This is a genomic window from Arthrobacter sp. TJ-263 (genome assembly GCF_058269155.1).
Genome location: NZ_JBZCNE010000002.1, coordinates 384142 through 441812 on the forward strand (window position 1 = coordinate 384142; position 57671 = coordinate 441812).

Below are 57671 nucleotides of genomic sequence, written 5' to 3' on the forward strand. Positions count from 1 at the left end.
CGATCGTCGTCCTCGGCGCTCCGCCCGCCGTCGCTCCTGTGTTCTCCGGCCGCCGCCTCGCGCCGCCGGACGTGAGCCACGTGCAGGGCTCCCCCCACGAGCACGGCGAACATCAGGCCCGCGAAGCCGACCACCACGACGCCCGGGATGGTGTGGACCGACTCGAGTGGATCCTCCGCCTGCGGGGCGGGTGGGGCGGGGATGATCTCCGGGGCCGGTCGGCTGGGTGGCTCGGGAGCCGGCGCCGGGCTCTGGCCGTCCCGCCGGTACAGCTCGATCCACTCGGCCATGCTGCCCAGTCGGTTCTGGTCGGGCACGGAGATGTCGCTGCCCACAGCCGCGGCCACGTCCAGGACACCGTAGCCGTAGAGGGTGTCGAAGCCCGGGGCCCCGGCGTCCTTCGCCGTACCGATGATGCGGTTGACGACCTCCGCGGCCGTGAGCTCCGGGTACCGCGACCGGATCAGGGCCGCCACGCCGGAGACGAGGGGCGCCGCGCCGGAGGTCCCGGACCAGTCGGCGTAGAACCCGCCGGGGAGCCCTCCCACGAGGTTCTCGGAGGGTGCCGCCACCGCGATGCTGATGCCTTCACTCGATGCCTCGTCGCTGGCCATGCCGGACCGGTCGAGGCCGGCCACGGCGAGGACACCGGGGATCGTCGCGGGGGCACCGACCTGGGTCAGTCCACCGGCCCGGTTGCCGGCCGCAGCGACGATCACGACGTCGTTCTGCTCGGCGTGGAGGAAGGCGTCGTCCCAGCTCTCGGGCCATGCCGTGCTGGTGCTGCCGAGCGACATGTTGATGACGTCCGCGCCGTTGTCCACGGCCCAGCGGACGGCGTCGGGCACCTGCTCGTCGACGGAGATGCCGGCCGGGTTGGGGCCGCCGTTGGGCCCCTCGATCCAGACGGACACCGCGAGGAGGTCGGCCTTCGGTGCTACGCCGACGATGCCGTCCGGACCCTCCCCGTACTGGGAGTACGGCTCCGCCTCCACCGTGGGTTCCGCCGGGGCCGTGCCCCTGTCGGAGGGCTCGGGGGCGGGCGGCGCCTCCGCGTCGGTGTGTCCGCGGCCCGCCACGAGGGTGCTGACCAGGGTTCCATGGCTCGGGACCTCGCCGATGCCGCGCAGTCCGCCCGGGTCCCCGGCGCCGGAGGCGTCCGTCCCGCCGACCACGGCTCCGGCGAGGTCCGGGTGGGTCGCATCCACGCCGCTGTCGATCACGGCGACCGTGACGCCCTCGCCCTCCGTGGTCGTCCATGCCTCGGCGATGCCGTAGTCCTCGAGCCAGTACTCCTTGGCGCGCACCTCGTCGGCGGCGGCGGGCAGGGCTGCCTGCAGGAGGACGGTGAGGGCGACGACGACGGCCGTCCCCGTCCGGACGGCCGCGCGGGCTGGCGTGGGCATCAGCTCACGTGCCCTGCCGGGCGACGCTCAGCGCGATGCCGTCGAGGATGTCGTGCTCGCTCGCGACGGCGGTGGTGACGCGCCCGCCGGTCAGGACCGCCACGCGATCGAGGATCGTCCGCCAGATGAGGGCGCCGGCACCGATGACATCCACCCGGCCCGGATGCATGTAGGGCAGCGACGCGCGCGATGCATGCGGCCGGTGGAGGAGGTCGGAGGCCGCCGCGGAGATCGCCGCGATGGGCAGCTCGGCCCCGTGGATGCGGTCGGGCTGGTAGGCGGGCAGGTCGAGGGCGTGCGCGGTCACCGTGGTGACGCTGCCCGCCACGCCGACGATCTTGGTGACCTCATGCAGCGGCACCTCGTCGGCGGCCTGGTCGACGAGGCGCAGGACCTCGGCTTCCATCGCCGCGATCTGTTCCTCGGAGGGCGGGTCGTCCCGGAGGAAACGCTCCGTGAAGCGCACGCAGCCCATGTCGGTGCTCAGGGCTCCGATCAGCCCCCCGGCCGTGCCCGCCACGAATTCCGTGCTGCCACCGCCCAGGTCGATGACGAGGACGGTCTCGTCCGCGGCCGTCGCCAGGACGCTGACGGCGCCGTCGAAGGAGAGTCGCGCCTCCTCGTCCCCGGAGACGACCTCGGGCTCGACGCCGAGGCGTGCCCGGATGCCGTCCACGAAGTCCTGCCGGTTCTCGGCGTCCCGCGATGCCGACGTCGCCACGAACCGCACGGGCGGGTTCCCGTGCTGCGCGATCAGCGCCGCGTACTCCTCGGCCGCGGCGAAGGTGCGCTCCAGGGCGGCCTCGGACAGGCGCCCGGTCGCGTCGACCCCCTCGCCGAGGCGCACCACGCGCATGAGGCGCACGACGTCGGTCAGCACGCCGTCCTGGACGTCGGCGATCAGCAGGCGGATCGAGTTGGTGCCGCAGTCGATGGCAGCGGTGCGCATGGCTTCTCCTCGCGGGGGTGCGGTCGTGGCCGCGTCGGCGGCGCCGCGGCGGCGTGCCGCCCGTTTCGCCTCGAGCTCCTCGGGGCTCAGCCCCTGGGTCCTGGTGTGTCTGCTGAGGTCGGCGTGGGGCGCCTGGCCCGTGGTGTCCCATGCCCCGTCGCAGTAGCAGCGCTCCGGCGTCCACCAGGGGGCGATGCGGCTGATCGCCTCGTCGCCGAGCGGGTTCACGCCGGGACCCGCCGCGAGGGCATGGCCCACCAGCACGTGCAGGCATTTGACCCGTGTCGGCATGCCGCCGGCGGAAACGCCGTCGATCTCCGGGACCGGGCCCGTGCCGGCGCGTTCCCCGACGGCGTCGCGCGCCGCCAGGTACGCGAGGTGCGCCGCCCGGTAGTGGTCGGCGAGACCGGAGTCCTCGGTGAGGCGGTCGCTCATCCCGGTCATCACGCCGTCGGCCTCGAGACGGGAGACCGCCGCGGTGATGACGGGGTGCGCCAGGTAGTACGTGGTGGGGAACGGGATGCCGTTGGACAGGCGCGGGGCCGTGGTGGCGACGAGCGGGTTCCCGCAGACGCACCGGGCACCGATCTCGACGACATCGCGGACGGGACGCCCCAACTGCCGGCTGAGGACGTCGAGGTCGCGCCCGCTCGGGGTCCTGCTGTCGGTCGCCGGTCGATCCTCGAGGGCGTCGTGCTGGCGGTGCTGGGTCACGCTGTTCCTTCCTTGGTACGCGGCGGGCATGCGCTCCGGCGCAGCACCCGATCCGACGGGGCCCGCCCCGGGGGCGGCGTGCCGTCGCTCAGTCCGTCGCCGCGCGGGCGACCGAGGTCCACAGGGAGTCCACCCAGGGCAGGTCGGCGGGCTCGGCGGCCGAGCCCTCCCCCGTGCTCTCCTCGATGCCGTCGCCGCCCTTGACGAGGTAGCGGGTCTCGCCCGGCATCACGAGGAAGATCCGCTCGCGGGCCTGCTGCTTCACGAAGGCGGGATCGTCCCAGCGCGCGAGCTCCGAGGTGTAGTCGGCCTGTTGCTGCTGCTGCCGGGCGATGTCCGCCCGGAGGGCGTCGAGTTCGGTCTGCTGCTGCAGGTAACGGCTCACCGACGGCGCCAGCAGCACGATCACCGCGACGAGCACGACGGCGAGGGCCAGCAGGCGTCCCGAGAAGGCCTTCGCCGGGATGGGTGTGGCTTCCTCGGCCGGCTCGATGACCGACTCCGCCCGCCTGGACCCGAGCCGCCCGCGCCGGATGCTGCCGGCCAGCTGGGACCGTTCCGCCGCCCTGGCCGCGGAGGCCGACGCCGCGGGGGTCCCGGCGGCGTCCAGTCGCGAACGGGCCGGGGTCGTCCCGGCCGGTCCCGCGCCGGCGCGCGACGCGGAGGTGCCGCCGGAGCCCGGTGCGGGCCGTGGATCCTTCGTCGCCGAAGGGCCCGGGGCGCGCGGGGTGGCCGGTTTCCGCGGGGACCCGGCGGCCCTGGAGGTCGCCGGCGCGTGGCCGGTACCCCGGGGGCCCGTACCGGGTCCGGGCTGCGTGGAAGGCCCGACGGCCCGGGAGCCGTGGGCAGGGGGCTGGCCCTTGGACGTCCCCGGGACCGGCCGCTCCTCCGCCGCAGGCGTCGGGCGGCCGGCTCGCGGCACGTTAGGGCGGCGGACGGTCATGGAGCTCCTCGTCGATGCTGTCGCGTGTGGTCGCGTGGGTGCCTCACGGAACCCGTCTAACGAGGGTAACCGCCCTGTCGATCAACTGCGGATCACCTAGGCCGTGAAACGCGGGAAGGCGCTGCGGCCGGCGTAGCGTGCGGCGTCGTCGAGCTCCTCCTCGATGCGCAGCAGCTGGTTGTACTTGGCGACGCGCTCGCTCCGGGCGGGTGCGCCGGTCTTGATCTGGCCCGCATTGGTGGCCACGCAGATGTCCGCGATCGTGGTGTCCTCGGTCTCGCCGGAGCGGTGCGAGGTGATCGTCGTGTAGCCGGCGCGCTGCGCCATCGAGATGGCGTCGAGCGTCTCGGTCAGGGTGCCGATCTGGTTGACCTTGACCAGCAGCGAGTTCGCCGTCCGGGTGGAGATGCCCTTGGCGAGGCGCGTGGGGTTCGTGACGAAGAGATCGTCGCCGACGATCTGCACCTTGTCGCCCAGCGAGTCGGTGAGGAGCTTCCAGCCTTCCCAGTCGTCCTCGTCGAGCGGATCCTCGATGGAGACGAGCGGGTAGTCGCGGACGAGCTCCTCGTAGTAGGCGCTCATCTCCTGGGTGCTGAGGGACTTGCCCTCGAACTGGTACGCGCCGTCCTTGTAGAACTCGGAGGCGGCGACGTCGAGCGCGAACGCGATGTCGGTGCCCGGCGTGTACCCGGCGCGCTCGATCGCGGTGGTGATGAGGTCCAGGGCGTCGCGGTTGGACGGCAGGTTGGGGGCGAAGCCGCCCTCGTCGCCGAGGCCGGTGGCCAGGCCCTTCTCCTTCAGCACGGACTTGAGCTCGTGGTACACCTCGACGCCCCAGCGGAGGCCCTCGGAGTAGGTCTGTGCGCCGAGCGGCACGATCATGAACTCCTGGATGTCGACGTCGGAGTCCGCGTGGGATCCGCCGTTGAGGATGTTCATGAGGGGGACGGGCAGCACGTGCGCGTTCGGTCCGCCGAGGTAGCGGTACAGCGGGAGGGTCGAGGACTCCGCGGCGGCGCGGGCGATGGCGAGCGAGACGCCGAGCATCGCGTTGGCGCCCAGGTTGGACTTGTTCTCGGTGCCGTCCAGGTCGATCATCGCCTGGTCGATCGCGCGCTGGTCGGCGGCGTCGAATCCGAGGAGGGCCGGCTGGATCTGCTCGATCACGGCTTCGACGGCCTGCAGGACGCCCTTCCCGAGGTAGCGGTCCTTCTCGCCGTCACGGCGTTCGTTCGCTTCGAACGCACCGGTGGACGCACCGGAGGGGACGGCGGCGCGGCCGAAGGTGTCGTCGTCGAGCAGTACCTCGACCTCGACCGTGGGGTTTCCGCGGGAGTCGAGGATCTCCCTCGCGTGGATGGCATCGATAATGGCCATGGAATAGCTCCTCTTCGTTGGAGTGTAGGGTCAACATCTTGTTGGGACGTCTTTGTCAGGGCAACGGAGGTGTTGCTCCCAGCCTAGTTCACCTGCGTCCCGGCGGTGCCGTGGGTCACGCGGTTGTGACGTGGGCGTGCCGGCCGTCCCCGGGCTCAGGCCCCGTCGCGGACATCCCGCTGGTAGTCCAGCACGGCACGGCGCAGGGCACGCTCCGGGTCGATGCCCGCGCCGAGCGCCCGGCGGACCAGGGCCAGCAGTTCCAGGCCGAGCTCGGCCTCGCTCCCCTGCTCCTGCCGGCCCTCCCCTGCGCGCCCGTCTCCGGCGCGCCCGAGGGTCTTCGCGGCGAAGGCCAGCGCGGGGAGGTGGTGCGGGATGCCGTCGAACGGTGAAGTGCGGGCGGGCCGCTCCTGCGCCTTCACGGCCTGCCACGCGGCGACGATGCCGTCGACCGACGGCGTGTCACGCCCGGGCGTCGCGGCCCGCAGGCTCCCGTCCGTCGCGAACACGTGCGGGTTCCGGCGCACCAGCTTGTCGGTGAGCCCCTCCGCCACCTCGGCGAGCCCGAAGGACCCGGCCTCGGCCCGGAGCTGTGCGTGCAGGACCACCTGGAACAGGACGTCGCCGAGCTCGCCCCGGAGCTCGTCGAGGAGGGACCGCTCCGGCGTCCCGGCGCGCGAGACGTCGTCGACCGCCTCGTAGAGCTCGTACGTCTCCTCCACGAGGTACCCGAGCAGCGCCGCGTGGTCCAGGGCGGCCGTCCACGGGCAGTGGCGGCGCAGCAGGGCGACCACCTCGACGAGGCGCTCCACCGCCGCGCCCGGAGGGTTCCCGGGCGTGGCGTCGCGCGCCCCTGCCGCGTCCTCCACGGAGCTCAGGCGGAGGCCAGCCCGGCGGCGGCGTCGAACCGCTGGGCGACGTACTCGGCCAGGGCCTCGCGGTCCTCGAGCGGCAGGAACGCGGCGTCGACGGCGTTCAGGGTGAGGGCCAGGAGGTCGCCGAGGTCGTAGCCGAAGGTCTCGACGAGCAGCTCGAACTCACCGGTCAGCGTGACCCCGCTCATAAGGCGGTTGTCGGTGTTGACGGTGACCTTGAAGCCCAGCTGGTAGAGCAGGTCGAACGGGTGGGCGTCGATCGTGGTGCCGAAGGCCTCGATGGCCCCGGTCTGCAGGTTCGAGGACGGGCACAGCTCGAGCGCGATCCCCCGGTCCCGCACCCACGACGCGACCAGGCCGAGGTTCGCGATGCCCACCTCTTCGCCGTCGGCGGCCTGCTCGTCCGCGGCTTCCTCGATCTCGATGTCCTCGGCGATGCGGACGCCGTGGCCGAGGCGCAGCGCACGCCCGGCGACGAGCGCGTCCCGGATGCTGTCCAGGCCGGCGGCCTCTCCCGCGTGGACGGTCACGGGGAACTGCTCGGAGGCGAGGAAGGTGAAGGCGTCGGCGAAGCGGGACGCCGGGAAGCCGTTCTCCGCACCGGCGATGTCGAAGCCGACGGCCCCGCGGTCGCGGTGGCGGAGGGCGAGTTCGGCGATCTCCTGGCCGCGGTCGGCGTGCCGCATCGCGGTGACGAGCTGGCCCACCTGGATGACGCGGCCGGCGGCGATCGCCGCGGCGGCGCCCGCCTCGAGCCCCTCCTGCACGGCTTCGACGGCCTCGTCGAGGCTCAGGCCCTGCCGGGTGTGCTGTTCGGGGGCCCAGCGGACCTCGCCGTAGACCACGCCGTCGAGCGCGAGGTCCTCGACGAACTCCCGCGCCACGCGGATGAGCCCGTCCCGTGTCTGCATGACGGCGATCGTGTGGTCGAACGTCTCGAGGTACCGCTCGAGGGAGCCCGAGTCCGCGGATTCGCGGAACCAGGCACCGAGGGACTCGGCGTCGGAGGCCGGCAGCTCGTGGCCGATCGCGGCGGCGAGCTCGAGGATGGTGGCCGGCCGCAGCCCGCCGTCGAGGTGGTCGTGGAGAGAGACCTTCGGGAGGGTCCGGATGTCGATGGCAGCGTCGGGGACGGCGTCGTTCTGGGTCTGGGTCACGCTGCCAGCCTACGCGATGCGCGTCAGCGCGGGCCCGCCCCGTGGGCCGGTTCGGGCCGGCCCCGGGCCTCGCCGGCGGACCCCCCGGTGGGCTCCCCGTCGGACTCATCGCGCGTGGCCTGCAGCGGGGTCGAGCCGCGGACGAGGGCGATCACGCGGTCCGTCACGAGACCGATCACGACGGCGATCCCGACGGCCACGGCGACCCCGAGCAGGTGGTTGTGCTGGAACCACGTGCCCGCGACGGCGCCGATCCCGACGGAGTAGCCGGCCCACACCACCCCGGACAGGGCCGTGAGGGCCACGAAGCGGCGCCGGGAGTAGCCGGTCGCGCCCGCGGTGAGGTTCACCGCGACCCGGCCGATCGGGATGAAGCGCGCCACCAGGATGAGCGAGGCCGCGCGCCTGGTGAGCTCCCTGCCCGCCCAGGTGAAGGAGCGCTGCATCCGGGGTTGCCGCATCCACCGGAACCGTTCGGTGCCGATCCATCGGCCGAGGAGGAAGGCGATGTTGTCGCCGAGGAAGGCTCCGAGCGCCGCGACCAGGATCAGCAGCCACGGGTCGGGCACCCCCTGCGTGATGATGAGGGACGCCAGCCCGACGACGACGGATTCGCTGGGCACGGGCGGGAAGAAGCCGTCGACGAGGCAGCAGGCGAGGACCAGGAGGTACACCCAGGGCTCTCCCGCCGCTGCGAGGACGCCGGCGCCGATGCCGTCCAGGGCAGTGGTGATCGCATCCATCGTGGGCTCCTGCCGTCGTCGCCCCGTACCTCCGTGACGGGCGTCCGGCTCCGACGCTACCGGCGCACCCGGGGCCGGGTCGTCGGCCTTCCGGGCGACCTGCGCAGGGGCCGGTCTCACCCCGAGGGATGAGACCGGCCGCGCAAGCCCCTAGGGGTTCACCCTGCCGGGCGCCCGCGTGGGAGGACTAGGCGATGCGGTCGATGATGAGCCGCTGCGCCTGGCGCGATCCCTCGGGCGCGATCACGACGGCGTCCGCCAGCGCCTCGCGTGCACGCTCGAACCTCTCGGGGGTGTCGGTGAGCAGCGTCATCAGCGGCTCCCCCGCGCGCACCGTGGCCCCGGGCTTCGCGTGCATCCGCACGCCGGCGCCCGCCTGCACCCGGTCCTCCTTGCGGGCACGGCCGGCACCGAGGCGCCACGCGGCGACACCCACCGCGAGCGCGTCCAGGCCCACGAGGACGCCGTCCGCCGGGGCGAGGACGATCTCGGACTCCTTCGCGACCGGCAGGGCCGCGCGCGGGTCGCCGCCCTGCGCCTCGATCATCCTGTTCCACACGTCCATGGCGCGACCGTCCTTCAGGGCGGCCGCGGGATCGGCGTCGTGCACGCCGGCACAGGCGAGCATCTCCTCGGCGAGGCGGACGGTGAGTTCGACGACGTCGGACGGGCCCCCGCCCGCGAGGACCTCGACGGACTCCTCGACCTCGATCGCGTTGCCGGCGGTGAGCCCGAGCGGGGTGCTCATGTCGGTGAGGAGCGCGACGGTGTTCACGCCGGCGTCCTTGCCGAGCGCCACCATGGTCTCGGCCAGCTCACGGGCACGGGCCTCGTCCTTCATGAACGCGCCGCTGCCCACCTTGACGTCGAGGACGAGCGAGCCGGTGCCCTCCGCGATCTTCTTGCTCATGATCGAGGACGCGATGAGGGGGATGGCCTCGACGGTGCCGGTGACGTCGCGGAGCGCGTACAGCTTCTTGTCGGCGGGCGCCAGGCCCGTGCCGGCCGCGCAGATGACCGCGCCCACCTCGGCGAGCTGGCGCAGCATGTCCTCGTTGCTGAGGTGCGCCTGCCAGCCGGGGATGGATTCGAGCTTGTCCAGGGTCCCGCCGGTGTGGCCGAGGCCCCGGCCGGAGAGCTGCGGCACCGCGACGCCGAACACGGCGACCAGGGGGGCCAGCGGCAGGGTGATCTTGTCCCCCACCCCGCCGGTGGAGTGCTTGTCGCTCGTGGGGCGGCCGAGCGAGGAGAAGTCCATCCGCTCGCCCGAGGCGATCATCGCGGCCGTCCAGCGGGAGATCTCGGCGCGGTCCATGCCGTTGAGGAGGATGGCCATGTTGAGGGCGGCCATCTGCTCGTCGGCGATGGCGCCGCGCGTGTAGGCGTCGATGGTCCAGTCGATCTGCTCGGGAGAGAGGATGCCGTGGTCGCGCTTGATGCGGATGATGTCGACGGCGTCGAAGGCTTCGGTCATGGGGGATCCTCGGATCTGTTCGGCGGGGTGGGTGTGGACGACGGGAAGGGTGGCGCGGGGCGCGGCCGGTCGGGCCGCGCCCCGTGGGCCGGGTGCTCAGGCGAGGTGCTGGGGTCCGAAGGCGTCCGGCAGGACCTCGTCCATGGTGCGGATGCCGCTGACGGTCAGGAGGACCATGTCCGGGGCCCGGAACTCGTACAGCAGCTGGCGGCATCGCCCGCACGGCATGAGGGTGTTGCCCTCGCCGTCCACGCAGCTGAAGGCCCGGATGCGCCCGCCGCCGCTCATGGCCAGCGCACTGACGAGCGCGCATTCGGCACACAGCGTCAGCCCGTAGGACGCGTTCTCCACGTTGCAGCCGGAGACGATCCGGCCGTCGTCGAGGAGTGCCGCCGCTCCGACGGGGAACTTCGAATAGGGGACGTAGGCGTTCCTCATCGCCTCCGTCGCGGCGGCGGTGAGGGTGTCCCAGGGGATCCCGGCCGGGGTGGTGGTCTCGGTCATGAGGGGTGCTCCTAGCCCTTGATGTACGGGATGCCGCTGGCTCCCGGCGCCCTCGAGCGGCCCACGAGGCCCGCGACGGCGAAGACCGTCACCACGTAGGGCAGCATGCGCAGGAACTGGTCCGGCACCGGGGTGCCGAGCAGGCTGAGCACGTTGGACAGGTTCGTGGCGAAGCCGAACAGCAGGGCCGCGAAGAACGCGCCGATCGGATTCCACCGGCCGAAGATCATGGCCGCCAACGCGATGTAGCCCGCGCCCGCCGTCATGTCGCGCCCGAAGCCCGAGACGGCGACGAGCGTGAAGAAGGACCCGCCGATGCCCGCGACGACACCGGCCAGGAGCACGTTCGTGAAGCGCACCCGGTTGACGTTGACGCCCAAGGTGTCGGCGGCCTTCGGGTGCTCCCCGACCGCGCGGGTCCGCAGGCCCCAGCGGGAATGGAAGAGCTCCACGTAGATGACGGCGACCGCCACGTACATCAGGTAGCCGACGATGGTCTGCTCGAAGAGGATCGGCCCGATCACGGGGAGGTCCGAGAGCAGCGGGATCTCGATGATGGGCAGGCGCGGCGGCGAGTTCCACCGCTCCGGGTCCTCGGTGAGGACGGCGGAGAACAGGAAGCCGGTGAGCCCCGAGACCAGCACGTTGAGCACGACGCCGACGATCACCTGGTTGACGACGTAGCGGATGCTGAAGACGGCGAGGACGAGCGACACGAGGACGCCGGCGACGGCCGCGGCGAAGAGGCCGACGAACGCGTTGCCGGACAGCGACCCGGCGACGGCCGCGGCGAAGGCGCCGAACAGCAGCTGCCCCTCGATGGCGATGTTGACGACGCCGGAGCGCTCGCACAGGATGCCCGAGAGCGAACCGAAGATCAGCGGGACCGCGAGGGTCACCGACCCGGCAAGGAGCCCGTAGAGGGCCACGTTCGGGGTGCGGGCACTGCCCACCACCCAGGTCAGGAAGGCGATGAGGAACAGGACGGCGAACACGGCCGGCACCCAGGTGGGCACCTTCCGGCCGGAGCGCGTCCGCAGGAACGCGATGACCGCGAGGGCGATCATCCCGAGGGCGGCGATCCAGCCGACGACGGGCGCCGACACCACGAGCGGGGGCAGGACGATCGCGTCGCCGTCCTCCGAGAGGCGGAACGTGACGTCGTTGGCCGGGGCCCCGATCGCGAAGACCAGGAGGGAGAAGAGCGCGACGACGGCGAGGATGATCGGGGTCTTCCAGCTGCGCACGCGGGCGTCGCCGCCGTCGCGGGCGCCGTGCGCGGGCGCTTCGGTGGTTGCTGTGCTCATGCTGCTGCTCCGGTCGAGGCTGGCGTACGGGTCGTGGAGCCGCCCTTGCCGGCACGGGAGGCGCCGGGTGCGGGGAGGCGGAACAGCGCGCGGACGAGCGGAGGCGCTGCGATGAAGAGGACGATGAGCGACTGCACCACGAGGACGATGTCGATGCTGGTGCCGGTCGACGCCTGCATGGTCACCCCGCCGGCGCGGAACGCGCCGAACAGGATGCCCGCCGCGAAGGTGCCCCACGGTGTGGAACGCCCGAGCAGGGCGACGGTGATCGCGTCGAAGCCGAAGCTCGCAGCGACCCCCGAGGTCAGCACCTTCTCGGTGCCGGACACCTGTGCCACGCCCGCGAGTCCCGCGAGGGCACCGGCGATGGCCATCGCCAGGATGTAGCCCTTGCTGACGTTGATGCCGGCGGTGCGGGCCGCGCTCGAGTTGGCGCCGATGGCGCGCAGCTCGAAGCCGACCGTCGAGCGGTTGAGCAGCCATGCCACGAAGAACGTCGCCAGCACGGCGACGACGAAGCCCCAGTGCAGGCGGAACCCCGCGCCGAGCAGCGGCGGGTAGAGCGCCGTCGCGTCGAGCTGGGGGCTGATGGGGTTCGTGGACCCCGGCCGCTGGAAGGCCGGTGTGCTCAGGAAGTAGAGGACCAGGTTGACGGCGATGTAGTTGAACATGATGGTCAGGATGACCTCGTGGGCGCCCGTGCGTGCCTTGAGGAGCCCGACGATCCCGGCCCAGATCGCACCGCCGACCATGCCGGCGAGGATCACCAGGAGCAGGTGGATGCCGGCCGGGAGGTGGAGCGTGAAGCCGACCCAGCCCGCGAAGGTCGCACCGATGAGGATCTGCCCCTGCGCGCCGATGTTGAACAGGCCCGCGCGGAACGCGAGCGCCACACCCAGGCCGGCGCAGATGAGCGGCGTGGCGACCGTCAGCGTCTGCGTCAGCGGGTAGATCATCCGGGCGAAGGTCTCCCCCTGGAAGTTGAACACCGAGCCCTGGAAGAGGGCGATGTACGCGCTCGACGCCGCCGTCCAGGCCGCCGCCAGGGTGTCCTGCGGCCGGCTGAAGAAGTACGACGACGCCCGTGCCACGTCCTCGTCGGTGACGGCGATGAGCAGGCCGCCGAGGACCAGCGAGAGGACCACGGAGAGGAAGGCGACGAGCGCGTTCCCGGTCATGATGCGCTGCAGGAGCGTCGACTCGGGCGAGGTTCCGCCGCCGAGACCGGTCGCGGTGGGGGGCACCGCGGGAGGGGGCAGTTCCCCTCCCGCCGTCTCCGCCGCGTTCTCGCGCCGCACCTCGTCCTGGCGCGCGGCCTCCTTCGCTTCCCGACGGCTCAGCGGAGCGTCGCCGTCGGTCGCCGGGCTGGCCGGCCTGTCGTCCTGCGGGCTCACAGGTTTCCTCCTTGAACGTCGTGTACCTGGGCCAGTGCTTCGTCGCCGGCCATCCCGGCCATCATCAGGCCGAGGACATCGCGCGACGCCGTGCCGGGCACGATGCCCATGAGGCGCCCGCGGTACAGCACGGCGATCCGGTCGGCGAGTTCCAGGACCTCGTCGAGCTCGGTGGAGACGATGATGACGGGTGTGCCGCCGTCGCGCTCCGCGACGATGCGCCGGTGCAGGAACTCGATGGATCCGACGTCGACGCCGCGGGTGGGCTGCGAGGCGATGAACAGTTCGAGCGGCCGGGAGAACTCGCGGGCCATGACGACCTTCTGCTGGTTCCCGCCGGACAGCGTCCCCGCCGCCGCGGACGCGGACTGCGTCCGGATGTCGTACTCCGCGATCTTCTCCTCGGCGTTCTTCTCGATGACCGCGGGTGACATGGACAGGCCCCGGGCGAAGGGGTCGTCGTCGTAGCGGTTGAGGACGAGGTTCTCGGCGACCGAGAACGTGCCGACGAGCCCGTCCACGCTGCGGTCCTCGGGGACGAACCCGACGCCGGCGCGGATGACGTCCTTGACGCTGCGGCCCAGGAGCTCCTCGCCGCCGAGCGTGATCGAGCCCGTGACGTGGTCCTGGAGCCCCATGATGGCTTCCGTGAGTTCGGTCTGCCCGTTGCCCTGGACGCCCGCGATGGCGAGGATCTCCCCCTGCGCCACCTCGAAGCTGAGGCCGTCCACGACGCGCTGGCCGTTGGCGGCCTGGACCGTGAGGTCGCGGACCCTGAAGGTCACCTCGCCGGGGGTCGCGGGCTTCTTGTCGAGCGTGAGGCTGACCGAGCGCCCCACCATGAGGGACGCGAGCTCGGTGGTCGACGCGTCCGGGTCCGCGGTGCCGACCACCTTGCCGCGGCGGATGACGGTGATGACGTCGGAGACGGCCTTGACCTCGCGGAGCTTGTGCGAGATGAAGACGATCGACTTCCCGTCGGCCTTGAGCTGGCCCATGATGCCGAGCAGCTCGTCGGTCTCCTTGGGTGTCAGCACGGCGGTGGGCTCGTCCAGGATCAGCACCTCGGCGTCGCGCACGAGGGCCTTGATGATCTCGACGCGCTGCTGCACGCCGACGGGCAGGTCCTCGACCACGGCGTCGGGATCGACGTCGAACCCGTACTGGTCGGAGATCTGCCGGATACGCGTGCGCGTCTTCTGCAGGTCGAGCATGCCGCCCGCCTTCGTCGCCTCGTTGCCGAGGGCCACGTTTTCCGCCACGGTGAACACCGGCACGAGCATGAAGTGCTGGTGCACCATGCCGATCCCGGCGGCCATGGCGTCCCCGGGTCCCTTGAAGGTCACCGGCTTGTCGTCGACGAGGATCTCGCCCTCCGTCGGGTCGTACAGCCCGTACAGCACGTTCATGAGCGTCGACTTCCCGGCCCCGTTCTCACCGAGCAGGCTGTGTACCTGTCCCGGTTCGACGACGAGATCGATGGAGTCGTTGGCGACGAGCGATCCGAATCGCTTCGTGATGCCGATCAGTTCGAGTTTCACAACTCATCCAACCTGTTCTGTTCTTGTCGTGTCCTGACTCGTCGCTGGATCGAGCGGAAGCCACGTGAAGGATACCGGGCGGCGCATCGGTGCACCGACCGGCCTCGAATGCAAACCGCCCTCCTCCCGGGGTGACCCCGCGGGAGGAGGGCGGTCCTGGTGCGCTGCCGTGCTACTTCGGGCTGGCCGCCGATTCGACCGTGATCTCGCCCGAGACGATCTGGTCCTTCAGGCCGTCGAGCGTCGCCTGCAGATCGGCGGGGACGTTGGCCTCCTGGTCGTGGAACGGCGCCAGTGCCACGCCGCCGTTCTCGAGGGTGCCCACGTACGGGGTGTTGTCGAAGTTGCCCTCGACGTCGGTGCTGATGACGTCCTCGACGGCATCGCCCATGAGCTTCATGACCGAGGTCAGGATGAACTCCTCGCCCTTGCCCGCGGTCTCGTAGCCGTCGGAGTCGACCCAGATGGCCTTGACGTCCTTGCCGCCCGCATTGGCCTCGATGACGGCGTCGAGCGTACCCGAACCGACCGGACCGGCGACGGGCATGATGATGTCGGCGCCCTCGTTGATGAAGTTCTGGGTGTTGGTCTTGCCTGCTGCCTGGTCCTCGAAGTTACCCACGAAGGTACCGTTCTGGCTCTCCTTATCCCAGCCCAGGAGCTGGACGTCGCCGCCGGTCTCCTCGTTGAAGTAGGTGACGCCGTCGGCGAAGCCGTCCATGAAGATGGTCACGGTCGGGATGTTGACGCCGCCGAAGGTGGCCACCTTGCCGGTCTCGCTCGTTGCGGCCGCCGCGTAACCGGCCAGGAACGCCGCCTGCGCCGTGTCGTAGATGATCGGCTTGACGTTCGGCAGGTCGATGGAGTTGTCGTCGACGATCGCGAAGTGCGCCTCGGTGTTCTGCTCGGCGGCGGCCTTCGTGGTGTCGGCGAGCAGGAAGCCCACGGTGACGGTGAGGTCACAGCCGCCCTGGACCATGCTGTCCACGTTGGGCCCGAAGTCGGTCTCGGCCTGCGACTCGGCCTGGTTGATCTCGATGCCGAGGTCCGCTTCGGCCTTCTTCAGGCCCTCGTAGCTGGACTGGTTGAACGAGCGGTCGTCGAATCCACCCGAGTCGGAGACGATGCAGCCGAGGTAGTCGGAATTCGCTTCGGCGCTCGAGCCGCCTGACGCCTCTTCGGCCGGCGGTGCCCCGCAACCGGAGAGGACGAGGGCCGATACGCCGAGAACGGCCGCGGACAGGCCGGTGCCGCGCGAAATTTTGCGCAGTGAGTTCTTCAAAATGCCTCCAGGAGAGATATGCGCCACGGGAAGGAATGCCAGCGAGTGTCCATCCCGGACACGATTGGTCCGAGGCTCTGTTGTCACTGGAAGACCGTGGCGCCGCGACACCGTCGGTGCAGCACGTATGCGAACATCCTAAGGGCCAAGTGACGGGGAACACTACACGGGCACACCGAGGGCGCCGATCGTTCGGGTTTCGTTATGCACAGGTTGCTGAGCACCTGTCCGGCGGTGCCGGACGCCCGGCTAGGCGTCGGCGCCGAGGACGGCCCGGAGGGCTGCGGCGGTCATGACGCGGATGCCGTAGCCGATGGCCCTCTCGTCCGGCCGGTAGTCGCCGCGGTGCAGGTCGTAGGTCTCCCCGCCGGGCGTGCGGGTCCCCAGCCGCATCATGGCGCCGGGCACCTCCTGGGTCATCCAGGCGAAGTCCTCGCCTCCCATGGACTGCGGCGTCAGGACGACGGCGCCCGGGCCGAGTTCGGCGCGGGCGGCGGCCTCGAGCAGGCCGGTCTCCGCCTCCTGGTTCACCACGGGGGGCACACCGCGGGTGTGCTCCAGCTTCACGGTCACGCCGAACGGCGCCGCGACCTCGCGGACGGCGCGGTCGAGCAGCTCGCCGGCGGACTTCCACGCATCGGCGTCGAGGCAGCGCAGCGTGCCCGACATGTAGCCGTGCGCCGGGATCGCGTTGGGGGCCGACCCGGCGTGGATCTGTCCCCACACGAGGGAGACGGCGCTGCGCACGTCGATCCGGCGGGAGAGCACGGCCGGGACGTTCACGGCGATGGACGCCAGCGCGAACACGAGGTCCTCGGTCAGGTGCGGGCGCGAGGTGTGGCCGCCGCGACCGCTGAGCTCGACGCGGATGGTGTCCGACGCCGATGTGATGGCGCCGATGCGCGTGCCGACCAGGCCGACGTCGATCCGCGGGTCGCAGTGCAGGGCGAGGATCCGCGGCAGGCCGGTGAGCACGCCCTGGTCGATGACGTCCAGGGCGCCGCCGGGCATCATCTCCTCGGCGGGCTGGAAGATGATCCGCACCGTGCCGGGCAGGGGCTGCTCGCGGTCCAGGTCGGCGAGGACGAGGGCGACGCCGAGCATCACCGTCGTGTGGATGTCGTGGCCGCAGGCGTGCGTCACGCCGGTCGAGGCCGACGCGTAGGCGAGGCCCGTCTCCTCGACGATCGGCAGGGCGTCGATGTCCGCCCTCAGACCGAGGCGGAGCGGACCCTGGCCCACGTCCACGAAGACGCCGGTGCCCAGCAGCCGCTGCGGGACGAGACCCGCCTGCCGGAGCCGTGCGACGAGCAGGTCCGAGGTGCGGTGCTCCTTGAAGGACAGCTCGGGATGCCGATGGATGTCACGCCGGATGCCGGTCAGCTCGTCGAGCAGCGTGTCGAGGGATGCACCGACCCGTGAGGCAGGGGGGCTCTGGGCGCTGAACGTTTCCACGCCCTCAGCCTACCGACCGGCGGCCCGCGGGCGGCACTTCATTGCTCCCGCGCCTCCGCCGTCCGATTCCTTGCCCTCCTAGAGCACGTCGGTGTCGCCGCTGGCGCGGAGCCTCTCGACGGCCTTCTTGACCTCCTGGGCGTGTTCCTTGGTAGTGACGAGCAGGGCGTCGGGGGTGTCCACGATGACGACGTCGTCGATCCCGATGAGCGCGATCACCCGCTTGGTGTCCGAGACGACGATGCCCGAGGCGTTCTCGGAGAAGACGCGCGCACCCTCCCCCATCACCGTGAGCTCGCTGTTCTCCTCGGCCGGGTTCAGCCGTCCGATGGCCGCGAAGTCGCCGACGTCGTCCCAGCTGAACTCGCCGGGGATCATGGCGACGTCGCCCGCGGCCGCGGCGGGCTCCGCCACGGCGTAGTCGATGGCGATCTTCGGCAGCGTCGGCCAGACGCGGCGGGCCACCTCGACCCGGCGGGGGGTGTCCCAGGCCTCCGCGATCTCGGCGAGGCCGGCGTAGAGCTCGGGCTCGTTGGCGGACAGGTGCTTGAGCATGAGGTCCACCGGGGCCACGAACATGCCGGCGTTCCAGGAGTAGTTGCCGCTCTCGATGTAGCCGTCGGCGACCTCCTGCGAGGGCTTCTCCACGAATTCGATGACGGCGTGCGCGCTCGGCGCCCCGTCCACGGCGAGGGGCTCGCCGGCCCTGATGTACCCGAAGCCGGTCGACGCGTGGGTCGGCTTGATGCCGATGGTGACGATGAAGCCGCGGGCGGCCGTCTGGATGGCCTCACGGACCGCGTCCTGGAAGACGTCGACCGGCGCGATCACCTGGTCGGCTGCGAACGACCCCATGATGATGCGCGGGTCCCTCCGGTGCAGGATCGCGGCGGCGAGCCCGATCGCGGCCCCGGAATCCTTCGGCTCCGACTCGAGGACGAGATTCAGGTCCTCGATCTCCGGGAGCTGCGCGAGCACCGCGCGTCGGTGGACGATGCCGGTGACGACCATGATCCGCCCGTCGCAGAGGGGGCGGAGGCGGTCGTAGGTGGCACGGATCAGGGTGCTGCCGGAACCGGTGAGGTCGTGCAGGAACTTGGGCGCGGCCGCCCGTGAGAGCGGCCACAGCCGCGTGCCGGTGCCTCCCGCGGGGATCACGCCGTGGAAGCGCGCGAGCGCATCGTCTACGAGCTCGGTATCTGGGGTGTGGGCAGCCGCCCTCTCGGTACTCATCCGTTCCACGGTAACCGACGCATGCCGGGGCGGACTCCCTCCCGCCGGGGCCACCCCCCCCCCCCCCGGTCGGTGTGGGCTCGGTGCCGGCCTCGGTGTCGACCCCGGTGTTAACAAGGTCACAGGTGAGGGGCCCCTAAATTGAACGGGGAGTGTCACCGGCCTAGATTATTCTTATCTGAAGAGTGCTGTCGCACCGGCGTAATCCCTGCGTATATCGCGCTAACGCCCTCGCGATGCAGGGAGGTCAATTCAATGCCGAAGACACTGTCACCAACGGGCACCCTCTACCGTGGCCGGGAAGGCCAATGGTCCTGGGTGGCCCACCGCATCACCGGGGTCGTGATTTTCTTCTTCCTCCTCGTCCATGTCCTGGACACCTCGCTCGTGCGGGTCTCCCCGGAGGCGTACGACGCCGTCATCGCCTCCTACAAGAACCCGATCATGGGTCTCGGAGAGCTCGGCCTCGTGGCCGCGATCGTCTTCCACGCCTTCAACGGCATCCGCGTCATCCTCGTGGACTTCTGGAAGAAGGGCCCCAAGTACCACCGCCAGATGCTCTGGAGCGTCGTCGGCCTCTGGGCGGTCGTCATGATCGCCTTCTCGATCCGCCATCTCTCGCACGTCTTCGGAGGTTAGGACCCCATGGCTACGCCAACCATTGAAACCCCCCGCTCCGGCCGGGTGTCCCCGGGCTACTCCCGCACCCCCGGCTCGCGCGGCAACTTCGAGATGATCGCCTGGCTGTTCATGCGCATCTCGGGGGCCATCCTGGTGGTGCTGATCTTCGTGCACCTCTACGTGAACCTCGTCGCGGGTGACGGCATCACCGGCATCGACTTCGGGTTCGTCGCCGGGAAGTGGGCGAGCCCCATCTGGCAGATCTGGGACCTGACCATGCTGTGGCTGGCCATGCTGCACGGCACCAACGGCATCCGGGTGATCATCAACGACTACGCGGAGAAGAACAGCACGCGCATGTGGCTGAAGGGCGTCCTGTACACGTCGACCGTCGTGATCGTGGTCCTCGGCACGCTCGTGATCTTCACCTTCGATCCCTGCCCCGTCATCGACGGGGTGGCCCACGTCGCGGACTACTGCCCCGCCCCGTAACACCTGCCGCAGGCCGGCAACTCCCGCATGACGGGCCCTCCGGGCCGCACTCATGCAGCCTCAACGGTTTCAACAGAAAGAGCGACCAGCATGCAGGTCCACAAGTACGACGTCGTCATCGTCGGCGCGGGCGGCGCAGGAATGCGCGCGGCCATCGAATCGGGCCAGCGCGCCCGCACCGCCGTCCTGACGAAGCTCTACCCCACCCGCTCGCACACCGGAGCCGCGCAGGGCGGCATGTGTGCTGCACTCGCCAACGTCGAAGAGGACAACTGGGAGTGGCACACCTTCGACACCGTCAAGGGCGGCGACTACCTCGTCGACCAGGACGCCGCCGAGGTCATGGCGAAGGAAGCCATCGAGGCCGTCCTGGACCTCGAGAAGATGGGCCTGCCGTTCAACCGGACGCCCGAAGGACGCATCGACCAGAGGCGCTTCGGCGGCCACACGCGCGACCACGGCAAGGCGCCCGTCCGGCGCTCCTGCTACGCCGCCGACCGCACCGGGCACATGATCCTCCAGACGCTCTACCAGAACTGCGTCAAGCACAACGTCGAGTTCTACAACGAGTACTACGTCCTGGACCTCCTGATGGTGGACCAGGAAGTCACGGTGGACGGCGTGACGCGCATCGAGAAGCGCGTCGCGGGCGTCGTGTCCTACGATCTCGCCTCGGGAGAGCTGCACATCTTCCAGGCGAAGTCCGTCGTCTTCGCCTCGGGGGGCGTGGGCAAGGTCTACAAGACCACCTCGAACGCCCACACCCTGACCGGTGACGGCATGGGCATCGCGTTCCGCCGCGGCATCCCCCTCGAGGACATGGAGTTCTTCCAGTTCCACCCGACCGGCCTCGCAGGCCTGGGCATCCTCCTCTCGGAGGCCGCCCGCGGTGAGGGTGCCATCCTCCGCAACTCGGAGGGCGAGCGCTTCATGGAGCGCTACGCGCCGACCATCAAGGACCTCGCACCGCGCGACATCGTCGCGCGGTCGATGGCGAACGAGGTCCGCGAGGGTCGCGGCGCCGGACCGAACAAGGACTACGTCCTCCTCGACCTGACGCACCTGGAGCCCGCGCACATCGACGCGAAGCTCCCCGACATCACCGAGTTCGCCCGCACCTACCTCGGCGTGGAGCCCTACACGGAGCCGGTGCCGGTCTTCCCGACGGCGCACTACGCCATGGGCGGCATCCCGACCAACGTCAAGGCCGAGGTCCTCGCGGACAACGACACCGTGGTGCCCGGCCTGTACGCCGCCGGCGAGGTCGCCTGCGTCTCCGTCCACGGTTCGAACCGACTCGGCACCAACTCGCTGCTCGACATCAACGTGTTCGGCAAGCGGGCGGGCCTGGCCGCCGCCGAGTACGCCCTCACCGCCGACTTCGTCGACATCCCGGAGAACCCCACGGCCGAGACCGAGGAACTCCTGAACCGGGCGCGCAGCTCCGAGGGCGGGGAGCGCGTCGCGCTGATCCGCAAGGAGCTGCAGGACGTCATGGACGCCAACGTCCAGGTGTTCCGCACCGAGCAGACCCTCCTCGAGGCCTTGCGCGTGATCGATACACTGGAGGAGCGGTACACGCGCATCACCGTGCAGGACAAGGGGAAGCGTTTCAACCTGGACCTGCTGGAAGCCGTGGAGCTCGGGTTCCTCCTGGACATGGCGAAGGTCATGACCGCCGCGGCCCTGCACCGCAAGGAGTCCCGCGGCGGCCACTTCCGGGAGGACTACCCGGAGCGCGACGACGAGAACTTCATGACCCATTCCATGGCCTACAAGGATCCCGGCGCCATCGAGACCAGTGGTGTCCGCCTTGAGACCAAACCGGTGATCTTCACCCGATACCAGCCCATGGAGCGTAAGTACTGATGAGTACCGAAACGATCGAGAAGGAGCCGGCCTCCAAGGTCGAGCTCGCACCCGGTGTCGGCGGCGGAGGAGAGATCCCCACGTTCGACGTCACCCTGAAGGTGCGCCGCTACAATCCCGAGGTGTCCGACGAGGCGCACTGGGACGAGTGGCAGCTCACCATGTACGGCACCGACCGTGTGCTGGACGCCCTGCACAAGGTCAAGTGGGAGCACGACGGCTCCGTGTCCTTCCGCCGCTCGTGCGCCCACGGCGTGTGCGGCTCGGACGCGATGCGCATCAACGGCCGCAACCGGCTCGCCTGCAAGACGCTGCTGAAGGACCTCGACACGTCCAAGCCCATCCTCGTGGAACCCATCAAGGGGCTCCCCGTGGAGAAGGACCTGATCGTGGACATGGAACCGTTCTTCCAGTCCTACCGGGAGATCATGCCGTTCCTGGTGAGCAAGGGCCACGAGCCCAGCAAGGAACGCCTGCAGTCCGCCGAGGAGCGCGAGCGCTACGACGACACCACCAAGTGCATCCTGTGTGCCGCGTGCACGTCGTCGTGCCCCGTGTTTTGGACCGACGGCCAGTACTTCGGGCCGGCCGCGATCATCAACGCCCACCGGTTCATCTTCGACTCGCGGGACGACGCCGGGGACATGCGCCTGGAGATCCTCAACGACAAGGAGGGCGTCTGGCGCTGCCGGACCACCTTCAACTGCTCCGAGGCGTGCCCCCGCGGCATCCAGGTGACGAAGGCCATCTCCGAGGTCAAGCAGGCGATCCTCACCCGCAAGATCTGATCCGGTACCCCCGGACAGGCAGCAGTACCCGGGGAAGGGCGGTCCGTCTCGACGGACCGCCCTTTCCCTCGTCCGGGCACCCTCGACTCCGCATCGACATCGCCGGCGTCGTACTAGGTGCGGGTCTTCCGCCGACTCCGCTGCCGCAGCGATCCTGCCTTGGCGTGGTGCAGGCGGGCGGACTCGGCGGCCGCATCCGCCGTGCCCACGGCGCACCAGGCCGTCGCGAGCAGGTACACCTGGCTCAGCAGGTAGAACCAGACGAACAGGGCGACGACCACCGCGACCGACAGCAGGATCACACTGTTGCCGAAGAGTCCGACGATCTGCGTCGAGAAGAACCTGAGCACCGAGGTCCCGAGACCCGCGATGAGCGCTCCCTGCAGGAGGATCGGCTTCGGCATCGTGATCGCGGAGGAGGATCGGAGCAGGACCACGACGACGAAGGTGTCCAGGAGGATCATGATCGCGAACCCCGCGGCCTGGGTCAGCCCCTGGGTGGCCGCGCCGAGGTCGAGGAAGGAGAGCAGCGCTCCCAGGGTGTTGGTGGCCACCACGCCGAGCGCCGTGGTCACGACCATCACGACGCCGAGCACGGCGAGGGTGACGAGGTCCTTGGCCCAGAGCACGAGCGGGATCGTGACCGCGGGGGGCAGGCCGAAGATCCCCCGCATCGCCTGGCGCATCCCCCCGATCCACCCCAGGGAGGTCACCACCATGACGCCGGCGGAGATGACGATGGTCCAGCCGAGACCACTCGTGGCCTCGAACAGGGCAGCGGGGGTCACGAGGCCGGCCTGCCCCTCTCCCTGGTCGATCAGGCCCGGGACGGCCTGGTCGAGCAGGTCCACAGCGATGTCCTGCAGGTCCTCGTTCCCGGCGATGACGATGCCCAGGGCGGCGAACACGATCACGAGCAGCGCCGCGATGGCGAAGAAGAGGCGGTAGGCGAGACCTGCGGCCATGAGGGGGCCGCGCCTGCGGAGATACAGCTGGAAGACCCGCACCGCGCGGACGGTATTGATGCGGGACAGGGCGAGATCCACCCGCGCGACGAGGAGTTCCACGCCGCCGCTGCCGGAGCGGGTCAGTCGGCCGAGCCGGATCCGCGCCTCGGCGACCTTGCGGTGCAGCCCGGGCAGGTCGGCCGGCGAGGGCTGATCACCCTGCGGCGGCTTGGGAGCCGTCAGTGCCTTGACCAAAGTGCAGCTCCTCCCTCAGCTTCCAGAGCCCCGACGGCACGTGCTCATAGAGTCCCATGGAACGCACCTCGAACGATGCCTCGAAGGTCTGCAGCTCCCCGACGGCGGCGTCCATCGCTGCGTCCGACACGTCGTGCGCCACGGTGACGTGCGGGTGGAAGGGGAAAGCGAGCTCACGCTCGAGCGGCCCGGCCTGCAGCCTGGCATGAAGGTCCACGCACTCGTCGAAGCCCTCCACGAGCCTGAGGAAGACCACGGGTGAGATCGGCCGGAAGGAGCCGGTGCCGCGGAGCCGCACGGTGAACGGGGCCTGGTCGCGGGCCACCGCGCGGACGTGGTCGATGGTCTTGTCCCAGTCCGTGGCCGGCGTCGTCGTGATCAGGGTGATGTGCGGCGGTACGACTGCCGCCATCGGGTCGCCGAAGGACGCCCGCCACAGCTCGAGGGTGCCGGCGAGCGGCTCGGGGATCGGGATGGTGACGCCTACGGAGCTACCGGCCACGCTCGAGGGGGACGTGGCTGCCGCCGCTCCGCGAGGTTGGATGATCGAGGCGCACATCGGTCAGAGTGACCCCGCGGCCGGGAGGAAACCGACGCGCGCATAGACCTCGGCGAGCGTGGGGGCGGCCAGGGCACGTGCCTTCGCGGCGCCCTTGGCGAGGAGTCGATCGAGTTCCGCGGGGTCGGAGAGCAGTTCCTCCGCCCGGCTGCGGACGGGCGTGAGGGCCTCCACCACCACCTCCGCGAGATCCACCTTCAGGTGGCCGTACATGCGCCCCTCGTACTCGGCCTCGAGCTCCGCGACGGTCCGCCCGGACAGACCGGCATAGATCGTCAGGAGGTTGGAGATCCCGGGCTTGTCGGTCCTGTCGAAGCGGATCTCCGTCCCGGCGTCGGTGACGGCGGACCGGATGCGCTTGGCGGTGACCTTCGGGTCGTCGAGGAGGTTGATCAGGCCGGCGGGGGACGACGCGGATTTGGACATCTTCGCCGTCGGGTTCTGCAGGTCGTAGATCTTCGCGGAGTCCTTCCGGATGAACGGTTCCGGCACCACGAAGGTCTCGCCGAACCGCGTGTTGAAGCGCTGCGCGAGGTCACGGCTGAGCTCCACGTGCTGGCGCTGGTCCTCCCCCACCGGGACGCCGTCGGGCTGGTAGAGGAGGATGTCCGCGGCCTGGAGGACCGGGTAGGTGAACAGGCCCACGCTCGCGGCATCGGTCCCCTGCTTCGACGCCTTGTCCTTGAACTGCGTCATGCGCGAGGCCTCACCGAACCCGGTGATGCAGTTCAGCACCCAGGCGAGCTGGGTGTGTTCCGGGACCTGCGACTGCACGAAGAGCGTCGCCCGGTCCGGGTCGACGCCGCCGGCGATGTACTGCGCGGCGGTGATCCGGGTGCGGTGCGCCAGTTCCTTCGGGTCCTGCGGCACGGTGATCGCATGCAGGTCGGGGATGAAGAAGACGGCGTCGTAGGTCTCCTGCAGGCGGACCCACTGCACGAGCGCGCCGAGGTAGTTGCCGAGGTGCAGCGAACCCGCCGAGGGCTGCATCCCCGAGAGGATGCGCTGCCGCCGTTCCGGGTGCGCGACGGGCGTGGGCTGTGTCATGGGGGCTGTCCTGTATCTAGATCTGGTAGTCGACGACGAGCGGCGCGTGGTCCGAGAACCTCGTGTCCCAGCTTGGCGCCCTGTCGACGTCGGCGCTCACAGCGCTCTTGGCGAGGGCCTGGGTGGCCAGCTGGTAGTCGATCCGCCAGCCCGTGTCGTTGTCGAACGCCTGGCCGCGCCAGGACCACCACGTGTAGGGGCCGTCGACGTCGCCCGCGAGGAGACGTGCCACGTCCACGAAGCCGCACTCGTCCGAGAGGAAACGGTCGAAGTACGCCCGTTCTTCGGGCAGGAAGCCCGCCTTCTTGACGTTGCCCTTCCAGTTCCTGATGTCCAGCCGGGTGTGGCCCACGTTGAGGTCCCCCATGACCACGGCGTGGTCGGCGCCGTCGCGCAGCTGCGGCAGACGGGCGGCCATCGCATCGAGGAACCGGTACTTGTCGTCCTGCTTCTGTGTGCCGACCTCACCGGAGTGGACGTACGCGCTCACCACGGTGAGGTGGGCGCCGTCCACGTCGAAGTCGGCCTCCACCCAGCGGCCGGAGGTGTCGAAGTAGGAGTCGCCGATCGTGGTGCGTGTCGCCGTCGGCTCCCGCCGCGAGGCGACGGCGACCCCGGCGCGCCCCTTGGCCTCGGCCTCGGTGTGGAGGATATGCCAGTCCTCGCCCAGCAGGTCCCGGACGACGGCGTCGGGGGCCCGGACCTCCTGCAGGCAGAGGATGTCGACGTCCCGGCCGTCCAGCCATTCCTGCATCCCGCGCTTGTAGGCGGCGCGGATTCCGTTGACGTTGACCGAGGCGATACGCAGGGATTCCTGGGGGGGATTCGAGGCCGGACTCACTCGATCCACTGTACCCGGCAGGGTATCCCGCTTCGTCCGGCGGGTGGGCCCCTCAGTCGACAATGGTGCCCTCGACGGGCCCGTCGGTGGAGCCCTTCATCATGGAGCGGGCATTGTGCGACGTGATCTCGATCGTCTCGAGGGCTCGCTCCACCATGCCCTCGTCCTTGCCGAGGTACTCCCTGACCACGCCGACCTGCACCTGGACGATCTTGAAGCTGTGATCGAGCTTCAGGTCACGGGCCCTGTCCGCGGCGGCAGGCTGGACCTGTCCCGAGGGACCTGCCCCGAACACGCCCTGGGCCTCCAGACGCGCCGTCGCCTTCCGTGCCGCTCCCCGGAGACTGAAGACCACATAGCTGAAGACGAGGAGCCAGCCGAGGGAGACGATCACCACCAGCCAGCCGACGACGTCGTTCTGGTTCGCCGCGAAGACCACGGCGACCAGGAACACGATCAGCATGACGGCCATCCCGGCACTGCCCATGCGCATGCTCGGACCCCGGCCCGCAGGCCTCCCATTACTCCCTAGTGACTGCATCCCACCATTCTCCAGCATCGGCAGCCCGCCCCCCGGTGCTTCCACCGCTGGCGAACTGTCAGACTTTGATAAGTTTCCATCAAGTTTCCCCATCCGTGACGGCAGTCACCCCGAAGTACCCTCGTGCGCGCCCCCTCGGTGCGCTTCACTCGTACTATGGAGGAACACCCATGAACAAGAAGATGCGTCTCCTGGCAGTACCGGCACTGGCGATCAGCGCTGTTGCTCTCGCTGCCTCCCCCGCGATGGCCGCCCATGACGGCGCCTACTCGTCCACCCTGGGCCAGCTCAACGGCACCACGGGCACCGGCTCCATCACCCTCGACGTCGCCGGTGACCAGGCCACGGTCAACCTCCAGGTGTCCGGCCTCGCCGAGACCTTCATGGACGCGCCGTACCCCCACGTCCAGCACATCCACGGTGGAGCCAAGGGCGTCTGCCCCACCCCCGCGGACGACGCTGACGGCAACGGCATCGTCAACGTGGCGGAGGGCGCCCCCGGATACGGCGACATCGTCACCACCCTCACCACCTCGGGTGCCACCACCCCGGCCGAGGGCCTGAACCTGGCGCTCGGCGGACAGGGCGGAACCTACTCCGTCCAGCGCACCATCACCATCGATGACGCCACCCAGAAGGCACTCGCCGCCGGCACCGCCGTCGTCGTCGTGCACGGTCTCGATCCCGCGACCGCCGGCGTCCCCGCAGAGGTCTTCGGCAGCCCCTCCGAGCTCAACCCCGATCTCCCCCTCGGCGCCACGTCGCCCGCGCTCTGCGGCACCCTCGTGAAGACCCAGATGGGCGAGATGCCTTACGGCGGAGCCGACACGGGCGTTGCCACCGAGTCCTCCAACACCGCGGGCATGGTCGCCCTCGGTGGTGGCCTGGTCCTCGCCGCAGCAGCCGGCGGCACCTACGTGGTCCGTCGCCGTTCGGCCGACAACGCATAGTCCTGATCGTCGATGATCGATAGAGTGACCGGCCGCCGCTGGGGCTTCACCGCCCCGGCGGTGGCCGCACTTTTCCTCCTCGCCGGCTGTGGTGCTGCGGACCCCGCGACCACGCCGGCCCCCACCGTCTCCCCCACTGCCTCCCCGAGCGCAGATGCGAGCGCCGACGCGTCGGCTCCCTCCGCCTCCCCTTCCCCGTCGTCGACCGCGCCGTCGTCGACCGCCCCCGCGACGGCCCCTCCCCTGCCCGCCGTGCTCCCGGCCTCCGCGCCCGTCACGCTGGAGATCGCATCGATCGGCGTCCGGACCGACCTGCTGAAGCTCGGCCTGCGCAAGAACCGGAGCCTGGAGGTCCCGCCCGACGGCCCGGGGGCCCCCGCGAGCTGGTACGACCAATCCCCGACGCCCGGCGATCGCGGCCCGGCCGTCCTGCTCGGCCATGTGAACGCCACCGACGGCGGCAAGGGCGTCTTCGCGGACCTCCGCGCGCTCGAGGCCGGCGACCGCATGAGCGTCACCCGTGAGGACGGCACGACGGCGGTCTTCGAGTTCCAGCGCGGCGAGGCCTACGGGAAGGACGAGTTCCCCACCCTCGAGGTGTACGGGAACACCGCCGGATCGGAACTGCGCCTCATCACGTGCGACGGCTACAACCCCGACACGGGCGAGTTCGACGACAACTACGTCGTCTACGCGACGCTCGTCCTCTAGCAGCTACCGCAGGAAGAGCTTCCGCAGCCGCAGGGTCGTCAGCAGCATGCCCACGGCGATCATCACGAGGAAGTAGCCGACGTGGAGGACCGTCGCCGGCGTGAACGAGGCGACGCTGATCTGGCGCAGCAGTTCCACCCCGTGCCAGAGCGGCAGGGCCTGGATCAACCACTGGATGCCCTGCGGGTACACGCTGAGCGGGTAGAAGGTCGCCGAGAACAGGAACATCGGCAGCATCACGAAGTTGATCCATTCCATCTGCTGGAAGGTCTTCATGAAGCTGGTGATCCCCATGCCGAAGGACGCGAACCCGAACGCGATCACCACGGACGCGGGGACCATGAGCAGCGCCACGGGCGTCGTGATGAGCCCCATGAGCGCCATCACCGCGGTGAAGCCGGTCGCGTACAGGGCCCCGCGCAGGAGGGCCAGGAAGATCTCCCCGATCGCGACGTCCAGCGGCCCCAGCGAGGTGTACAGCATCCCCTGGTACAGCTTCGCGAAGTTCATCTTGAAGAAGACGTTCCAGGTGCTGTCGTAGACGGCGCCGTTCATGGCCGAGACCGCCAGCAGGGCTGGCGCGATGTAGGCGGCGTAACTGATCGGCCGGCCGTCGGGCCCCTCGACCGTCCCGACGAGGGCGCCGAGGCCCACGCCCATGGAGACCAGGTAGAGCACCGGTTCGAAGAAACCGGACACCATGATGAGCCAGTTGCTGCTGCGGGTCGCCAGGAGCCCGCGGGCGACGACGGCCTTCGCGTTGCGCGAGTACAGCGCGGCCAGGGGCCGTTCCGAGCCGTCCAGCGCGTAGTCCTGTCGGGTCAGCTGGGCGCTCATCGGCCGAGCCTCCTCGCGTAGACGGTGCGTGCCAGGCGCAGGCCGACTACGGCGAGGACCACGAGGTACAGCACGTGCACCACGGTGAGCCAGGGCGGGATGGCCTGCCCGTAGGTGAGGAGGCGACCGAGTTCCGTGCCGTGCCACAGTGGTGACATCCACCCGATCCACTGCAGGAAGACCGGCAGGGTGTCGAGCGGGAAGAACGTGCCGGAGAACAGGAACATCGGGGTCACGATGAAGCGCATGACGAGCGCGAACTGGCCCTTGTCCTCCTCGACACTCGCCGAGTAGGCCATCAGCGGAAGGCCGAACGCCAGTCCGCTGAGCACGGCGATCGGGATGACGGCCGCCCCCGTGGCGGACGGCGACGCACCGAAGGCGGCGACGATGAGGAAGTAGATGATCGTGGTCGCGGTCAGCCGGGCGGTGATCGCGAGCACGTGCCCGTTGACGATCTGGCCGGTACCGAGCGGCGAGGCATGCGGACCGTAGTACACCCGCCGCCACTTGAACCCGTCCATGACGGGGTAGGTGAACTCGGTGGCCGCCGTCATGATGGTCGCGGACGCCAGCAGGGCCGGGGCGATGAAGGCCAGGTAGCTGACGCCACCGAAGGCCGCCCCGGCGTTCCGGTCCACGAGCGTGGCCAGGCCCACGCCCATCGCGAAGAGGTACATGACCGGGGTGCCGACGCTGGAGGCGAGCAGCGTCCAGCGGTAGCCCTGCATGGAGCGGAGCACGTGCTCGGCGTAGTACCAGGATCCGAACGACCGGGCGCGGCGCGCGGAGACCTCCGGCGCGTGGGCGTGGAGGCGGTACGGCGGGCCGGTGGTGGCCTCCCGGACGGAGTGCCCGTTCTCACTCAACGAGACTCCTCCCGGTCAGGCGCAGGAACACGTCCTCGAGGAAGGACCGCCGCACGAGGGACGTGATGGGCTTCAGCCCCCGCGAGGTGACCTGCTCAAGGGCCGCCTCGCCGTCCCGGGCGTAGATGAGCACGCGGTCCGGCAGCGGCTCGAGCCGCTCGCCGATGCCCTGCAGTTCGTCCGCCACCGTGGTGTTGCGTGCCGAGCCGAACCGCAGTTCGAGCACCTCGCGGGTGGAGTGCTCCCGGATGAGCTGCGCGGGCGACCCCTCGGCCATGATCCGGCCCTCGTCCACGACGACGAGCCGGTCACAGAGCTGTTCCGCCTCGTCCATGTAGTGCGTGGTGAGGATGAGGGTCACCCCGGACTCCTTGAGCCGGAACAGCCGGTCCCAGAGGATGTGCCGCGCCTGCGGGTCCAGGCCCGTGGTGGGTTCGTCCAGCAGGAGGATCTTCGGTTCGTTGATGAGCGAGCGCGCGATGGTCAGGCGCCGCTTCATGCCACCCGACAGCGCATCGACCTTCGCCCCGGCCTTGTCCGTGAGCTGGGCGAATTCCAGCAGTTCGTCGGCCTTCGGCCTGAGGTAGCTCATCGGGAGCCCGAAGTAGCGGCCGTAGACGATGAGGTTGTCGCGCACCTTCAGTTCCTCGTCGAGGTTGTCCTGCTGGGGGACGACCCCGAGGTGGGCGCGCACCTCCGGCCCGTGGTCCTCCGGGTCGAGGCCCATGATGGTGAGCCGGCCGGAGGTCCGCTGCGAGACCCCGCCGATCATGCGCATGGTGGTCGACTTCCCCGCGCCGTTCGGACCGAGCAGGCCGAAGGACTCCCCCGCCGGCACCTCGAAGGAGATGCCGTCGACCGCCTTGACGTCGCCGTAGTGCTTGCTGAGCTGCTGCGCGGAGATGACCGGTGGTCCGGCGGGGTGGGTGAGCACCCGCCCAGCCTAGGCGATGACCCCCCGGGGCAGGAGCCGAGGAGGGCGCTCGCGTGTCTACGCCTGCGCGGCCCGGCGCTCCGCGGCCTCGACGACATTCGTGAGGAGCATCGCCCGGGTCATGGGCCCCACGCCACCGGGGTTCGGCGACAGCCAGCCGGCGACGGACGCCGCTGCGGGGTCGACGTCGCCGGTGAGCTTCGCCTTCCCGGTCTCCGGGTCCTCGACGCGGCTCACGCCGACGTCGAGGACGATCGCGCCGGGCTTGAGCCGGTCCGCCGTGATCATGTGCGGGATACCGGCGGCCGCCACGACCACGTCGGCGCGGCCGAGGTGGTCGGCGAGGTCGACGGTCCCGGTGTGGGCCAGGGTGACGGTCGCATTGATCTGCTTGCGCGTCAGGAGCAGTCCGAGCGGCCGGCCCACGGTGACGCCGCGCCCGACGACCAGCACGTTCAGGCCCTGGAGGGCGACGTCGTGCCGGAGGAGGAGCTCGACGATCCCGTGCGGGGTGCACGGCAGGGGCGAGTCCATCTCGGCATTGACGTTGAGGACGAGCCTGCCGAGGTTCATCGGGTGCAGGCCGTCGGCGTCCTTCGCCGGGTCGATGCGTGCGAGGATCGCGTTGGTGTCGATGTGCGGGGGCAGCGGGAGCTGCACGATGTAGCCGGTCGTGGCGTCGTCGTCGTTCAGCTCGTCGAGGACCGCCTCGAGTTCCTCCTGGGTGATGGTGGCCGGGAGGTCCCGGCGCACGGAGGTGATGCCCACCTGGGCGCAGTCGCGGTGCTTGCCCGCCACGTAGGAGTGGCTGCCGGGGTCGTCGCCCACGAGTACCGTGCCGAGGCCCGGTGTCACCCCGCGCTCGCGGAGGACGGCCACACGCTCGGCGAGTTCCTCCTTGATCCGGGCGGCGGTCGCCTTGCCGTCAAGGATGCGTGCTGTCGTCGTCATGCGGATCGTCCTTCCGGGAGGGCTTGTCCAGTTGTTCGAGCAGGAATGCCTTGCCGCGGTCGCAGCAGCCGGTGAAGCAGCATTCCTCGGCGGGGATGTCGTAGCGGGTCGATGCGGCGGCCTCGGAGGCGAGGGCCCCGGGCGGGACCGCGTCTACCACTCCTCCTGGCCCGGGTACAGCGGGAAGTCGGCGGCGAGCGCGGACACGCGGGCGCGGAGGGCCTCGACGTCGGGTGAGGGCTTGAGCGCCGCAGCGATGATCTCGCCCACCTCCGTGAACTCGGTGGCGCCGAAACCGCGGGTCGCGAGCGCGGGGGTGCCGATCCGGAGGCCCGAGGTGACCATGGGCGGACGGGGATCGAACGGTACGGCGTTGCGGTTGACGGTGATCCCCACCGAGTGCAGCACGTCCTCGGCCTGCTGGCCGTCGAGCGACGAGTTCCGCAGGTCCACGAGGACGAGGTGGACGTCCGTGCCACCCGTGAGCACCGAGACGCCGTGCTCGGTGACATCGGAGGCCGTGAGTCGTTCGGCGATGATGCGCGCACCCTCGAGGACGCGCTCCTGGCGCTCCCTGAACTCGGCCGAGCCGGCGATTTTGAAGGCCGTGGCCTTGCCCGCGATGACGTGCATGAGCGGGCCGCCCTGCTGGCCCGGGAAGACGGCCGAGTTGAGCTTCTTGGCCCATTCCTGCTTGGCGAGGATCACGCCCGAGCGGGGACCCGCGAGGGTCTTGTGGACCGTGGAGGTGACGACGTCGGAGTGCGGGACGGGGCTGGGGTGGACGCCGGCGGCGACGAGGCCTGCGAAGTGGGCCATGTCGGTCCACAGCAGGGCGCCGACCTCGTCGGCGATCGAGCGGAACGCCGCGAAGTCGAGCTGGCGGGGGTAGGCCGACCAGCCGGCGATGATGACCTGGGGCTTCGCGGCGAGCGCCTGCTCACGGACGCGCTCCATGTCCAGGCGGTGGGTGTCCTCCTCGACGCCGTAGGCCGCGACCTCGTAGAGCTTGCCCGAGAAGTTGAGCTTCATGCCGTGCGTGAGGTGGCCGCCGTGCGCGAGGGAGAGCCCCATGATCTTCTCGCCGGGCTTGATCATGGCCGAGAGCGCCGCTGCGTTGGCCTGCGCGCCGGAGTGCGGCTGGACGTTCGCGAACTCGGCACCGAACAGTGCCTTGACCCGCTCGATCGCGAGGTTCTCGGCGACGTCGACGTGCTCGCAGCCGCCGTAGTAGCGGCGCCCCGGGTAGCCCTCCGCGTACTTGTTGGTGAGCACGCTGCCCTGGGCCTCGAGGACGGCGCGCGGCGCGAAGTTCTCCGAGGCGATCATCTCGAGGGTGTCCCGCTGCCGTGCGAGCTCGTCCCGGAGGACGGCGGCGATCTCCGGATCCACCTCGGACAGGGGGGCGTTGGTGACGGAGTCGGCGTGGGAGGGAGCCATGGGCGAAGTGGTCATCGGTCGATCCTTCTCTGGGTCTCGCAAGGGGGTCAGCGTGAATCGCGGGCGGGGGTCGGAACCGCAGTCCGCGCCCCGGCCGCTCTAACGTGACCCGCGGCCCAGGCGTGCGATCCGTGGTCTGCACTGGAAGCGCGGGCGCCCCGCAGGGGATCCCGGCCTCCCGCCGCTTCCTGGTGGTTGCCCACCCTACGCCAGTCGCGACGCTCCCATGCTAGCCGGAATACGACGACGGCGGGACAGGTTCCGCATCAGTGGAGCGGCGGCCGACGGGCGGCGCTGCACCGGGAAGGGCGTCGCCATGCACGGTCCGGCACGGGAAGAGGGCGGAACGGAACGGCGTGTCCGCGTCATCGTGATCGGCGCCGGCCAGGCGGGGCTCAGCAGCGCGTACCATCTGGCGCGCCGGGGCCTCCGCCCGCACCGGGACTTCGTGGTCCTCGACGCCAACCCCGCCCCGGGCGGTGCCTGGCTGCACCGCTGGCCCGCCCTCACCTTCGACGCCGCCCACGCCCTGCACGACCTCCCGGGCCTGCGCCTCGGCACGCCGGACCCGGAGGAACCCGCCTCCCGGGTGGTCGGCCGGTACTACGGGGACTACGAGCGGGCCTTCGCCCTGCCCGTGCTCCGGCCGGTCCGGGTGACCGGGGTGGAGTCCGACGACGACGGCCCGCTCCGGGTGTCCACGCCGGACGGCACCTGGCTGGCCGACGTCGTCGTCAGTGCGACCGGCACCTGGGACCGCCCCTACTGGCCCCACTACCGTGGCCGCGACGTGTTCGCCGGGCGTCAGCTGCACACGCACGACTACCGCTCGGCCGGCGAGTTCGCGGGCCGGCGCGTCCTCGTGGTGGGCGGCGGGACCTCGGCCGTGCAGTTCGTCCTCCAGCTCCACGCGGCCGGGGCGACGCCCCTCTGGTCGACCCGCCGGCCACCGTCGTTCACCCGCCGGCCGTTCGACGCCGAGTGGGGCCGGGAGGTCGAGGCCGCGGTCGATGCGCGGACGAGGGAGGGCCTCCCGCCGGCCAGTGTGGTGTCGGTGACGGGCCTTCCGCTCACGGCCGAGTACCGGGCGGGCGTCGACGCCGGGATCCTCGTCTCGCGCGGCCCCCTGGCCGGGCTGCGCGAGCGGTCGGCGGTGTTCACGGACGGGACCGAGGAGCCCGTCGACGTCGTGCTCTGGGCCACCGGCTTCCGGGCCGCCCTGGACCACCTCGCACCGCTGCGCCTCCGGGAGCCCGGCGGCGGCATCGCCATGGACGGGGTGCACGTGCTGAAGGAGCCGCGCCTCCTGCTCGTCGGCTACGGCGCATCGGCGTCGACGCTCGGCGCGTCACGCGCGGGGCGGGCGGCGGCGACGGCAGCCGCGGCCCGGCTGCGCGGGATCGCGTCACAATCGGGGCCCCCCGGTAATCTGGCGTAGGTGACCTCCCCCGACGCCCCGCGCTCCTTCTCCCTGACGCTGTCCTGCCCCGACCGGCCCGGGATCGTCCACGGTGTCTCGGGTGCCCTGGTCGGCGTGGGGGCCAATATCACCGAGTCGCAGCAGTACGGCAGCCCGGACACGGGGACCTTCTTCATGCGCGTGGCACTCGACACCGATGCGTCCGAGGAGGACCTCCGCTCGGCCCTCGGGCCCGTGGCCGGGGAGTTCGGCATGGACTGGTCGGTGGCCCCGTCCGCACGCCGTACGCGGACGCTCATCATGGTGTCCAAGGCCGCGCACTGCCTCAACGACCTCCTCTTCCAGCACCGCTCGGGCACGCTCGCCATCGACATCCCCGTGATCGTGTCCAACCATCGCGACCTCGAGGGACTCGCCGCGTTCTACGGCGTCGAGTTCCACCACATCCCGGTGACGCCCGAGACCAAGGACGACGCCGAGGACAGGCTGCGCGCGCTGATGGACGAGCACGGGATCGAACTCGTGGTCCTCGCGCGGTACATGCAGATCCTCAGCGACCGGCTCTGCGAGGACCTGCTGGGCCGGGCCATCAACATCCACCACTCGTTCCTGCCGTCCTTCAAGGGTGCCCGCCCGTACCACCAGGCCCATGCGCGCGGCGTGAAGCTGATCGGCGCCACCGCCCACTACGTCACCGGGGCCCTCGACGAGGGGCCGATCATCGAGCAGGAGGTCATCCGCGTGGATCATGCGCGCACGGCCGAGCAGCTGACCTCGATCGGCCGGGAGCTCGAGGGACGCGCGCTGGTGCAGGCGGTGCAGTGGCACGCCGAGCGGCGCGTGCTCCTCGACGGTCGCCGCACGATCGTCTTCAACTGACACCCCTCCCGCGACGGCAGGGCGTCGCCTAGGCTGACGCCATGGCACACCTCATCCCCTTCCGCGGCAGGACCCCCGTCATCAGCGATTCGGCCTTCACGGCACCGACCGCGTCCCTCATCGGAGAGGTGACGCTCGGCGAATCCGCCAGCGTCTTCTACGGTGCCAGTGTCCGGGCGGACACGGCCGCGATCTCGATCGGCGAGGGGTCCAACCTGCAGGACAACGTGGTGGTCCACGCCGATCCGGGCTACCCGGCCACGATCGGGGCTCGCGTCAGCGTGGGGCACAGTGCCGTGGTGCACGGGTGCACGATCGAGGACGACTGCCTCATCGGGATGAGCGCCACGGTCATGAACGGCGCTGTCATCGGCGCCGGGTCGCTGGTCGCCGCCGGCGCCGTCGTGCTGGAGGGCACGGTCGTCCCGCCGCGGTCGCTCGTCGCCGGCGTCCCGGCCAAGGTGCGCCGGGAACTGGACGACGACGAGGTCGGGGCCGTGCGGGCGAACGCCGACCGCTACAAGACTCTCGCCCAGGAGCACCGCCAAGCGTTCACTTCTTGACGACAGGCATCAGGTGCGGCAGCCTTATGCCATGCCCGCAGAATCCCCCTCGACGGCGAGGACGAGCTCAAGCGGCCCGCCTCCGAGACCGGGTTCGCAGTCCGCCCTGCGCGAGCGGAACCAGCAGCGCGTCATCGCGGCCCTCATGAGCGGCGGGCCCCGGACCCAGGCGGAACTCGCCCGGCAGACGGGCCTCTCCACGGCGACGGTGTCCAACATCGTGAAGTTCATGGCCACGACCGGGATCGTGAGCACCGTGCCGACCACCAGCTCGGGCCGCCGGGCCCTGTCCGTCGTCCTCAACGACAACGGGCAGGTCGCGGCGGGCATCGACATCGGACGCCGACACCTCCGCGTGGTCCTCGCGAGCCCCAACTACCGGGTCCTGCAGGAGGCCTCCGTCACCCTCCCGCTCGGCCACAGTGCCCACGACGGGCTGGCTGCCGCGTCGGACCTCCTGGACACGCTGCTCGAGAACGGCGGCATCTCCCGGGGCGCGCTCCTCGGCGCGGGCATCGGGATCCCGGGTCCCATCGACCGTCGGAGCGGGACGGTGGTGCAGGGCGCCATCCTGCCCGAGTGGGTGGGCATCAACATCCACGAGACATTCAGTGAACGGCTCGGCGTGCCCGTCTTCATCGACAACGACGCCAATCTCGGCGCCCTGGCGCAGGTGACCTGGGGCCCGCACAGTGCGGTGGACAACCTCATGTTCGTCAAGGTGGGGTCCGGCATCGGCTCCGGGCTCGTCCTCAACGGTGCGCTGTTCTACGGCAATGTCGGGATCACCGGGGAGCTGGGGCACACCACCATCAATGAGCACGGCCTCATCTGCCGGTGCGGCAACCGTGGCTGCCTCGAGACCGTCGCCTCGACCTCCACGATGATCGAGCTGCTCAGCCGTGGCGGCAGCGAGCCCGTGGACACCCGGCGCATCGTGGACCGGGCACTCACCGGCGACACCGCGACCCTGCGCGTCATCGACGACGCCGGCGCCGCCATCGGGCGGGCGCTCGCCCACATGGCCAACCTGATCAACCCCGAGACGATCGTCGTCGGCGGTCCGCTCACCGATCTCGGCGAGATCCTCCTCGGGCCGATCCGGCGTGGACTGTCCCGCCATGCCGTGCCGATCATCGGCGAGACGACGGCCGTCTGCATGTCCTCGCTCGGCGACCGCGCCGAGGCCCTCGGTGGCGCCGCCGTCGTCCTCGCCCAGGCAGGACTCGCGCCCGCTCTGGTGGGCTCCACCTAAAGATTTCCTCTGTTTTCGCGGAGCCATGCGTTCAACAGTTGACTGCAAAGGCTCGGGGATGTTCAATTCTTCTCAGGTCGTGATTCGGCCTGCATCAAGACAACGCCGTCACTGCGGGAGAATCCATGAAGAACCACATCATCCTCGAGATGCGCTCCATCACGAAGGAGTTCCCGGGCGTCAAGGCCCTCGCGGACGTCTCGATCGAGGTGCGTGCAGGCGAGATCCACGCGATCTGCGGTGAGAACGGCGCCGGGAAGTCGACACTCATGAAGGTCCTCTCGGGCCTCTACCCGTACGGCGACTACTCGGGCGACATCATCTTCCAGGGCGAAGAGGTCCGGTTCAAGGACATCCGCTCCAGTGAGGCCGCGGGGATCGTCATCATCCACCAGGAACTCGCGCTGATCCCGGAGCTCTCGATCGCGGAGAACATCTTCCTGGGCAACGAGCCCGCCCGCTTCGGCGTCATCGACTGGGACCATGTCAACCGGACCACCCTGGAGCTCATGGCCCGCGTGGGCCTGAGCGAGGACCCGACCACCAAGATCAAGGACATCGGCGTCGGCAAGCAGCAGCTCGTCGAGATCGCCAAGGCACTCAGCAAGTCGGTGAAGCTGCTCATCCTCGACGAGCCCACCGCGGCGCTGAACGAGTCCGACTCGCAGCACCTCCTGGACCTGATGGCCGGCCTGCGGTCCAAGGGCATCAGCTGCATCATGATCTCCCACAAGCTCAACGAGATCGAGCAGATCGCCGACTCGATCACCATCATCCGCGACGGCAGGTCCATCGAGACCCTGCACGTCAAGGAGGACGGCGTCGACGAGGACCGCATCATCCGCGGGATGGTGGGCCGTTCGCTCGAGTCCCGCTTCCCGGACCACACCCCGACGATCGGTGAGACCTTCTTCGAGGTACGGAACTGGACCGTCGGACACCCCACCGTGCCGGACCGCCTGGTGTGCAAGAACTCGAGCTTCAAGGTGCGGCGCGGCGAGATCGTCGGGTTCGCGGGGCTGATGGGCGCCGGGCGTACGGAGCTCGCGCGCTCGGTCTTCGGCCGCTCCTACGGCACCTTCAAGTCCGGCCAGATCGTCATGGACGGCAAGGAGATCACGCTCCGCTCGGTGCCCCAGGCGATCGACGCCGGCCTCGCCTACGTCACCGAGGACCGCAAGTCGCTCGGCCTCAACCTGCTGGACGACATCAAGACCACCACGGTGTCCGCGAACCTGCAGAAGATCACGCGCGGTCTCGTCGTCGACAGGGACGAGGAGTTCAGGATCTCCGAGGAGTACCGGAAGTCGCTGCGCACCAAGACGCCGAGCGTCAACGAGGGCGTCGCGAAGCTCTCGGGCGGCAACCAGCAGAAGGTCGTCCTCGCGAAGTGGATGTTCACCGATCCCGAACTGCTGATCCTCGACGAGCCCACCCGCGGCATCGATGTGGGAGCCAAGTACGAGATCTACGGCATCATCCAGAAACTCGCCGACCAGGGGAAGGGCGTCATCGTCATCTCCTCCGAACTGCCCGAACTGCTCGGCCTCTCGGACCGGATCTACACGATCTTCGAGGGCGCCATCACCGGTGAAGTGGAACGCGAGAACGCGAACCAGGAATCCCTGATGAAACTCATGACCGCCAGCAGGAAATCCGCCTGACCCGTTGACCCAAGGAAAGACACCATGAATTCCCTCAAGCAAATCTTCGGCGGGAACACCCGCCAGTTCGGGATGATCTTCGCCCTGGTCGCGCTCGTCCTGTTCTTCCAGTGGCGCACGGGCGGCAAGATGCTCACGTCCGTCAACATGATGAACCTGTTCAACGGCAACTCGTACATCCTCATCCTCGCGATCGGGATGGTGCTGGTCATCATCGCCGGGCACATCGACCTCTCCGTCGGCTCCGTCGCCGCGTTCGTCGGCATCGTCGTCGCGATCGCGATGCGCGACTGGGGCATCCCCTGGTACCTCGGGGTGGTGCTCGGTCTGGCGCTCGGTGCGCTCATCGGGGTGTGGCAGGGCTTCTGGGTGGCCTATGTCGGCATACCCGCGTTCATCGTCACCCTCGCCGGGATGCTCATCTTCCGCGGCGCCAACCAGTCCGTCGGCAACTCCCTCACCGTCCCGGTCCCCGAGGGCTTCCGTGAGCTCGGCGCGGGCTACCTGCCCGAGGTCGGTCCCAACATCGGCTACAACAACCTGACCCTGCTGATGGGCTTCGCCCTCGTGGCCTTCGTGATCTACAACGAGATCCGGGGACGCCGCAAGCTGGAGAAGATCAACGCCGAGGTGCCCCCCATGTGGGTCCCCGTCACCAAGGTGGTCCTGCTCTCCGCGGTCATCCTCTACGCGACCTACCTCTTCGCGACCGGGCGTCCCGGGACGTCCTTCCCGGTCCCCGGCCTGATCCTCGGCGTCCTCGTCATCATCTACGCGTTCATCTCCAACAAGACCATCGCCGGCCGCCATGTGTACGCCGTCGGTGGCAACCGCCACGCGGCCGAGCTGTCCGGTGTGCAGGGCAAGCGCGTGAACTTCATGGTCATGATGAACATGTCGATCCTCGCGGCCCTCGCGGGCATGATCTTCGTCGGCCGCTCGACCGCCTCCGGCCCGTCGGACGGCGTCGGCTGGGAGCTCGATGCGATCGCGGCCGTGTTCATCGGCGGCGCAGCCGTCACCGGTGGCGTCGGGACCGTGGTGGGATCCATCATCGGAGGCCTCGTCATGGCCGTCCTGAACAACGGACTGCAGCTCCTCGGAGCCGGCGCCGACGACACCCAGATCATCAAGGGCCTCGTCCTGCTCATCGCCGTCGCCTTCGACGTCTACAGCAAGAGCCAGGGCAAGCCGTCCATCATCGGGCTGATCACCAGGCGGTTCGGCGGAGGCGACGGCGGCAAGAAGGTCGACACCGAGGTCCCCACTCCCTCCCCGACCGAGCAGGCCGTCGGAACGAAGCAGGTCATCTCGCACGACGTCTAGGGCCCGGCATCCCCGGTTCCCGGAACCACAGCTTTCCCCGTCCACACGAGCAAGAGAAAGAGAATGAGAATGCGTACTTTCGCAAAATCCCTCGCAGCGATCGCTGCAGTATCAGCGCTGACGCTGACCGGGTGCGGCCGCGAAGAAGCGGCGCCCTCTGCCGACGGCGAGACCGCCGCTGCAGGCTTCGAAGAAGGATCGGCCATCGGCGTCGCACTCCCGCAGAAGACCTCGGAGAACTGGGTCCTCGCCGAGGAGCTCTTCAATGAGAGACTGACCGAGGCCGGCTACGACCCCGACGTGCAGTTCGCCAACGGCGGCGTCTCCGAGCAGCAGAACCAGATCAGCTCCATGATCACCAACGGTGTGGAGGTCCTGGTCGTCGGTGCCATCGACGGCGCCCAGCTCGGCACCCAGCTCCAGCAGGCCAAGGATGCCGGCATCTCCGTCATCGCCTACGACCGCCTCCTGACCAACACGGAGAACGTGGACTACTACGTGGCCTACGACAACTTCCAGGTCGGCGAACTCCAGGGCCAGGCCCTGCTCGACGGCATGAAGGCCGCGAAGCCCGAAGGGCCCTACAACATCGAGCTGTTCGCCGGTTCGCCGGACGACGCCAACGCGAAGGTCTTCTTCGACGGCGCCATGAGCATCCTCCAGCCCGAGATCGACAACGGCAACCTCGTCGTCGTGTCCGGCCAGGAGACCTTCGACCAGGTCGTGACCCAGGGCTGGGAGGCGGAGAACGCCCAGAGGCGCATGGACACCCTGCTCTCCGGCAGCTACAGCTCCGAGGACCTCGACGGCGTCCTCTCCCCCAATGACACGCTCGCCCGTGCGATCCTGACCTCGGTCAAGGGTGCCGGCAAGCCCATCCCCGTCGTCACCGGCCAGGACTCCGAGGTCGAATCCGTGAAGTCGATCATGGCGGGCGAGCAGTACTCCACGATCAACAAGGACACCCGTGCCCTCGTGGAACATGCGATCGTGATGGTCAACGACCTGCAGGCCGGGAACGAACTCGAGATCAACGACCCCGATTCCTACGAGAACGGCGTCAAGACGGTCCCCGCGTACCTCCTCGAGCCGCAGATCGTCACCCAGGAGAACGCAGCGGAGGCGTACGCCGACAACGAGGAGCTGGCCCCGCTCACCCAGTAGCACCCGTCCGGAATCCTCCGGCAGCAGGACCTGAAGCGCCCCGGCTCCGGCCGGGGCGCTTCGTCGTGTCGGCGCCGGGGATGGACGCAGCTCCGACCAGCGGCGAGGATGGGTCCATGAACCCACAGCACCGCATGATCGTTCCCCCCTGCGCGGAAGCAGGAGCCCCCAGCCCGGTCGTCGCCACCGGCAGGCCGCTGAAGTGGGGCGTGATCGCCACCGGCGGTATCGCGTCCAAGGTGACGCAGGACATCGCCCTGCTCGAGGACGCCGTGCTCCATGCGGTCAGCTCCCGCAGCGCGGACAGTGCCGCCGCGTTCGCCGACCGCTTCGGGTTCGCCACCAGCTACGGCAACGACGGCGGCATGGCCGGCTACCAGCGCCTCGTGGACGACCCGGAGGTCGACGTCGTCTACATCACCACACCGCACGGCCAGCACTACGACGTCGCGAAGGCCGCCCTCACGGCGGGCAAGCACGTCCTGTGCGAGAAGCCCTTCACCATCAACGCGGCCGAGGCGGAGGAACTCGCCGCGATCGCCGCCGACGGTGGGCTCTTCCTCATGGAAGCGGTCTGGACGCGCTTCCTGCCCAGCGTGAACCGCGCCTGGGAGATCATCCACTCCGGCGAGCTGGGCGACATCCGGTGGGTGCAGGCGGACCTCGGGTTCACCGCTCCGGAGGACCCGACCAGCAGGCTCTGGGACCCGGCGGCCGGCGGTGGCGCGCTGCTGGACCTGACGGTCTATCCGCTCACGTGGGCGCTGGGGTCCCTCGGCTTCCCGGATTCCGTGTCCGCCGTCGGGACGCTCAACAGTGACGGCGTCGACCTCCAGAACGCTGTGACCCTCGGGTACGGGAGCGGCGCGTATGCCCAGCTGTCGTCATCGTTCATCGCCTCCTGCCCCGGCCAGGCGACGGTGTGCGGGTCGAAGGGCTGGCTGAAGACCGGTGGCGGGAACCTGCACAACCCGACGGAACTGACGATCAAGGCCGGTCAGGAGGAGGCCCGCGTGGAGCACTTCGAGCAGGCCGGCGCCGGCTACACCTATGAGCTGCGCGAGGTGACCCGCTGCATCCAGGAGGGCCTGACGGAGAGCCCGACGATGCCGATCGGCGACACGGTGAAGACGATGCGTCTGCTCGACGGCGTGCGCGCCCAGATCGGCCTGCGCTACGCGAACGACGCGGCCTGACCGGACACGCAATGGGGACGGGGCCCGCAGCGTACGCTGCGGGCCCCGTCCCTTTGCTGGAGCGATGAGGCCTAGGCGATCGTCCCCAGTCGCCGCGCTGCCAGGACGCCGCCGGCGCCGCTGAGCAGGAGTAACGCGCCGAGCAGCAGGGCCTGCCCGTCCCCGAAGCCCGTGGAGGCGAGAACCTCCGGACTGTTGGTCGCGTCCGACGGCATCGCAGCGGGTGCAATCCCTGTGGACGCGGTTGTCAGCGTGCGGGACGTAGTTGCGTTCCCGCCCGTGACGACACCGGTGAGGGTAGCGGGCATCGTGTCCGAGCCGCCAGCGCCATCACGCACCGCGTCCTGGGCTCCGGGAACCGTAGCGGTGGGCACGTCTGGCATGCCGGGCATCACTGGCGTCACCGGGGTGCCTGGCGTGGTCGCCACCGGGGTGCCCGGGGTAGCCGGTGTGCCCGGGGTACCCGGCGTGGTCGGCGTGTCTGGAGTTGCCGGCGTCACCGGGTTCACAGGGGTCCCGGGCGTGCCCGGGGTTTCGACCGCGGTACCGCACTCGGTGCTGCCGTCACCGATCACGGACACACCGTTGCAGCCGACATTCACCGGCACGACGACCTCAGGCGTGACCACATTCCCAACCAGAATCCCGCCGGGCAGCAGACCGCCGGTCGAGCCGTCCGTCATACCCGTGGTGCCACCGGTGGTGCCACCCGTGGTGCCGGTCGAGTCACCGGAGGTCTCCCCGGTGGAACCGGTCGAACCCGTGGTGCAGTCCGAGGCACTGTCACCGATCACGGACACACCATTGCAGCCGACATTCACCGGCACGACGACCTCAGGCGCGACCACATTCCCAACCAGAATCCCGCCGGGCAGCAGACCGCCGGTCGAGCCGTCCGTCATACCGGTGGTGCCACCGGTGGTGCCACCCGTGGTGCCGGTCGAGCCACCGGAGGTCTCCCCGGTGGAACCGGTTGCACCCGTGGTGCAGTCCGAGGCACTGTCACCGATCACGGACACACCATTGCAGCCGACATTCACCGGTATCGAGACCTCGGGCGCGACCACATTCCCAACCAGAATCCCGCCGGGCAGCAGACCGCCGGTCGAGCCGTCCGTCGTACCCGTGGTGCCACCCGTGGTGCCACCCGTGGTGCCACCCGTGGTGCCGGTCGAGTCACCGGAGGTCTCCCCGGTGGAACCGGTCGAACCCGTGGTGCAGTCCGAGGCACGGTCACCGATCACGGACACACCATTGCAGCCGACATTCACCGGCGCGACGACCTCGGGCGCGACCACATTCCCAACCAGAATCCCGCCGGGCAGCAGACCGCCGGTCGAGCCGTCCGTCATACCGGAGATTTCCCCGGTGTAACCGGTCGAACCCGTGGTGCAGTCCGAGGCACGGTCACCGATCACGGACACACTATTGCAGCCGACATTCACCGGCACGACGACCTCGGGCGCGACCACATTCCCAGCCAGAATCCTGCCGGTCGAGCTGTCCGTCATACCCGTGCCGCCCGTCGAGCCACCGGAGGTTTCCCCGGTGGAACCGGTCGAACCCGGCGTCCCGACGGTCGACGAATCACCGATCACTGATACCGAGTTGCCGGACGCGTTCACCGGGACCGCGACCTCCGGGGAAACGACATTCCCGTTGAGGATCCCGCCGGCCAGCAGACCGCCGGTAGAGCCGCCCGTGGTGCCGCCCGTCGAGCCACCGGAGGTTTCCCCGGTGGAACCGGTCGAACCCGGCGTCCCGACTGTCGACGAATCACCGATCACCGATACCGAGTTGCCCGACGCGTTCACCGGGACCGCGACCTCCGGCGCGATCCGGTTTCCGTTGGCGATCCCACCGCCGAGCAGTCCGCCACCTGCAGAGCCGAGGTCCACGCCGAGTTCGAGCGAGCCCTCGACCAGTGCGGCGGTCCCCTCGATGACCGGGAGGTTCGTCGTCCCGTGTGGAAGCGGTGTTATGACGACGGCGCCAAGGGTTGCCCCGTTAGCCTGGCTTGCTGGTGCCGACAGCTCCGCAGCTGTCGCGGCTCCTGCTCCGAGGACGACGACGCCCCCGGCTAGAAGGACCCCGTAAAGCCCTCGCTGAACGCATGTACGCATGATGTTCTCCTGTAGATCGAAGTGGTGTTGAAGCGCCCTTGGCGCCGTGGGCCGTCGGCCGTGCAATGAAGCGCGGCGAGGCCGCCACTAATCAGGAGATGAACCGGGATCGAAAGTGGGGCCCTCGGGTAGGCTTGACGACGCCGCGCGTCGTCCGGTCCGGCTCAGGACCAGAAGGATCAGGAAGGCGGAACCGCCGAGGACGGCAAGCGGCGCCGTGACGCCGCTACCCGTCATGGATGCTGTGACACCTGCGGACAATGAGGGAGGAGTCGCGGGCAGGGCCGGGATTTCCTGGACGGCCTGTGCCATCTGGACGATGGCAGGCAGGGCGACAGTCGCAAGAAGATCCCTCTGCGAGGCAGCCACGGGAAGATAGGCGGCAGCAACTCCTGCCGACGAGGACAACCCGAGCGTCGCGACCGTCTCGCTCGAGGAACCCGACTCCGCACCCGCGACCGGGCGAGTCTCCGCGGCCGCTCCGGCGCTCCCGCCGGGTGTCACCGTCCCCGGCACATCCGGCTCCTGAACGACCTCGGGAAGGACCTCCTCGGCCGGAGCCGTCGGCCCGGCCGGGATCAGCACCGGAGCAGGCCCAACGGGAATGGGCGCTACCGGAACCGGTACCACCGGAGGCGGGGTCGCCAGTCCGGGCAGGGGCACAATGACGTCCACAACCGGGTCGATGATCTGCGCGACAGGCGCGGCCACCTCGAGCACCGGTCCGGTGACCCCGCCGACGGCTCCGTCGACGGTCCCGACGACGGGAGCCGTCACTCCGGTCACCGTACCGGCGGGCACCAGCGCCTGGACGATCGGCACCTCGGCCACGACGCCGTCGACCAGTGTCGTCACGGGTGTGAGGACACTGGTCGACGGCGCGGCCGCGAGTTCGGGGACGCGTGCTACGAGATCGGGCAGGACCGGGACATCCTGGAGGAATGATGGCGAGTTCGACGCCGGCACAGCGCGAGCCGCGACGGACTGCAGCGGATCGGTGACCGGGGACAGCGCCCCGGCAGCAGCCGTTCCCGTCGCATCGAGGGCCCCGGTGAGCAGACCAGGACCGGCAGACGCTTCGGCAGCGGAGGCGGCGGAGGCGCCGAGGGCCATCAGGCCGAGGGCCCCGGCTGCCGCAAGGAGAAGGGTGCGCGCGCTGGAGGAAAGAGACCGACGCTCACAGGCGTTCATCGCACTTCCACCCCCCAGGCTGAGACCTAGGAGAAACCCTAAACCTACTGAGGTTCTCCTGTAAACAGTCCGGATACGCAGAGGCCGGTGTACCGCGGAGGCGGTACACCGGCCGGTGTGCGGAGGTAGGGGCCTACTTCGCGAGGATCGCCAGGACCTCCGACAGCTTCGCCGAAGGACGCATCACCTCTGTCACCTTCGCGACGTCGGGGTGGTAGTACCCGCCGATGTCCGCCGGTGACCCCTGGACGGCGAGCAGCTCGGACACGATGGTGTCCTCGTTGCCCGTCAGCGCCTCGGCCACCCGGGCGAAGCTCTCCGCGAGCTCGGCATCCTGCTCCTGCTCGGCCAGTTCCTCGGCCCAGTAACGGGCGAGGAAGTAGTGGCTCCCGCGGTTGTCGATCTCGCCGACGCGGCGGCTGGGCGACTTGTTCTCGAGCAGGAAGGTGCCCGTCGCCCGGTCGAGCGTGTCGGCGAGGATCTGCGCGCGGGCGTTCCCCGTCGTCGTCGCCAGGTGTTCGAAGCTGACGGCCAGGGCCAGGAATTCGCCGAGGCTGTCCCAGCGGAGGTGGTTCTCCTTCACGAGCTGCTGCACGTGCTTGGGAGCCGATCCGCCGGCGCCGGTCTCGAAGAGCCCGCCGCCGTTCATGAGGGGGACCACGGAGAGCATCTTGGCGCTGGTGCCGAGTTCGAGGATCGGGAACAGGTCCGTCAGGTAGTCGCGGAGCACGTTGCCCGTGACGGAGATGGTGTCCTGGCCCTGGCGGATGCGCTTGAGCGTGAACGCCGTGGCGTCGACCGGCGTCATGATCTCGAGGGTGACGTCGTCCGTCCCGTGCTCGGCCAGGTACTCCCTGACCTTCGCGATGAGATGGGCGTCGTGGGCGCGGCTCTCGTCGAGCCAGAACACGGCCGGCGTCGCCGAGGCCCGCGCGCGGGTCACGGCGAGCTTCACCCAGTCGAGGATGGCGGCGTCCTTGGTCTGGCAGGCGCGCCAGATGTCGCCGGGCTCGACGTCGTGCTCGATCAGCACAGTGCCCTCGCCGTCGACCAGCTGCACCGTGCCCGCGGCCTGGATCTCGAAGGTCTTGTCGTGGCTGCCGTACTCCTCGGCGGCCTGCGCCATGAGGCCGACGTTCGGGACGGTACCCATGGTGGTCGGGTCGAACGCGCCGTGGGCGCGGCAGTCGTCGAGGACGACCTGGTAGATGCCGGCGTAGCTGCTGTCCGGGAGGACGGCGAGCGTGTCGGCTTCCTTGCCGTCCGGTCCCCACATGTGGCCGGAGCTCCTGATCATGGCCGGCATGGACGCGTCCACGATCACGTCGCTCGGCACGTGCAGGTTGGTGATGCCCTTGTCCGAGTCCACCATGGCGATCGCCGGCCCGTCCTCCATGCCGCGGGCGATGGCCTGCCGGACGCCCTCGCGGACGTCCTCCGGGAGCTTGTCGAGACCGCTGAGGATGGAGGCGAGGCCGTTGTTCGGGCTGAGGCCGGCGGCGGTGAGCTGGGCGCCGTATTTCTCGAAGAGCTCGGGCAGGAAGGCGCGGACCACGTGGCCGAAGATGATGGGGTCGGAGACCTTCATCATGGTGGCCTTGAGGTGCGCCGAGAAGAGCACGCCCTCCTGCTTCGCCCGGGCGACCTGCGCCTTCAGGAACTCGTTGAGTGCGGCGGCGCGCATGACGGTGCCGTCCACGACCTCGCCGGCGAGCACGGGGAACGGGGCCTTGAGCACGCTGACGGTGCCGTCGGCCGCGACGTGCTGGATCGAGACGGTGCCGTCGGCGGGGATCACCACGGACTTCTCGTTGGAGCGGAAGTCGTCGCCCGTCATGTGTGCCACGTTGGTCCTGGACTCCGGCGTCCAGGCCCCCATGCTGTGCGGGTTCTGCCGGGCGTAGTTCTTGACGGACGCCGGGGCGCGGCGGTCCGAGTTGCCCTCGCGCAGGACGGGATTCACGGCGCTGCCCTTGACCTTGTCGTACCGCGCGCGGACGTCCTTCTCCTCGTCCGTCGACGGGTGGTCCGGGTAGTCCGGCAGGGCGTAGCCCTGGCCCTGGAGTTCGGCGATGACCGTCTTGAGCTGGGGGACGGACGCGCTGATGTTCGGCAGCTTGATGATGTTCGCTTCCGGCGTCTTCGCCAGCGCGCCGAGCTCGGCGAGGGCATCCGCTTGTCGCTGGTCCTCGGTGAGGTGGTCACCGAAGAGGGCAATGATGCGCCCCGACAGCGAGATGTCCCGGGTCTCCACCTCGACGCCGGCCGTGGAGGCGAACGCCTCGACGATCGGCAGGAACGAGTAGGTGGCGAGCATCGGCGCTTCGTCGGTGTGGGTGTAGATGATTCTGGCCATGGGTTGGCGTCTCCCTGGTGCTCATGCGGTGTACGGGTGGTTGGGGTTGCCCATCGGCTCTAACCTACCGAGCTTTTTCGGGCTTCGCCTCACGGCGGATGTGAGGCGGTGTCAGTGGAAGAAGTGGCGCGCACCTGTCAGGTAGAGCGTGACGCCGGCGGCGTTCGCGGCGTCGATCACTTCCTGGTCGCGCACCGATCCGCCCGGCTGCACGACCGCGCGGACCCCGGCGTCGAGCAGGATCTGGAGGCCGTCGGCGAAGGGGAAGAAGGCATCCGACGCCGCCACCGAACCGCGGGCGCGTTCGGTACCGCCCAGGGTGTTGGCGCGTTCGACGGCGAGCCGGCACGAATCGACGCGGTTGACCTGGCCCATGCCGACGCCGACGGAGGCGCCGTCGTTCGCGAGCAGGATCGCGTTCGACTTGGCGGCGCGGCACGCCTTCCAGGCGAAGGCGAGGTCGGCGAGCGTCGCCTCGTCGGCGGCCTCACCGGCGGCGAGGGTCCACCCCGCGGGGTCGTCGCCGTCCGCGTCGAGGGCGTCGGCGACCTGCATCAGCACTCCACCGGAGACCTGGCGGAACTCCACCGGGTTCCGCCCGTAGCCGTCCGGCAGGGTCAGGAGCCGGATGTTCTTCTTCCGGGAGAGGATGTCGACGGCCTCGGCGGAGAACGACGGCGCGATCACGACCTCCGTGAAGATCTCCTTCACGGTCCGCGCCATGCCCGCGGTGACCTCGCGGTTCGCGGCGATGACGCCGCCGAACGCGGAGACCGGGTCGCAGGCGTGGGCCTTCGCGTGCGCGTCGGCGATGGGGTCCTCCGTCGCGGCGGATCCGACGGCGACGCCGCACGGATTGGCGTGCTTGATGATCGCGACGGCGGGCTCGTCGAAGTCGAAGGCCGCGCGCAGGGCGGCGTCCGCGTCGACGAAGTTGTTGTAGCTCATGGCTTTGCCGTGCAGCTGGTCCGCCTGCGCGATGCCCGGCGTGGCACCCTTCTCGACGTACAGCGCGGCCTGCTGGTGCGGGTTCTCGCCGTAGCGGAGCACCTCGGACCGCTCGAGGGCGAGGCCCGCGTAGCCGGGCCAGCCGGCGCCGTCGTCGATCTCGAACTGCTCAGCGGTCCAGGAGGCGACGGCGGTGTCGTACGCGGCGGTGTGCGCGAAGGCGAGCGCGGCCAGCCCGCGTCGTGCCCGGAGGTCGAAGCCACCTTCCGCGGCGGCGGTGACCACGTCGCCGTAGCGCGCAGGATGGACGACGACGGCGACCGACGGGTGGTTCTTCGCCGCGGACCGCACCATCGCCGGCCCGCCGATGTCGATCTGCTCGACGACGTCGTCGGGCTCCGCCCCCGAGCGCACGGTCTCCACGAAGGGGTAGAGGTTCACGACCACGAGGTCGAACGCCTCGATGTCGAGCTCGGCGAGCTGGTCGATGTGCTCCTGGCGGCGGCGGTCGGCGAGGATGCCGGCATGGACCTTGGGGTGGAGGGTCTTCACGCGGCCGTCGAGGGTCTCCTGGAAGCCTGTCACCTCGGAGACCTCGGTGACGGGGACACCCGCGGCGGCGATGCGCTGCGCCGTCGAGCCGGTGGAGACGATGACGACGCCCGCGCGGTGCAGGCCCTGCGCCAGCTCCTCCAGCCCGGTCTTGTCGAACACCGAGATGAGTGCTCGGCGGATGGGGACACGGTCGAGGTGGGGCAGGCTCACGCAAATCTCCGTAGGTCGCTTCGCTGGGTCGCCGTCCAGTCTATAGGGGTGCCCCGGCCGGCACCCCCGGATGACGCATGGTGCCCGAGGGGACAGGGAAGGCGCCTGGCGTACAGTTTTCCCGTACCCGCTCCCCTCCCCGAAGGCACCATGAGCATCAATACGCAACTCCCCACCGGCGACCAGGTGGTGCAGGACCTCCCCTGGCGCTGGAAGGTCCAGGGGAAGATCTTCCTCATCGGCGGCCTCGGCTTCATGTTCGACGCCTGGGACGTGACCCTGAACGCCTACCTGATCCCGCTGCTGATCGGCGACTGGGGGATCACCTCGGGCCAGGCGGCGTGGATCGCGACGTCGAACCTGATCGGCATGGCCGTCGGCGCCTTCGCGTGGGGGTCCGTCGCGGACATCATCGGCCGCAAGAAGGCGTTCACCCTCACCCTGCTCGTCTTCGCCCTCTTCACGGTCCTCGGGGCGTTCTCACCGGACATCGTCTGGTTCTGCGTGTTCCGGTTCCTGGCCGGCTTCGGCCTCGGCGGCTGCATCCCCGTGGACTACGCGCTCGTCGGCGAGTTCACGCCGCGGCGCCAGCGCGGCCGGGTCCTGACGGCCATGGACGCGTGGTGGCCGATCGGCGCCTTCCTCTGCGGCGTGGTGACGACGGCGATCGTCGCGCAGACCGGTGACTGGCGGTACACCATGCTCGTCATGGTGCTGCCGGCCCTCCTCGTGTTCTGGGTGCGCCGCAGCGTGCCCGAGTCCCCGCTGTACCTCGTGCAGCGCGGCCGGCGCGACGAGGCCCGGGCCGTCATCGACGACCTCGTGGCGAGGACCGGCGCCGAGGAGCGCCCGTGGCGCCTGCCGGAGCCCGAGGACACGCCCCGGCTCTCGCTCGGCAGCATCTCCGGACAGCTCACGGGCCTCTGGCGCTTCGACTGGCGCATCACCCTGACGGCGTGGAGCCTGTTCCTGACCATCCTGCTCGTCTACTACGGGGCCCTCACGTGGATGCCGCGCATCCTCATCGCCTCCGGCTACGCGCAGTCCGTCGCGTTCATCACCACCACGTTCATGACCGGCGTCGGCTTCCTCGGCGTGATCGCCGCGGCCCTGCTGGTGGAGCGCGTGGGCCGCAAGTGGCTACTGGCGATCACCGGCCCGGGCTCGGCAGCGCTCCTCGTGGCCTTCGCGCTGACCCTGGACCTGCCGGCGGTCGCCACGGCGTGGCTGCTGGCCTTCGGCTTCGTGGTGCAGGTGGCGATCCCCGTGCTGTACACCTACGTCTCCGAGCTCTACCCCACCGAGCTGCGGGGCAGCGGGTTCGGCTGGGCGTCGACCATCTCCCGCATCGGAGCGGGCCTCGTTCCGCTGATCTTCGGCACCCTCCTGTGGCCCTTGCTCGGCCTGCCGCTCACGTTCGCGCTCATCGGCGGTCTCGTGGTCCTCGCCGTCCTGTTCATGGCGTTCAACGCGCCCGAGACGAAGGCCGCCCGGCTGCGCTGACCGGCCCCGGCCGGGGCCCGGTGGACACGTCCGGATCGACGGGGACCAGGAGTCCGAAATAGTTTTCGCGTAAATTGCGCGCGGAGGATTGACTCGTCGTGTGACGTCGGACACGCTGATGCCTGACCCCCGAAGGAGACCCCGTGAAACCACGCCACGCCACCGTCGTCGTGCTGACCGCCCTTGTTGCCGGTTCCGTCGCCGCACCCCCCGCTTTCGCCGCCCCGAAGAACCCCGCAGACTCCTCCGCCGCGTCGGCCCGGCACTCGCTGCGCACCGCGGTCACGGACGAGAACTTCTACTTCGTCATGGCCGACCGCTTCCAGAACGGCAGCACGGCCAACGACGACGGCGGGCTCGGCCCCGATCGGTGGGTGTCCGGCTTCGACCCCACCCGGAAGGGCTACTACAACGGCGGCGACCTCCAGGGCCTGCTCCAGGAGCTCGACTACATCCAGGGCCTGGGCACCACCTCCCTCTGGCTCACCCCGAGCTTCAAGAACCGCGCCGTGCAGCCGGAGGACAACTCGGCCGGCTACCACGGCTACTGGATCACCGACTTCACGCAGATCGATCCACACCTCGGTACCAACGAGGACCTCAGGACCCTCATCGATGCCGCACACGCGCGAGGCATGAAGGTCTACTTCGACATCATCACCAACCACACCGCGGATGTGATCGGCTACGACGCCGGCGAGCGCGCCCCCTACGTCTCCAAGGACGAGGAGCCGTACCGCGACGCCGACGGCACCGCGTTCGACGACCGCGACTACGCGGGCACGGGCACCTTCCCCGAGCTCGACGCCGCGACCTCCTTCCCGTACATCCCCGTGGTACCGGAGGCCGACAAGGACCTGAAGGTCCCCGAGTGGCTGAACGATCCCACGCTCTACCACAACCGCGGCGACACGACCTTCGCGGGCGAGGACGCCTACTACGGTGACTTCTTCGGCCTCGACGATCTGTCCACCGAGCACCCCGTGGTGGTGGACGGCATGATCGACATCTACAAGACGTGGATCGCCGACTTCGGCGTGGACGGCTTCCGGATCGACACCATGAAGCACGTGAACGACGAGTTCTGGCAGGAGTTCGGCCCCGAGGTCCTCTCCTACGCGCAGCAGCAGGGCAAGGACGAGTTCTTCATGTTCGGCGAGGTCTTCGACACCACGAAGTCCTTCACCTCGCAGTTCACCACGCGCAACCGCATGCAGTCGGTCCTCGACTTCCCGTTCCAGGCCGCCGCCCGCGGCTACGCCTCGCAGGGCGCGCCCGCAACGGATCTCGAGCGCTTCTTCGCCGGCGACGACTGGTACACGGACGCGGACTCCAACGCCTACAGCCTGCCGACCTTCCTCGGGAACCACGACATGGGCCGGATCGGCGGCTTCATCGCGAGCGACAACCCCGGCGCGGCCGACGACGAGCTGCTGGCGAGGGACACCCTCGCACACGAACTCATGTACTTCTCACGCGGCAACCCGGTGATCTACTACGGCGACGAGCAGGGATTCACGGGCCCCGGCGGCGACCAGGACTCGCGGCAGACGCTGTTCGCCAGCCAGGTCCCCGAGTACCTCGACGACGACCTGCTGGGCACCGACGCGACCCACGCCACCGACAACTTCGACGCGACCCACCCCCTGTACCAGGGCATCGCGACCCTCGCCGACGTCACCGCGGAGCACCCGGCCCTGCGCAACGGCGCCCACCAGCACCGGTACGCCTCGGACGGCCCGGGCATCTACGCGTTCTCCCGGACCGACGCGAAGGACCAGCGCGAGTACGTGGTGGCACTGAACAACAGCACCGGGCCGAGGACCGCCGCCATCCCCACCTACGCCGGCAAGCGCACCTTCGGCCTCGTCCACGGCGACGCGCCCCAGCACGCGAAGTCCGCGGCCGACGGCACCCTCACCGTCACCGTCCCCGCGCTGTCCACGGTGGTCTACGAGCTGTCGGGGAAGATCCCGCACTCCAAGGCCGCACCGGCGATCAGCCTCCAGCAGCCGGCACCAGCCGCCGAGGACAACGGCCGCATGAGGGTCGCTGCCGACGTCGCCGGCTCCTCGTTCTACGAGGTCACCTTCGAGGCCCGCACCCCGGGCTCCCCGTGGACGAGCATCGGCACGGACGACAACGCGCCGTACAGCGTCTACCACGACACCAGCGCGCTCCCCGCCGGGACGGCGGTGGAGTACCGCGCCGTGGTCCTCGACAACGCGCGCCACACACGGACCTCCGCGGTGGCATCGGCCACCGTCCCGCAGCCGCGGCTGACCATGGGCCTTCCGGCCGAGGGCACGCAGGTCCAGGGCGAGGTCGAGGTGACCGCCACCGCGAGCCCGGAGAACTCCGAGTACGCCGTGACCCTCGAGCGCAGCATCGCCGGAGGGGCGTGGACGGCGATCGGTTCGGACGACTCGTCGCCGACCTACACCGCCGTCGACGATCTCGCGGCCCTCGACCTCGCCGAAGGCACCCAGGTCCGGTACCGTGCCGTGCTCGGGACCTCGGTGAGCGACATCAGGACCGTGAGGGTCGGCTCGGTCGTCGACCAGCCCGGTTCCGTGGCCGTGGCCGGCAGCCTCGATTCCGAGCTGGGCTGCGGCGGGGACTGGGACCCGGCGTGCGACCAGGCGCAGATGACCTTCGATGCCGCCTCGCAGACCTGGATCCTCGAGGTCGCCGACCTGCCCGCCGGCAGCTACGAGTACAAGGCGGCGCTCAACCGCAGCTGGACCGAGAACTACGGCGCCGGCGGCGGCCGCGACGGCAGCAACATCGCACTCCAGCACGCGGGCGGTCCGGTGACCTTCGTGTACGACCACCGCACGCACGTGATCGGCACGCGCTAACCGGCGTGCCACGCGTGACGGCGGCCGGGACCTCCTGGTCCCGGCCGCCGTCACGTCCGGGTCAGAGCCAGTCGTTGCGCTTGAAGGCCCAGTACAGGCCGCCGCCCATCGCGACCATGAGCAGGAGCGCGAACGGGTAGCCGAGGCCCCAGTGCAACTCGGGGATGACATCGAAGTTCATGCCGTAGATCGAGGCGATCAGCGTCGGCGCGAAGAGGATCGCTGCCCAGGACGAGATGCGCTTGACCTCCTCGCCCTGCCGCAGCGACGTCTCCGTCATGCGCGTCATCTCCTCGTTCTGCCGCTGGGCCACGAGGGTGGAATGGACCGTCAGGGCGTTCTGCAACAGCGTGCGGAACGTGTTGATGCGCTCGACGATGCGGATCACGTGGTCCTGCACGTCCCGGAGGTTCCGCGCGAGCTCGTCGTCCATCCGGTACTTCTCCGAGCCCCTGAGCAGGTCGTCCATCATGGCCTCCAGGGGCTGGGCGGCGCGCTGGAACTCGATGACCTCGCGGTGCAGCTCGTAGATCCTCCGTGAGACGTCCGGCGCTCCCCCGAACAGCTCGTTCTCGATCTCGTCGATGTCGTTCTCGAGTCCCTGCACCACGGGCCCGTACTCGTCCACCACCTGGTCGAGCATCGCGTACAGGACCGCCTGCGGTCCCGTGCCGAGCAGCTCCGGGTCCTCCTCGAGCCTCCGCCGCACGATCCCGAGGTCCGGCGATTCGGCGTGCCGGACGGTCACCACGAAGTCGTGACCGATGAAGATGTGCAGCTCGCCGAACTCCACCTTCTCCTCCACATCGAGGTAGCGGGCGGGCCGCAGCACCACGAACAGGGTGTCGCCGTAGCGCTCGAGCTTGGCGCGCTGGTGCCCGTTGGTGGCGTCCTCGACGGCGAGGTTGTGCAGCCCGAATTCGGCCTCGACCGCCTGGATCTCCTCCCGCTCGGGGCGGTAGAGGCCGATCCAGCCCATGCCGCCGCTGTCCCGCATGAGCTCGAACGTCTGGTCCAGGGTCTCGGGGTGGATACGCTTCTTCCCGCCGACGTAGACGGCGTTCGCGACCAGCGGCACCTCAGGCCCCGGCCCGACCGGAGACCGCGGCAGCGCCGGCCAGCCCGGCGAGGGTCTCGATGAGGAGCCTGCGCTCCTCGACCTTGATCCGCTCGTGGAGCGTCTCCTCGGTGTCGCCGGGCAGGACGGCGACGGCGGCCTGGGCGAGGATGGGGCCCGTGTCCACGCCCGCGTCGGCGACCATGACGGTGCAGCCCGTCACCTTCACGCCGTACGCCAGGGCGTCGCGGACGCCGTGGGCGCCCGGGAAGCTCGGCAGGAGCGCCGGGTGGGTGTTGAGATAGCGGTCGGGGAAGGTGTCGAGGAAGTGCTGGTCGACGATCCGCATGAAGCCCGAGGACACCACGTAGTCCGGCTCGTGCGCGGCCACGGCCCCGGTGAGGGCGCGGTTCCAGTCCGCCCGCTCCGCGTACTGCCGGAAGTCCACCTCGAACGTCGGGATCCCTGCCGCGGCCGCCCGTCGGACGCCGCCCGTGCCCGGCCGGTCGGCCCCCACGGCGGCGATGGTCACGGGGAGACGGCCCTCGGCGACGGCGTCGATCACGGCCTGGAGGTTGGACCCGGAGCCGGAGACGAGGACTACGATGCGCATGAACCAACCTTAGGGTCTCCCCTCGCCTAGGGTTGAACCATGGCGAGGCGAGGAACCACCAGGCAGCAGGACACCGACCAGGCCGGACCGCAGGGTCCCGGGACGGCGCCGAAGGCACCGGACGACCCCGCCACCGCGCGCGCCTCGTCCGCCAGGTTCTGGCTGCGCCTGTTCTTCGGGGCACTCCTCGGCGCGTCGCTGACCAGCGGGCTGGTGCTGCCGTGGAAGGTGCTCGCGCTCGTCCTGGCGCTGTTCGCCCTCGCCGCCGGCGTCGTCGGGCTCGTCAAGGCCATCGGCGCGAAATTCCCCCGGTTCGTGGTCCTCGCGACGTCCCTGGGCCTGGCCGCCGCACTGTTCCTCACGGCGGGCACCGCTGCGTCGATACTCCTCTGGCCCATCACGCAGACGTACGAGGACTGCATGTCCCGCGCCCTGACCCTGCAGGCGCAGGGCGACTGCGAGGACGGCCTGAGGAGCCTCGACGGGTTCGGCGGCTCCTAGGGTCCCGCGTGGGCACGCGGCTCAGCGCCGCCGCGGCTCCCGTTCCAGCAGGGGCCCGAGGGCATGCCCGAGCAGGGCGCCGACGGCCACCTCCAGCGCGAGCCACAGACCGACCGCCAGCGGGTCGGGGCCCAGGTCGGTGAAGCGACCCAGGCCGAGCGAGGCGCGCGAGAGCAGGGCGACGGCGGCCCCGCACAGTCCGGCCGTGATGCCGATGAGTCCGGCGAGCGCGAGGGTGGACGCCGTCGAGGTGAGCCACCGCCTGCTGCTGTGCAGCACGAGCCACTCGTCGAAGTGGTTCTCGCCCTCCCGGAAGAACCACCAGCCGGCGAGGAGTCCGGCGAGGACCGGGATGGCCAGCGCCGCGTACCCGTAGTCGAGCGTGCCCGCGGGGAGCGCGCCGAGGATGGGCAGGGCGGGCAGGGGGCCCACGGTGCTGGCCAGCGGCGTGAGGGAGCTGCCCGTGCCGAGGGCGAACCCGGCACCCGTGGACCAGGACATCGTCCAGAGGGCGAGGTTGGGCAGGAGCCCCAGCTGGAGCAGGGTGATGACGGACGCGCCGGCGATCCCGCCGTCGATGCGCTCGTAGATCGCGGCGATGCCCGCCCAGTTCAGCCCGATCGCTACGGCGAGCAGGGCGGCCGAGAGGGACGCGGCGACGAGGACGGCGATGAATCCCGACCGGACGATCGACCAGGCGTAGGAGCCGGCCCAGCGGGAGTGCTGGCTCGCACGGCCCACCCAGGCCGCGAAGTCCACGCCCACCAGACGGCTCCAGGCGCCGGCCTCACGGTAGGCGCCGGTGATGAGTCCGATCCCGGCGGACACGGGAGGGATCAGGGCGCCCGCCACGAGTGACACGGACGCGTCGGGGGTGCTCGACACATACGCGATGCCCGCACCGATGGCCGCGTAGGTGAGGAGGGCACCGAGCAGCGCCTGCCAGAGCTGGTCGGTGTACGACGCCCGGGCGAGCCGGCGCCCCGCACGCCAGGCGAGGAACAGCGGCACGAGGATGAGCCCGAGCGGGACGACGTGCAGCAGCCCCGACACCGCCTCGCCCCCGGCCAGGCCCGGAGGGAAGTGCAGCACGAGGGGCACCCCGTGCATGACCAGCCAGCCCTGGCCCGCCAGGCGGGCGGCGGACTCCGCCGTCCGGTCCGCGAATCCCCCGGTGAACCATACGGCGGCGACCGGGAGCACCACGAGCAGGGCCGAGATCACGGCGGCCTGTCCGAGTTCGAGCACCCCCTGGAGCCACAGGGGCATGGGAAGGGCGC

Annotated in this window: 50 protein-coding genes (2 of these 50 only partly in view); 17 read left to right on the plus strand and 33 right to left on the minus strand. The window is 70.0% G+C overall.

Translation table 11 applies throughout. The features are described 5' to 3' along the window. From AC4D2F_RS12280 to AC4D2F_RS12350, 15 genes are all read right to left on the minus strand, one after another. A protein-coding gene (locus AC4D2F_RS12280; protein WP_490910793.1) for a S8 family serine peptidase crosses the window boundary here: on the minus strand, positions 1 to 1406 show its 5' portion. The gene continues 37 nt to the left of window position 1, outside the view; only the first 1406 of its 1443 coding nucleotides appear in the window; its start codon is at positions 1404 to 1406; its stop codon lies off the left edge, out of view. A 4-nt stretch (positions 1407 to 1410) separates the two neighbouring features. Continuing rightward, entirely contained in the window at positions 1411 to 3069 is a 1659-nt protein-coding gene (locus AC4D2F_RS12285; protein ID WP_490910794.1) for a DUF501 domain-containing protein, read from the minus strand. A gap of 88 nt (positions 3070 to 3157) precedes the next feature. After that, positions 3158 to 4012 (minus strand): FtsB family cell division protein, encoded by an 855-nt coding sequence (locus tag AC4D2F_RS12290; protein WP_490910795.1) that lies wholly within the window; start codon positions 4010 to 4012, stop codon positions 3158 to 3160. Positions 4013 to 4108: 96 nt separating this feature from the next. After that, positions 4109 to 5389 (minus strand): phosphopyruvate hydratase, encoded by a 1281-nt coding sequence (gene eno, locus AC4D2F_RS12295; RefSeq protein ID WP_104168455.1) that lies wholly within the window; start codon positions 5387 to 5389, stop codon positions 4109 to 4111. 155 nt (positions 5390 to 5544) lie between these two features. Continuing rightward, a complete protein-coding gene (locus tag AC4D2F_RS12300) occupies positions 5545 to 6258 on the minus strand; it encodes a MazG nucleotide pyrophosphohydrolase domain-containing protein (RefSeq protein WP_490910796.1) in 714 nt (237 codons plus the stop codon). A gap of 5 nt (positions 6259 to 6263) precedes the next feature. After that, positions 6264 to 7421, minus strand: coding sequence for an adenosine deaminase (locus tag AC4D2F_RS12305; RefSeq protein WP_490910797.1), 1158 nt, complete (start codon positions 7419 to 7421; stop codon positions 6264 to 6266). A gap of 23 nt (positions 7422 to 7444) precedes the next feature. After that, positions 7445 to 8143, minus strand: a complete 699-nt coding sequence (locus AC4D2F_RS12310) for a DedA family protein (protein ID WP_490911100.1) — start codon at positions 8141 to 8143, stop codon at positions 7445 to 7447. A gap of 208 nt (positions 8144 to 8351) precedes the next feature. Continuing rightward, positions 8352 to 9638: a thymidine phosphorylase gene (locus tag AC4D2F_RS12315; protein ID WP_490910798.1), complete on the minus strand. Its 1287-nt coding sequence runs from the start codon at positions 9636 to 9638 to the stop codon at positions 8352 to 8354. A 96-nt stretch (positions 9639 to 9734) separates the two neighbouring features. Beyond that, entirely contained in the window at positions 9735 to 10142 is a 408-nt protein-coding gene (locus AC4D2F_RS12320) for a cytidine deaminase (RefSeq protein ID WP_104168459.1), read from the minus strand. 11 nt (positions 10143 to 10153) lie between these two features. Beyond that, positions 10154 to 11449, minus strand: a complete 1296-nt coding sequence (locus AC4D2F_RS12325) for an ABC transporter permease (RefSeq protein ID WP_490910799.1) — start codon at positions 11447 to 11449, stop codon at positions 10154 to 10156. After that, a complete protein-coding gene (locus AC4D2F_RS12330) occupies positions 11446 to 12843 on the minus strand; it encodes an ABC transporter permease (RefSeq protein WP_490910800.1) in 1398 nt (465 codons plus the stop codon). Before AC4D2F_RS12330 ends, AC4D2F_RS12325 begins: the two co-directional genes overlap by 4 nt. Then, positions 12840 to 14384: an ABC transporter ATP-binding protein gene (locus AC4D2F_RS12335; RefSeq protein WP_490910801.1), complete on the minus strand. Its 1545-nt coding sequence runs from the start codon at positions 14382 to 14384 to the stop codon at positions 12840 to 12842. The genes AC4D2F_RS12330 and AC4D2F_RS12335 overlap by 4 nt, the downstream gene beginning before the upstream one ends. 172 nt (positions 14385 to 14556) lie before the next feature. Next, positions 14557 to 15666, minus strand: coding sequence for a BMP family lipoprotein (locus AC4D2F_RS12340; protein ID WP_490910802.1), 1110 nt, complete (start codon positions 15664 to 15666; stop codon positions 14557 to 14559). A 249-nt stretch (positions 15667 to 15915) separates the two neighbouring features. Next, entirely contained in the window at positions 15916 to 17121 is a 1206-nt protein-coding gene (locus AC4D2F_RS12345) for an amidohydrolase (protein ID WP_490910803.1), read from the minus strand. A 78-nt stretch (positions 17122 to 17199) separates the two neighbouring features. Beyond that, positions 17200 to 18354: a mannose-1-phosphate guanylyltransferase gene (locus tag AC4D2F_RS12350; protein ID WP_104168465.1), complete on the minus strand. Its 1155-nt coding sequence runs from the start codon at positions 18352 to 18354 to the stop codon at positions 17200 to 17202. A 255-nt stretch (positions 18355 to 18609) separates the two neighbouring features. Here AC4D2F_RS12350 and sdhC point away from each other — a divergent pair, with 255 nt between their 5' ends. The 4 genes from sdhC to AC4D2F_RS12370 all read left to right on the plus strand — a co-directional run bounded on the left by sdhC (position 18610) and on the right by AC4D2F_RS12370 (position 22124). Further along, the gene (sdhC, locus tag AC4D2F_RS12355) at positions 18610 to 18993 is read left to right on the plus strand and encodes a succinate dehydrogenase, cytochrome b556 subunit (RefSeq protein WP_052274151.1); all 384 of its coding nucleotides are present in this window, start codon (positions 18610 to 18612) and stop codon (positions 18991 to 18993) included. A 6-nt stretch (positions 18994 to 18999) separates the two neighbouring features. Continuing rightward, entirely contained in the window at positions 19000 to 19467 is a 468-nt protein-coding gene (locus tag AC4D2F_RS12360) for a succinate dehydrogenase hydrophobic membrane anchor subunit (protein WP_490910804.1), read from the plus strand. Between the two features lie 90 nt (positions 19468 to 19557). Beyond that, positions 19558 to 21336 (plus strand): succinate dehydrogenase flavoprotein subunit, encoded by a 1779-nt coding sequence (sdhA, locus tag AC4D2F_RS12365; RefSeq protein WP_490910805.1) that lies wholly within the window; start codon positions 19558 to 19560, stop codon positions 21334 to 21336. Continuing rightward, the gene (locus AC4D2F_RS12370) at positions 21336 to 22124 is read left to right on the plus strand and encodes a succinate dehydrogenase iron-sulfur subunit (protein WP_490910806.1); all 789 of its coding nucleotides are present in this window, start codon (positions 21336 to 21338) and stop codon (positions 22122 to 22124) included. The genes sdhA and AC4D2F_RS12370 overlap by 1 nt, the downstream gene beginning before the upstream one ends. A gap of 113 nt (positions 22125 to 22237) precedes the next feature. On the opposite strand, the gene AC4D2F_RS12375 is transcribed toward AC4D2F_RS12370, so the two are convergent. From AC4D2F_RS12375 to AC4D2F_RS12395, 5 genes are read right to left on the minus strand one after another with little or no spacing between them, the layout of a single operon-like run. Then, on the minus strand, positions 22238 to 23326 hold the full coding sequence (locus AC4D2F_RS12375) for a YihY/virulence factor BrkB family protein (RefSeq protein ID WP_490910807.1): 1089 nt from the start codon (positions 23324 to 23326) through the stop codon (positions 22238 to 22240). After that, positions 23286 to 23828 (minus strand): 2'-5' RNA ligase family protein, encoded by a 543-nt coding sequence (locus AC4D2F_RS12380; RefSeq protein WP_490910808.1) that lies wholly within the window; start codon positions 23826 to 23828, stop codon positions 23286 to 23288. The genes AC4D2F_RS12375 and AC4D2F_RS12380 overlap by 41 nt, the downstream gene beginning before the upstream one ends. 60 nt (positions 23829 to 23888) lie before the next feature. Next, positions 23889 to 24932, minus strand: coding sequence for a tryptophan--tRNA ligase (gene trpS, locus AC4D2F_RS12385; protein WP_104168471.1), 1044 nt, complete (start codon positions 24930 to 24932; stop codon positions 23889 to 23891). Between the two features lie 16 nt (positions 24933 to 24948). Continuing rightward, entirely contained in the window at positions 24949 to 25782 is an 834-nt protein-coding gene (locus AC4D2F_RS12390; protein WP_104168472.1) for an exodeoxyribonuclease III, read from the minus strand. A gap of 43 nt (positions 25783 to 25825) precedes the next feature. Beyond that, positions 25826 to 26314, minus strand: a complete 489-nt coding sequence (locus AC4D2F_RS12395) for a hypothetical protein (RefSeq protein ID WP_104168473.1) — start codon at positions 26312 to 26314, stop codon at positions 25826 to 25828. A gap of 170 nt (positions 26315 to 26484) precedes the next feature. Between AC4D2F_RS12395 and AC4D2F_RS12400 the strand changes: the two genes are divergently transcribed. Both AC4D2F_RS12400 and AC4D2F_RS12405 read left to right on the plus strand, forming a co-directional pair. Beyond that, entirely contained in the window at positions 26485 to 27264 is a 780-nt protein-coding gene (locus AC4D2F_RS12400; RefSeq protein ID WP_104168474.1) for a CHRD domain-containing protein, read from the plus strand. A 12-nt stretch (positions 27265 to 27276) separates the two neighbouring features. Further along, the gene (locus tag AC4D2F_RS12405) at positions 27277 to 27975 is read left to right on the plus strand and encodes a sortase domain-containing protein (protein ID WP_490910809.1); all 699 of its coding nucleotides are present in this window, start codon (positions 27277 to 27279) and stop codon (positions 27973 to 27975) included. Between the two features lie 3 nt (positions 27976 to 27978). Here the strand turns inward: AC4D2F_RS12405 and AC4D2F_RS12410 are convergent, their stop codons facing one another. From AC4D2F_RS12410 to glyA, 6 genes are read right to left on the minus strand one after another with little or no spacing between them, the layout of a single operon-like run. After that, positions 27979 to 28812 (minus strand): ABC transporter permease, encoded by an 834-nt coding sequence (locus AC4D2F_RS12410; RefSeq protein WP_490910810.1) that lies wholly within the window; start codon positions 28810 to 28812, stop codon positions 27979 to 27981. Further along, positions 28809 to 29681: an ABC transporter permease gene (locus AC4D2F_RS12415; protein ID WP_490910811.1), complete on the minus strand. Its 873-nt coding sequence runs from the start codon at positions 29679 to 29681 to the stop codon at positions 28809 to 28811. The genes AC4D2F_RS12410 and AC4D2F_RS12415 overlap by 4 nt, the downstream gene beginning before the upstream one ends. After that, a complete protein-coding gene (locus tag AC4D2F_RS12420) occupies positions 29674 to 30615 on the minus strand; it encodes an ABC transporter ATP-binding protein (protein ID WP_490910812.1) in 942 nt (313 codons plus the stop codon). The genes AC4D2F_RS12415 and AC4D2F_RS12420 overlap by 8 nt, the downstream gene beginning before the upstream one ends. Positions 30616 to 30672: 57 nt before the next feature. Beyond that, on the minus strand, positions 30673 to 31566 hold the full coding sequence (locus AC4D2F_RS12425) for a bifunctional methylenetetrahydrofolate dehydrogenase/methenyltetrahydrofolate cyclohydrolase (RefSeq protein WP_490910813.1): 894 nt from the start codon (positions 31564 to 31566) through the stop codon (positions 30673 to 30675). Beyond that, on the minus strand, positions 31541 to 31726 hold the full coding sequence (locus AC4D2F_RS12430; RefSeq protein WP_104168478.1) for a hypothetical protein: 186 nt from the start codon (positions 31724 to 31726) through the stop codon (positions 31541 to 31543). The genes AC4D2F_RS12425 and AC4D2F_RS12430 overlap by 26 nt, the downstream gene beginning before the upstream one ends. Further along, positions 31720 to 33021, minus strand: a complete 1302-nt coding sequence (glyA, locus tag AC4D2F_RS12435; RefSeq protein ID WP_104168479.1) for a serine hydroxymethyltransferase — start codon at positions 33019 to 33021, stop codon at positions 31720 to 31722. The genes AC4D2F_RS12430 and glyA overlap by 7 nt, the downstream gene beginning before the upstream one ends. 301 nt (positions 33022 to 33322) lie before the next feature. Between glyA and AC4D2F_RS12440 the strand changes: the two genes are divergently transcribed. The 8 genes from AC4D2F_RS12440 (at position 33323) to AC4D2F_RS12475 (ending at position 42473) form a co-directional block, all read left to right on the plus strand. Next, complete coding sequence (locus AC4D2F_RS12440) at positions 33323 to 34444, plus strand: FAD-dependent oxidoreductase (RefSeq protein ID WP_490910814.1); 1122 nt, start codon at positions 33323 to 33325, stop codon at positions 34442 to 34444. Beyond that, positions 34445 to 35305, plus strand: a complete 861-nt coding sequence (gene purU / locus AC4D2F_RS12445; RefSeq protein ID WP_104168481.1) for a formyltetrahydrofolate deformylase — start codon at positions 34445 to 34447, stop codon at positions 35303 to 35305. It begins immediately after the preceding gene. A gap of 41 nt (positions 35306 to 35346) precedes the next feature. Beyond that, positions 35347 to 35868 (plus strand): gamma carbonic anhydrase family protein, encoded by a 522-nt coding sequence (locus AC4D2F_RS12450; RefSeq protein WP_104168482.1) that lies wholly within the window; start codon positions 35347 to 35349, stop codon positions 35866 to 35868. 31 nt (positions 35869 to 35899) lie between these two features. Then, positions 35900 to 37123 carry an ROK family transcriptional regulator gene (locus AC4D2F_RS12455; RefSeq protein ID WP_490910815.1) on the plus strand — a complete coding sequence of 408 codons (1224 nt, stop codon included), beginning with the start codon at positions 35900 to 35902 and terminating at the stop codon, positions 37121 to 37123. Positions 37124 to 37248: 125 nt separating this feature from the next. Further along, complete coding sequence (mmsA, locus tag AC4D2F_RS12460; protein ID WP_490910816.1) at positions 37249 to 38787, plus strand: multiple monosaccharide ABC transporter ATP-binding protein; 1539 nt, start codon at positions 37249 to 37251, stop codon at positions 38785 to 38787. A gap of 24 nt (positions 38788 to 38811) precedes the next feature. After that, positions 38812 to 40113: a multiple monosaccharide ABC transporter permease gene (gene mmsB / locus AC4D2F_RS12465; protein ID WP_490910817.1), complete on the plus strand. Its 1302-nt coding sequence runs from the start codon at positions 38812 to 38814 to the stop codon at positions 40111 to 40113. A 69-nt stretch (positions 40114 to 40182) separates the two neighbouring features. Then, positions 40183 to 41277: a substrate-binding domain-containing protein gene (locus tag AC4D2F_RS12470; RefSeq protein WP_490910818.1), complete on the plus strand. Its 1095-nt coding sequence runs from the start codon at positions 40183 to 40185 to the stop codon at positions 41275 to 41277. A 116-nt stretch (positions 41278 to 41393) separates the two neighbouring features. Then, on the plus strand, positions 41394 to 42473 hold the full coding sequence (locus AC4D2F_RS12475) for a Gfo/Idh/MocA family protein (RefSeq protein ID WP_490910819.1): 1080 nt from the start codon (positions 41394 to 41396) through the stop codon (positions 42471 to 42473). A 71-nt stretch (positions 42474 to 42544) separates the two neighbouring features. On the opposite strand, the gene AC4D2F_RS12480 is transcribed toward AC4D2F_RS12475, so the two are convergent. The 4 genes from AC4D2F_RS12480 to purH form a co-directional block, all read right to left on the minus strand. Further along, positions 42545 to 44596 carry a chaplin family protein gene (locus AC4D2F_RS12480; protein ID WP_490910820.1) on the minus strand — a complete coding sequence of 684 codons (2052 nt, stop codon included), beginning with the start codon at positions 44594 to 44596 and terminating at the stop codon, positions 42545 to 42547. An 87-nt stretch (positions 44597 to 44683) separates the two neighbouring features. Further along, a complete protein-coding gene (locus AC4D2F_RS12485) occupies positions 44684 to 45787 on the minus strand; it encodes a hypothetical protein (RefSeq protein WP_490910821.1) in 1104 nt (367 codons plus the stop codon). 133 nt (positions 45788 to 45920) lie between these two features. Beyond that, positions 45921 to 48143 carry an NADP-dependent isocitrate dehydrogenase gene (locus AC4D2F_RS12490; protein ID WP_490910822.1) on the minus strand — a complete coding sequence of 741 codons (2223 nt, stop codon included), beginning with the start codon at positions 48141 to 48143 and terminating at the stop codon, positions 45921 to 45923. Positions 48144 to 48254: 111 nt separating this feature from the next. Further along, complete coding sequence (gene purH / locus AC4D2F_RS12495) at positions 48255 to 49856, minus strand: bifunctional phosphoribosylaminoimidazolecarboxamide formyltransferase/IMP cyclohydrolase (protein ID WP_490910823.1); 1602 nt, start codon at positions 49854 to 49856, stop codon at positions 48255 to 48257. Between the two features lie 150 nt (positions 49857 to 50006). Between purH and AC4D2F_RS12500 the strand changes: the two genes are divergently transcribed. Together AC4D2F_RS12500 and AC4D2F_RS12505 are read left to right on the plus strand one after the other, a co-directional pair. Beyond that, complete coding sequence (locus AC4D2F_RS12500; protein ID WP_104168490.1) at positions 50007 to 51359, plus strand: MFS transporter; 1353 nt, start codon at positions 50007 to 50009, stop codon at positions 51357 to 51359. 143 nt (positions 51360 to 51502) lie between these two features. Then, positions 51503 to 54220: an alpha-amylase family glycosyl hydrolase gene (locus AC4D2F_RS12505; protein ID WP_490910824.1), complete on the plus strand. Its 2718-nt coding sequence runs from the start codon at positions 51503 to 51505 to the stop codon at positions 54218 to 54220. Between the two features lie 61 nt (positions 54221 to 54281). On the opposite strand, the gene AC4D2F_RS12510 is transcribed toward AC4D2F_RS12505, so the two are convergent. Together AC4D2F_RS12510 and purN are read right to left on the minus strand one after the other, a co-directional pair. Beyond that, positions 54282 to 55298, minus strand: a complete 1017-nt coding sequence (locus AC4D2F_RS12510) for a magnesium and cobalt transport protein CorA (RefSeq protein WP_104168491.1) — start codon at positions 55296 to 55298, stop codon at positions 54282 to 54284. A gap of 1 nt (position 55299) precedes the next feature. Further along, a complete protein-coding gene (gene purN, locus AC4D2F_RS12515) occupies positions 55300 to 55890 on the minus strand; it encodes a phosphoribosylglycinamide formyltransferase (protein ID WP_490910825.1) in 591 nt (196 codons plus the stop codon). A 39-nt stretch (positions 55891 to 55929) separates the two neighbouring features. On the opposite strand from purN, the gene AC4D2F_RS12520 reads away from it, so the two are divergent. Beyond that, the gene (locus AC4D2F_RS12520; protein WP_490910826.1) at positions 55930 to 56391 is read left to right on the plus strand and encodes a hypothetical protein; all 462 of its coding nucleotides are present in this window, start codon (positions 55930 to 55932) and stop codon (positions 56389 to 56391) included. A gap of 21 nt (positions 56392 to 56412) precedes the next feature. On the opposite strand, the gene AC4D2F_RS12525 is transcribed toward AC4D2F_RS12520, so the two are convergent. After that, positions 56413 to 57671 carry the 3' portion of a cell division protein PerM gene (locus AC4D2F_RS12525; RefSeq protein ID WP_490910827.1) on the minus strand. The gene runs 22 nt beyond the window's last position, so only the last 1259 of its 1281 coding nucleotides appear in the window; its start codon lies off the right edge, out of view; it ends in the stop codon at positions 56413 to 56415.

Excerpts from the sequence above, each read along its gene's own strand:
- AC4D2F_RS12400 (WP_104168474.1), top strand. The coding sequence starts at position 26,485 with ATGAACAAGAAGATGCGTCTCCTGGCAGTACCGGCACTGGCGATCAGC.
- AC4D2F_RS12320 (WP_104168459.1), bottom strand. The coding sequence starts at position 10,142 with ATGACCGAGACCACCACCCCGGCCGGGATCCCCTGGGACACCCTCACC.
- AC4D2F_RS12325 (WP_490910799.1), bottom strand. The coding sequence starts at position 11,449 with ATGAGCACAGCAACCACCGAAGCGCCCGCGCACGGCGCCCGCGACGGC.
- AC4D2F_RS12455 (WP_490910815.1), top strand. The coding sequence starts at position 35,900 with ATGCCCGCAGAATCCCCCTCGACGGCGAGGACGAGCTCAAGCGGCCCG.
- AC4D2F_RS12480 (WP_490910820.1), bottom strand. The coding sequence starts at position 44,596 with ATGCGTACATGCGTTCAGCGAGGGCTTTACGGGGTCCTTCTAGCCGGG.
- AC4D2F_RS12450 (WP_104168482.1), top strand. The coding sequence starts at position 35,347 with ATGGCACACCTCATCCCCTTCCGCGGCAGGACCCCCGTCATCAGCGAT.
- AC4D2F_RS12360 (WP_490910804.1), top strand. The coding sequence starts at position 19,000 with ATGGCTACGCCAACCATTGAAACCCCCCGCTCCGGCCGGGTGTCCCCG.
- AC4D2F_RS12485 (WP_490910821.1), bottom strand. The coding sequence starts at position 45,787 with ATGAACGCCTGTGAGCGTCGGTCTCTTTCCTCCAGCGCGCGCACCCTT.
- AC4D2F_RS12490 (WP_490910822.1), bottom strand. The coding sequence starts at position 48,143 with ATGGCCAGAATCATCTACACCCACACCGACGAAGCGCCGATGCTCGCC.
- AC4D2F_RS12440 (WP_490910814.1), top strand. The coding sequence starts at position 33,323 with ATGCACGGTCCGGCACGGGAAGAGGGCGGAACGGAACGGCGTGTCCGC.
- AC4D2F_RS12500 (WP_104168490.1), top strand. The coding sequence starts at position 50,007 with ATGAGCATCAATACGCAACTCCCCACCGGCGACCAGGTGGTGCAGGAC.
- AC4D2F_RS12350 (WP_104168465.1), bottom strand. The coding sequence starts at position 18,354 with ATGAGTACCGAGAGGGCGGCTGCCCACACCCCAGATACCGAGCTCGTA.
- AC4D2F_RS12475 (WP_490910819.1), top strand. The coding sequence starts at position 41,394 with ATGAACCCACAGCACCGCATGATCGTTCCCCCCTGCGCGGAAGCAGGA.
- AC4D2F_RS12395 (WP_104168473.1), bottom strand. The coding sequence starts at position 26,314 with ATGCAGTCACTAGGGAGTAATGGGAGGCCTGCGGGCCGGGGTCCGAGC.
- sdhC (WP_052274151.1), top strand. The coding sequence starts at position 18,610 with ATGCCGAAGACACTGTCACCAACGGGCACCCTCTACCGTGGCCGGGAA.
- AC4D2F_RS12470 (WP_490910818.1), top strand. The coding sequence starts at position 40,183 with ATGCGTACTTTCGCAAAATCCCTCGCAGCGATCGCTGCAGTATCAGCG.
- AC4D2F_RS12405 (WP_490910809.1), top strand. The coding sequence starts at position 27,277 with ATGATCGATAGAGTGACCGGCCGCCGCTGGGGCTTCACCGCCCCGGCG.
- mmsB (WP_490910817.1), top strand. The coding sequence starts at position 38,812 with ATGAATTCCCTCAAGCAAATCTTCGGCGGGAACACCCGCCAGTTCGGG.
- AC4D2F_RS12370 (WP_490910806.1), top strand. The coding sequence starts at position 21,336 with ATGAGTACCGAAACGATCGAGAAGGAGCCGGCCTCCAAGGTCGAGCTC.
- AC4D2F_RS12290 (WP_490910795.1), bottom strand. The coding sequence starts at position 4,012 with ATGACCGTCCGCCGCCCTAACGTGCCGCGAGCCGGCCGCCCGACGCCT.
- AC4D2F_RS12410 (WP_490910810.1), bottom strand. The coding sequence starts at position 28,812 with ATGAGCGCCCAGCTGACCCGACAGGACTACGCGCTGGACGGCTCGGAA.
- purN (WP_490910825.1), bottom strand. The coding sequence starts at position 55,890 with ATGCGCATCGTAGTCCTCGTCTCCGGCTCCGGGTCCAACCTCCAGGCC.
- sdhA (WP_490910805.1), top strand. The coding sequence starts at position 19,558 with ATGCAGGTCCACAAGTACGACGTCGTCATCGTCGGCGCGGGCGGCGCA.
- AC4D2F_RS12315 (WP_490910798.1), bottom strand. The coding sequence starts at position 9,638 with ATGACCGAAGCCTTCGACGCCGTCGACATCATCCGCATCAAGCGCGAC.
- trpS (WP_104168471.1), bottom strand. The coding sequence starts at position 24,932 with ATGACACAGCCCACGCCCGTCGCGCACCCGGAACGGCGGCAGCGCATC.
- AC4D2F_RS12425 (WP_490910813.1), bottom strand. The coding sequence starts at position 31,566 with ATGACGACGACAGCACGCATCCTTGACGGCAAGGCGACCGCCGCCCGG.
- glyA (WP_104168479.1), bottom strand. The coding sequence starts at position 33,021 with ATGACCACTTCGCCCATGGCTCCCTCCCACGCCGACTCCGTCACCAAC.
- AC4D2F_RS12520 (WP_490910826.1), top strand. The coding sequence starts at position 55,930 with ATGGCGAGGCGAGGAACCACCAGGCAGCAGGACACCGACCAGGCCGGA.
- mmsA (WP_490910816.1), top strand. The coding sequence starts at position 37,249 with ATGAAGAACCACATCATCCTCGAGATGCGCTCCATCACGAAGGAGTTC.
- eno (WP_104168455.1), bottom strand. The coding sequence starts at position 5,389 with ATGGCCATTATCGATGCCATCCACGCGAGGGAGATCCTCGACTCCCGC.